This window comes from Agrobacterium pusense, assembly GCF_900102105.1.
Taxonomy (GTDB): Bacteria; Pseudomonadota; Alphaproteobacteria; order Rhizobiales; family Rhizobiaceae; genus Agrobacterium; species Agrobacterium pusense.
In genome coordinates, this window is the sequence record NZ_FNBB01000007.1 from 170746 (window position 1) to 227812 (window position 57067).

Annotated in this window: 51 protein-coding genes and 3 tRNA genes (2 of these 54 running past the window's edge); 16 read left to right on the forward strand and 38 right to left on the reverse strand. The window is 58.8% G+C overall.

Annotated features, from left to right (window positions below):
- Together BLU28_RS16900 and BLU28_RS16905 are read right to left on the reverse strand one after the other, a co-directional pair.
- Positions 1-1009, reverse strand: partial view of a PleD family two-component system response regulator gene (locus BLU28_RS16900; protein WP_004441356.1) — the 5' portion only. It extends 362 nt beyond the left edge of the window; only the first 1009 of its 1371 coding nucleotides appear in the window; the start codon lies at positions 1007-1009; its stop codon lies beyond the left edge, outside the window.
- Between the two features lie 18 nt (positions 1010-1027).
- Positions 1028-1399: a response regulator gene (locus BLU28_RS16905; RefSeq protein WP_003521498.1), complete on the reverse strand. Its 372-nt coding sequence runs from the start codon at positions 1397-1399 to the stop codon at positions 1028-1030.
- A gap of 131 nt (positions 1400-1530) precedes the next feature.
- On the opposite strand from BLU28_RS16905, the gene BLU28_RS16910 reads away from it, so the two are divergent.
- The 3 genes from BLU28_RS16910 to BLU28_RS16920 all read left to right on the forward strand — a co-directional run bounded on the left by BLU28_RS16910 (position 1531) and on the right by BLU28_RS16920 (position 4597).
- Complete coding sequence (locus BLU28_RS16910) at positions 1531-1839, forward strand: DUF3572 domain-containing protein (protein ID WP_077987072.1); 309 nt, start codon at positions 1531-1533, stop codon at positions 1837-1839.
- Positions 1840-1908: 69 nt separating this feature from the next.
- Entirely contained in the window at positions 1909-3192 is a 1284-nt protein-coding gene (locus BLU28_RS16915; RefSeq protein WP_022556042.1) for a DNA polymerase IV, read from the forward strand.
- A 166-nt stretch (positions 3193-3358) separates the two neighbouring features.
- Positions 3359-4597 carry a L,D-transpeptidase family protein gene (locus BLU28_RS16920; RefSeq protein ID WP_077987071.1) on the forward strand — a complete coding sequence of 413 codons (1239 nt, stop codon included), beginning with the start codon at positions 3359-3361 and terminating at the stop codon, positions 4595-4597.
- Positions 4598-4620: 23 nt separating this feature from the next.
- Here the strand turns inward: BLU28_RS16920 and dnaE are convergent, their stop codons facing one another.
- Entirely contained in the window at positions 4621-8121 is a 3501-nt protein-coding gene (dnaE, locus tag BLU28_RS16925; RefSeq protein ID WP_077987070.1) for a DNA polymerase III subunit alpha, read from the reverse strand.
- A gap of 72 nt (positions 8122-8193) precedes the next feature.
- On the opposite strand from dnaE, the gene BLU28_RS26000 reads away from it, so the two are divergent.
- Positions 8194-8496 (forward strand): hypothetical protein, encoded by a 303-nt coding sequence (locus BLU28_RS26000; RefSeq protein WP_131258784.1) that lies wholly within the window; start codon positions 8194-8196, stop codon positions 8494-8496.
- Between the two features lie 117 nt (positions 8497-8613).
- Here the strand turns inward: BLU28_RS26000 and BLU28_RS16930 are convergent, their stop codons facing one another.
- The 24 genes from BLU28_RS16930 to BLU28_RS17045 form a co-directional block, all read right to left on the reverse strand.
- Positions 8614-9297, reverse strand: coding sequence for an ABC transporter ATP-binding protein (locus BLU28_RS16930; RefSeq protein WP_004441345.1), 684 nt, complete (start codon positions 9295-9297; stop codon positions 8614-8616).
- A gap of 15 nt (positions 9298-9312) precedes the next feature.
- Positions 9313-10620: a lipoprotein-releasing ABC transporter permease subunit gene (locus BLU28_RS16935; protein ID WP_077987069.1), complete on the reverse strand. Its 1308-nt coding sequence runs from the start codon at positions 10618-10620 to the stop codon at positions 9313-9315.
- Between the two features lie 123 nt (positions 10621-10743).
- Complete coding sequence (gene proS, locus BLU28_RS16940) at positions 10744-12066, reverse strand: proline--tRNA ligase (RefSeq protein WP_006697999.1); 1323 nt, start codon at positions 12064-12066, stop codon at positions 10744-10746.
- Positions 12067-12725: 659 nt separating this feature from the next.
- Positions 12726-13031 (reverse strand): DUF1467 family protein, encoded by a 306-nt coding sequence (locus tag BLU28_RS16945; RefSeq protein ID WP_006697998.1) that lies wholly within the window; start codon positions 13029-13031, stop codon positions 12726-12728.
- A gap of 276 nt (positions 13032-13307) precedes the next feature.
- Positions 13308-14975, reverse strand: coding sequence for a ribonuclease J (locus BLU28_RS16950; protein ID WP_077987068.1), 1668 nt, complete (start codon positions 14973-14975; stop codon positions 13308-13310).
- Between the two features lie 202 nt (positions 14976-15177).
- Entirely contained in the window at positions 15178-15918 is a 741-nt protein-coding gene (locus BLU28_RS16955; protein WP_167378180.1) for a biotin--[acetyl-CoA-carboxylase] ligase, read from the reverse strand.
- Positions 15919-15944: 26 nt separating this feature from the next.
- Positions 15945-17387, reverse strand: coding sequence for an NADH-quinone oxidoreductase subunit NuoN (gene nuoN / locus BLU28_RS16960; protein ID WP_022556035.1), 1443 nt, complete (start codon positions 17385-17387; stop codon positions 15945-15947).
- An 18-nt stretch (positions 17388-17405) separates the two neighbouring features.
- Entirely contained in the window at positions 17406-18917 is a 1512-nt protein-coding gene (locus BLU28_RS16965; RefSeq protein ID WP_004441333.1) for an NADH-quinone oxidoreductase subunit M, read from the reverse strand.
- Complete coding sequence (gene nuoL / locus BLU28_RS16970; protein WP_004441331.1) at positions 18917-20914, reverse strand: NADH-quinone oxidoreductase subunit L; 1998 nt, start codon at positions 20912-20914, stop codon at positions 18917-18919. Before nuoL ends, BLU28_RS16965 begins: the two co-directional genes overlap by 1 nt.
- A gap of 7 nt (positions 20915-20921) precedes the next feature.
- Complete coding sequence (gene nuoK, locus BLU28_RS16975; protein ID WP_003521516.1) at positions 20922-21230, reverse strand: NADH-quinone oxidoreductase subunit NuoK; 309 nt, start codon at positions 21228-21230, stop codon at positions 20922-20924.
- Positions 21231-21258: 28 nt separating this feature from the next.
- Positions 21259-21873 carry an NADH-quinone oxidoreductase subunit J gene (locus tag BLU28_RS16980; RefSeq protein WP_077987066.1) on the reverse strand — a complete coding sequence of 205 codons (615 nt, stop codon included), beginning with the start codon at positions 21871-21873 and terminating at the stop codon, positions 21259-21261.
- Between the two features lie 136 nt (positions 21874-22009).
- A complete protein-coding gene (nuoI, locus tag BLU28_RS16985) occupies positions 22010-22501 on the reverse strand; it encodes an NADH-quinone oxidoreductase subunit NuoI (RefSeq protein WP_004441327.1) in 492 nt (163 codons plus the stop codon).
- A gap of 36 nt (positions 22502-22537) precedes the next feature.
- Positions 22538-23584 (reverse strand): NADH-quinone oxidoreductase subunit NuoH, encoded by a 1047-nt coding sequence (gene nuoH / locus BLU28_RS16990; protein ID WP_004441324.1) that lies wholly within the window; start codon positions 23582-23584, stop codon positions 22538-22540.
- Positions 23585-23596: 12 nt separating this feature from the next.
- A complete protein-coding gene (nuoG, locus tag BLU28_RS16995) occupies positions 23597-25678 on the reverse strand; it encodes an NADH-quinone oxidoreductase subunit NuoG (protein WP_004441323.1) in 2082 nt (693 codons plus the stop codon).
- Between the two features lie 149 nt (positions 25679-25827).
- On the reverse strand, positions 25828-27132 hold the full coding sequence (gene nuoF / locus BLU28_RS17000; protein ID WP_004441321.1) for an NADH-quinone oxidoreductase subunit NuoF: 1305 nt from the start codon (positions 27130-27132) through the stop codon (positions 25828-25830).
- Between the two features lie 10 nt (positions 27133-27142).
- A complete protein-coding gene (locus tag BLU28_RS17005) occupies positions 27143-28252 on the reverse strand; it encodes an NADH-quinone oxidoreductase subunit E (RefSeq protein WP_077987065.1) in 1110 nt (369 codons plus the stop codon).
- 16 nt (positions 28253-28268) lie between these two features.
- On the reverse strand, positions 28269-28529 hold the full coding sequence (locus tag BLU28_RS17010; protein ID WP_004441318.1) for a hypothetical protein: 261 nt from the start codon (positions 28527-28529) through the stop codon (positions 28269-28271).
- On the reverse strand, positions 28529-29719 hold the full coding sequence (locus BLU28_RS17015) for an NADH-quinone oxidoreductase subunit D (RefSeq protein WP_004441317.1): 1191 nt from the start codon (positions 29717-29719) through the stop codon (positions 28529-28531). The genes BLU28_RS17010 and BLU28_RS17015 overlap by 1 nt, the downstream gene beginning before the upstream one ends.
- A 1-nt stretch (position 29720) precedes the next feature.
- Positions 29721-30149 (reverse strand): GFA family protein, encoded by a 429-nt coding sequence (locus BLU28_RS17020; protein ID WP_004441314.1) that lies wholly within the window; start codon positions 30147-30149, stop codon positions 29721-29723.
- Positions 30146-30748 (reverse strand): NADH-quinone oxidoreductase subunit C, encoded by a 603-nt coding sequence (locus BLU28_RS17025; protein WP_004441311.1) that lies wholly within the window; start codon positions 30746-30748, stop codon positions 30146-30148. The genes BLU28_RS17020 and BLU28_RS17025 overlap by 4 nt, the downstream gene beginning before the upstream one ends.
- A gap of 20 nt (positions 30749-30768) precedes the next feature.
- On the reverse strand, positions 30769-31353 hold the full coding sequence (locus BLU28_RS17030; protein ID WP_003496467.1) for a NuoB/complex I 20 kDa subunit family protein: 585 nt from the start codon (positions 31351-31353) through the stop codon (positions 30769-30771).
- Positions 31344-31709 (reverse strand): NADH-quinone oxidoreductase subunit A, encoded by a 366-nt coding sequence (locus BLU28_RS17035; protein ID WP_003496469.1) that lies wholly within the window; start codon positions 31707-31709, stop codon positions 31344-31346. Before BLU28_RS17035 ends, BLU28_RS17030 begins: the two co-directional genes overlap by 10 nt.
- A gap of 435 nt (positions 31710-32144) precedes the next feature.
- Positions 32145-32221: transfer RNA gene (locus BLU28_RS17040), tRNA-Asp, on the reverse strand.
- Positions 32222-32262: 41 nt separating this feature from the next.
- Positions 32263-32339 (reverse strand) — tRNA-Asp (locus BLU28_RS17045).
- Positions 32340-32785: 446 nt separating this feature from the next.
- Between BLU28_RS17045 and BLU28_RS17050 the strand changes: the two genes are divergently transcribed.
- Positions 32786-32861: transfer RNA gene (locus tag BLU28_RS17050), tRNA-Val, on the forward strand.
- A gap of 652 nt (positions 32862-33513) precedes the next feature.
- On the opposite strand, the gene BLU28_RS17055 is transcribed toward BLU28_RS17050, so the two are convergent.
- From BLU28_RS17055 to clpP, 5 genes are all read right to left on the reverse strand, one after another.
- Positions 33514-35712, reverse strand: a complete 2199-nt coding sequence (locus tag BLU28_RS17055; protein ID WP_077987114.1) for an esterase-like activity of phytase family protein — start codon at positions 35710-35712, stop codon at positions 33514-33516.
- Positions 35713-36053: 341 nt separating this feature from the next.
- Positions 36054-36329 (reverse strand): DNA-binding protein HupB, encoded by a 276-nt coding sequence (gene hupB / locus BLU28_RS17060; protein ID WP_003502360.1) that lies wholly within the window; start codon positions 36327-36329, stop codon positions 36054-36056.
- A gap of 285 nt (positions 36330-36614) precedes the next feature.
- Positions 36615-39032: an endopeptidase La gene (gene lon / locus BLU28_RS17065; RefSeq protein ID WP_004441301.1), complete on the reverse strand. Its 2418-nt coding sequence runs from the start codon at positions 39030-39032 to the stop codon at positions 36615-36617.
- A 414-nt stretch (positions 39033-39446) separates the two neighbouring features.
- Positions 39447-40724, reverse strand: a complete 1278-nt coding sequence (gene clpX / locus BLU28_RS17075) for an ATP-dependent Clp protease ATP-binding subunit ClpX (RefSeq protein ID WP_003521528.1) — start codon at positions 40722-40724, stop codon at positions 39447-39449.
- Between the two features lie 292 nt (positions 40725-41016).
- On the reverse strand, positions 41017-41649 hold the full coding sequence (gene clpP, locus BLU28_RS17080; protein ID WP_004441299.1) for an ATP-dependent Clp endopeptidase proteolytic subunit ClpP: 633 nt from the start codon (positions 41647-41649) through the stop codon (positions 41017-41019).
- Positions 41650-42096: 447 nt separating this feature from the next.
- Here clpP and BLU28_RS17085 point away from each other — a divergent pair, with 447 nt between their 5' ends.
- Both BLU28_RS17085 and BLU28_RS17090 read left to right on the forward strand, forming a co-directional pair.
- Entirely contained in the window at positions 42097-43344 is a 1248-nt protein-coding gene (locus BLU28_RS17085) for a GGDEF domain-containing protein (protein WP_004441298.1), read from the forward strand.
- A 78-nt stretch (positions 43345-43422) separates the two neighbouring features.
- Positions 43423-44670 (forward strand): cytochrome P450, encoded by a 1248-nt coding sequence (locus BLU28_RS17090; RefSeq protein WP_022556030.1) that lies wholly within the window; start codon positions 43423-43425, stop codon positions 44668-44670.
- A gap of 12 nt (positions 44671-44682) precedes the next feature.
- On the opposite strand, the gene BLU28_RS17095 is transcribed toward BLU28_RS17090, so the two are convergent.
- Positions 44683-45441 carry an SDR family NAD(P)-dependent oxidoreductase gene (locus BLU28_RS17095; RefSeq protein WP_004441294.1) on the reverse strand — a complete coding sequence of 253 codons (759 nt, stop codon included), beginning with the start codon at positions 45439-45441 and terminating at the stop codon, positions 44683-44685.
- 100 nt (positions 45442-45541) lie between these two features.
- Between BLU28_RS17095 and BLU28_RS17100 the strand changes: the two genes are divergently transcribed.
- Positions 45542-45856 (forward strand): ArsR/SmtB family transcription factor, encoded by a 315-nt coding sequence (locus tag BLU28_RS17100; protein WP_077987064.1) that lies wholly within the window; start codon positions 45542-45544, stop codon positions 45854-45856.
- 23 nt (positions 45857-45879) lie between these two features.
- Here the strand turns inward: BLU28_RS17100 and BLU28_RS17105 are convergent, their stop codons facing one another.
- From BLU28_RS17105 to BLU28_RS17115, 3 genes are all read right to left on the reverse strand, one after another.
- Positions 45880-46224 carry a cupin domain-containing protein gene (locus tag BLU28_RS17105; RefSeq protein ID WP_037089057.1) on the reverse strand — a complete coding sequence of 115 codons (345 nt, stop codon included), beginning with the start codon at positions 46222-46224 and terminating at the stop codon, positions 45880-45882.
- A gap of 15 nt (positions 46225-46239) precedes the next feature.
- Positions 46240-47523, reverse strand: a complete 1284-nt coding sequence (locus BLU28_RS17110) for an O-acetylhomoserine aminocarboxypropyltransferase (RefSeq protein ID WP_004441291.1) — start codon at positions 47521-47523, stop codon at positions 46240-46242.
- A 73-nt stretch (positions 47524-47596) separates the two neighbouring features.
- The gene (locus BLU28_RS17115; RefSeq protein WP_077987063.1) at positions 47597-48031 is read right to left on the reverse strand and encodes a CoA-binding protein; all 435 of its coding nucleotides are present in this window, start codon (positions 48029-48031) and stop codon (positions 47597-47599) included.
- Between the two features lie 895 nt (positions 48032-48926).
- On the opposite strand from BLU28_RS17115, the gene BLU28_RS17120 reads away from it, so the two are divergent.
- The 6 genes from BLU28_RS17120 to BLU28_RS17145 all read left to right on the forward strand — a co-directional run bounded on the left by BLU28_RS17120 (position 48927) and on the right by BLU28_RS17145 (position 53892).
- A complete protein-coding gene (locus tag BLU28_RS17120) occupies positions 48927-49763 on the forward strand; it encodes an EamA family transporter (RefSeq protein ID WP_004441289.1) in 837 nt (278 codons plus the stop codon).
- A gap of 251 nt (positions 49764-50014) precedes the next feature.
- On the forward strand, positions 50015-50479 hold the full coding sequence (rplM, locus tag BLU28_RS17125) for a 50S ribosomal protein L13 (RefSeq protein WP_004441288.1): 465 nt from the start codon (positions 50015-50017) through the stop codon (positions 50477-50479).
- 2 nt (positions 50480-50481) lie between these two features.
- The gene (gene rpsI, locus BLU28_RS17130; RefSeq protein ID WP_003521540.1) at positions 50482-50949 is read left to right on the forward strand and encodes a 30S ribosomal protein S9; all 468 of its coding nucleotides are present in this window, start codon (positions 50482-50484) and stop codon (positions 50947-50949) included.
- Positions 50950-51079: 130 nt separating this feature from the next.
- Complete coding sequence (gene speB, locus BLU28_RS17135) at positions 51080-52033, forward strand: agmatinase (RefSeq protein WP_077987062.1); 954 nt, start codon at positions 51080-51082, stop codon at positions 52031-52033.
- A gap of 70 nt (positions 52034-52103) precedes the next feature.
- The gene (argC, locus tag BLU28_RS17140) at positions 52104-53036 is read left to right on the forward strand and encodes an N-acetyl-gamma-glutamyl-phosphate reductase (RefSeq protein WP_004441284.1); all 933 of its coding nucleotides are present in this window, start codon (positions 52104-52106) and stop codon (positions 53034-53036) included.
- A gap of 10 nt (positions 53037-53046) precedes the next feature.
- Positions 53047-53892, forward strand: coding sequence for an aminoglycoside phosphotransferase family protein (locus BLU28_RS17145; protein WP_077987061.1), 846 nt, complete (start codon positions 53047-53049; stop codon positions 53890-53892).
- A gap of 6 nt (positions 53893-53898) precedes the next feature.
- Here BLU28_RS17145 and BLU28_RS17150 read toward each other — a convergent pair whose 3' ends face one another.
- Positions 53899-55002, reverse strand: coding sequence for a COX15/CtaA family protein (locus tag BLU28_RS17150; protein ID WP_168247137.1), 1104 nt, complete (start codon positions 55000-55002; stop codon positions 53899-53901).
- A 140-nt stretch (positions 55003-55142) separates the two neighbouring features.
- Here BLU28_RS17150 and BLU28_RS17155 point away from each other — a divergent pair, with 140 nt between their 5' ends.
- On the forward strand, positions 55143-55355 hold the full coding sequence (locus BLU28_RS17155; RefSeq protein ID WP_022556022.1) for a DUF2842 domain-containing protein: 213 nt from the start codon (positions 55143-55145) through the stop codon (positions 55353-55355).
- A 97-nt stretch (positions 55356-55452) separates the two neighbouring features.
- Complete coding sequence (gene uppA, locus BLU28_RS17160; RefSeq protein WP_077987059.1) at positions 55453-56685, forward strand: polysaccharide biosynthesis GNAT family N-acetyltransferase UppA; 1233 nt, start codon at positions 55453-55455, stop codon at positions 56683-56685.
- 8 nt (positions 56686-56693) lie between these two features.
- On the opposite strand, the gene uppB is transcribed toward uppA, so the two are convergent.
- Positions 56694-57067: the final stretch of a polysaccharide biosynthesis protein UppB gene (gene uppB / locus BLU28_RS17165; RefSeq protein WP_077987058.1), read on the reverse strand. 1894 nt of this gene lie beyond the right edge of the window; 374 of the gene's 2268 nt are visible here — the last part of the coding sequence; its start codon lies off the right edge, out of view; the stop codon is at positions 56694-56696.

Here is a 57067-nt window from a genome sequence, read left to right on the forward strand (position 1 = left end):
TGACCAGCTTGAAGCGGTCTATATCGGTCATGCAGATGGAGATCGGGCGGCCGCGGACAGCAGCGCGGTCGAAGAGTATCTTGAGATGATTGTCGAGGTAACGACGATTGTTGAGGCCGGTCAGGCCGTCAACGATGGCGAGCTCCATGGTGTGCTGGAGATTGAGCCGCAGATGTTCATTGTAGCGTTTGCGCCTGATCTGCGTCAGCGATCGGGCAACGAGTTCGTTGGGATCGATCGGACGAAGGATGTAATCGTTGACGCCGAGATCCAGCGCGCGCGCCACCATGTCGTCGGCCCCCTGCTCCGCCACGAGGAGCAACGGAAGGAAACGGGTCCGCTCCAGCGAGCGAAGCTGCGAGCACAGTCTCAGCGGATCGTAATCTTCGAAATTCGAATTGACGATGACAAGCTCGAAGGGATTGCCTGTCGCCTTGAGCAGGGCCGCCTGCGGCTCCGTGACGGCATCCACCTCTGCCACCGGCTTCAGCGCCCGAACGATGCGCTCCTGCGAGCTGGCGCGGCCATCCGCAACCAGAATCCGGCCCGGCGTCTGCATCAGCCCATCGCTGCGCAGCATCTCTTCGATGCCAATCTGACGGGCCGCTTCAGCGCGCACGCGCAATTCGTCGCTAACGGCCTTCAGGCGCACCAGGCTTTTGACGCGGGCGATCAACTGCAGGTCATTGACCGGCTTGGTCAGGAAATCATCGGCTCCAGCCTTCAGACCCCGCACGCGATCCGAGGGCTGATCCAGCGCCGTGACCATCACAACGGGGATATGCGCCGTATCGGGATTGGCTTTCAGCCTTTCGCAGACTTCGAAACCATCCATGCCCGGCATCATGATATCGAGGAGGATGATATCGACCTGCTCTTTATCGCAGATGGCAAGCGCCTTGAAGCCATCCTCGGCGGTAACGACATCGAAATACTCCGCCACCAGCCGGGCCTCGAGAAGCTTCACATTGGCCGGAATATCGTCAACAACCAGAACTCTCGCCGTCATAACCGTTCCCCAGTCGCCTCACGCATCGCCCAGATAAGTCTTGATGACTTCAATGAACTTCGGGACGGAAATCGGCTTCGACACATAGGCCTCGCATCCCCCCTGGCGAATGCGCTCCTCGTCTCCCTTCATGGCGAAAGCGGTGACCGCGATGACCGGAATGACATGCAACTCGTCATCTTCCTTCAGCCACTTCGTCACCTCCAGCCCCGAAACCTCCGGCAGCTGGATATCCATGAGGATCAGATCCGGCCGGTGCTTGCGGGCGAGATCGAGCGCTTCCATGCCGTTGCGTGTCTGGATCGTCGTATAACCAGACGCCTCGATCAGGTCGCGAAAGAGCTTCATGTTCAGCTCGTTGTCTTCGACTATCATGACCTGCTTGGGCATGGTGAGCAGTCCCCGTTTCGCTTTGAAACCTTCACCCAGACATATAAGTTGGCTGAGAACCGATTCCATCGTCCATTTGTTGCGCAAGGCTAGAGGGATTTGGTTTCAAAATAGGTAACTTCAGGTGAGAAATGCTGCGCGATACAAAAAACAAAGGCAATCCCAGCCAGGATCCGCAAGAAACGGCGGCCGCCATACTTGGCTGGCTGGCAAACGAGCCGGAAATGCTGGGACGCTTTCTGGCGTTGAGCGGATTACAGGCCAATATGCTGCGCCAGGCCGTCAGTGATCCAGGTTTTCTGGCGGGACTCACCGATTTCCTGATGAGCCACGAACCCGATCTCATGGCGTTCTGCGCCGCGACTGACACTTCGCCCGAAACGGTGGCTGCGGCCTGGCACCACTTTTCCGGACCCGGGCTGGATTCGGGTGTGTATTAAGGGAAGAGCCCTTGAGCCGTTGTTACAACCGGAGTATGGTCGGCGACGTTCTGGTTTTGTTTTCGGCCCATGTCCACGTCGCATCCTTATGATCCCGGTTTTTGCCGCGACTGTCTGGTCGGCCAGCCAGAGGGGCTGAGACGTTGCCGTGCCTGCGGGAGCCCGCGGCTTGTCTATCACGCCGAACTCTACGGTCTGAGCATCGCCCATATCGATTGCGATGCCTTTTATGCCTCCGTTGAAAAGCGGGATAATCCGGAACTGGCCGATAAACCTGTCATCATTGGCGGCGGCAAGCGCGGGGTGGTTTCCACGGCCTGTTATATTGCCCGTATTCAGGGCGTGCGCTCCGCTATGCCCATGTTCAAGGCGCTTGAAGCCTGTCCCGACGCCGTGGTCATCAAACCTGACATGGAGAAATACAGTCGTGTCGGGCGCGAAATCAGGGCGATGATGCAGGAGTTGACGCCGCTGGTGCAGCCGCTTTCCATAGACGAGGCGTTTCTCGATCTTTCAGGCACCGAGAAGCTGCATCACGATCCACCGGCGCGCGTGCTGGCGAAATTTGTCCGGCGCGTGGAAAAGGAAGTGGGGGTGACGGTTTCAGCCGGGCTTTCCTACTGTAAATTTCTCGCCAAGGTCGCGTCCGACCTGCAAAAGCCCCGCGGCTTTTCCGTGATTGGCGAAGCGGAAGCGCTGTCGTTTCTTGCGGCGCGGCCGGTCACGACCATCTGGGGCGTGGGCAAGGCCTTCGCGGCGACGCTGGAGGCCGACGGCATCCGCATGATCGCACAGCTGCAGGAGATGCAGGAAAGCGAGCTGATGCGCCGTTATGGCGTGATGGGCCAACGGCTCTTCCGGCTGTCGCGCGGCATTGACGAGCGGCATGTGCACAATAACGACCCTGCCAAAAGCGTCTCATCCGAAACCACCTTCTTCAACGATATTTCCCGCCATGAGGACCTTGTGCCGATCCTGCGGTCGCTCTCGGAAAAAGTCGCCTGGAGGCTTAAGAAAAATGGCATTGCCGGCCATACGGTTGTCTTGAAAATGAAGACGGCCGACTTCAGGATTCGCACCCGTAATCGCAAGCTGGACGACCCCACGCAGCTTGCCGACCGAATTTTCCGCACCGGCCTCTCATTGCTCGAAAAGGAAACCGACGGCACGAAATTTCGCCTCCTCGGCATCGGCGTCAGCGATCTGCGCGATGCCGGCCTTGCCGATCCTCCCGATCTCGTCGACAGACAGGCGGGGCGCCGGGCCGCGGCGGAAGCGGCAATGGACAAGCTGCGCGACAAGTTCGGCAAGGGCAGCGTCGAGACCGGCTATACGTTTGGCTCGCGGAAATAACCGAACCCGTTAAGCCCTTCGGCCGACATATCGGCGCATCGATCTCCCGAACTATTTATTTTAGATTTTACACAAATTAGTGATAGCGCGGCAGCGCCGCCCTTAAACTTCATTAAACTTAGCGTGGTTGAGTGAGGGAAGTTTTGTGCATGTGGTGTATTGCGTCATGTCCCTTCGCCTCCGTCTTATGGCCGGCATGCTGTCGGCCAGCATTCTCGCCTTTCCGGCACTCGCCGCTAACAGCAGGTCCCTGCAGATACTTGTATCGAAAAGTGACCAGTCGCTCGCGCTTTATGAAAATGGTGAAATCATCGCCACCTCCAAAGTCTCGACCGGCAAGGCCGGGCATGAGACACCGAGCGGCATATTCTCCATTCTAGAGAAGCGGAAATACCACGAGTCGAATATCTATTCGGCCGCCCCCATGCCGTTCATGCAGCGACTGACCTGGTCCGGCATCGCGCTGCACGAGGGCAAGGTGCCGAACTATCCGGCTTCCCACGGCTGTGTGCGCCTGCCTTCCAAATTCGCAAAGTCCCTCTTCGGTGATACGCGTACCGGGGTGCATGTCATCATCACCGCCCGCCCGGTCTCGCTGCGCTTTGTGCAACATCCGGCGCTGTTTTCGCCGCGTGACGACGCAGATGACGGCAAGCTGCTTCTGTCGGATGTAGAGTTGCGGCCCGCGAGCTTCGATGCGGCTCTGGGCGCGGTCGAGGTCGCCGTCAATGAAAAAACCCAGGCCATCAAATCGACGGCGAAGGCGAGAGAGCCTTCACCGCTGCGCATTCTCATCACAAGGCGTGGCGAGCGGGAAAGGGTAATGGATATTCAGACCGTGCTCACCCGTCTCGGCTTCGATGCCGGTTCGGCCGACGGTTATGCCGGGGAGATGACGATCAGCGCCATCAACGGTTTCAAGCGGTGGAAGGGGTTAAAAACGTCAGGGCCCCTTCTGACCGACGCTTTCGTGGCGGCGCTTTATGCCTCCGCCGGTGAGGACCACCCACCAACCGGGCAGATCATGGTGCGGCAGGACTTCAAGCCGCTTTTTGAGGCCGCCATCGACATCAAGGACCCGGAAGTCGCGCTCGGAACCCATTTTTTCGAGGCGGTGTCCGTGGATCGCGCTGCCGGAACCGCCGAATGGAACGGCGTAACGCTCGACAATCATCTGCCAGCCGCTGCCCGCAAGCGGCTCGGCATCACCGTTACCGAAGCGCCCGGCGGTTTCGACCAGTTGAGTGCCGTGCTCAGCCGTCTCGACATTCCGCAGGATATACGCGCCCGGATTGAGCAGGAACTCTCAAGCGGAAGCTCCATCACCGTTTCCGACCTCAGTCACCAGATGGAGACAGGAACGGGAACGGACTTCATCACCGTGACGAAGGAAGGGCCGGTCTGAGCGAGGCGCGAAGGCGCTGCGCCTCACACCAGCTCTACATCAACGACACCGGGGGCTGACCGAAGAGCAGCGGCTATTTCGGGCGAAATACGGTATTTCTCCGTCAGCTCGACCTCGATCTCGCGGCTCCCCTCATCCTTGATAACGATGAAATAGACCGAGCCGTCACCCCTGGTGTTGAGGTGGCGGGCAACCGTTTTCAGCGGGCCGGAATCACGCACATAAACGCGCAGTGCCTTCTGCATCTGCACGGATTTTTCTTCCAGCGACTGCGCCGTCTGGATGCGCAGACCGATACCTTCAGGGCGCTCTTCCGCCTGCACCGTGATCACCAACGACTTGCCGACCTCAAGCAGGTCGCGGTACTGGCCGAGACCTTCGGAAAACAACACCGCCTCATATTGCCCTGAAGCATCCGAGAAGGTGACGATACCCATCTTGTTGCCGGTGCGCGTCTTTCGCTCCTGTTTGCCGGTAACGGTGCCGGCAAGACGCCCGGCAGTCGCTCCCTGTTTCACAGCAGCGGAAAAATCGGCGAAATTCTGCACGCGCAATTTTTCCAGTACGGGGCGATAGGTATCCAGCGGGTGGGCCGTGAGGTAGAAACCGAGAACCTGATATTCGCGCAGCAGCTTTTCCGAGGCAAGCCAGGGCTGGAAGGCAGGAAGCACCAGCTTTTCCGGGCCATTGCCGCCGCCCGAGCCGAACATGTCCGACTGGCCGATGGTGCGGTTGTTCTGCGCCATCTGGGCATAACCGATGATACGGTCCAGCCCGCCGATCAACTCTGCGCGGTCGCGGCCGAAACAATCGAAAGCACCGGCATTGATGAGACTCTCGAGCACACGACGGTTAATCTGTTTGGGGTCGATGCGCAGGCAGAAATCCTCGAGGCTCGTGAACGGCTTGTCGCCGCGGATCGCCACGATATGTTCGACCGCTCCTTCGCCAACACCCTTGATGGCAGCCAACGAATAATAAATGCGGTTCTCGCCCGTTTCGAACTGGCGGAACGAGGTCTGGACGGACGGTGCTACGATTTCGATGCCGAGACGACCGGCGTCCTGACGGAAATCGTTGAGCTTTTCCGTATTGGCCATATCGAGCGTCATGGAGGCCGCCAGGAACTCCACCGGATAATGCGCCTTCATATAGGCCGTCTGGTAGGAGACAATCGCGTAGGCTGCGGCATGGCTCTTGTTGAAGCCGTAATTGGCGAATTTTGCGAGGAGATCGAAGATGGTGTCGGCCTGCGGTTTCGAGACACCGTTCTTGATGGCGCCATCAACGAAGCGCTCGCGCTGCTTGTCCATTTCCTCCTTGATCTTCTTACCCATGGCTCGGCGCAGAAGATCGGCTTCGCCAAGCGAATAACCCGACAGAACCTGGGCGATCTGCATCACCTGTTCCTGATAAACGATAACGCCCTGTGTTTCCTTCAGCAGATGGTCGATGGCCGGGTGGATCGATTCCAGCTCTTCTTCGCCATGTTTGCGGGCGTTATAAACGGGGATGTTCTCCATCGGGCCGGGACGATATAGCGCCACCAGAGCGATAATGTCCTCAATGCAGTCCGGCCGCATGCCGATCAGCGCCTTGCGCATGCCGGCACTTTCCACCTGGAACACGCCGATGGTCTCACCGCGCGACAGCATTTCATACGTCTTGGCGTCATCGAGCGGGATGGCGGCGAGATCGACCTTGATGCCGCGCTTGGCGACAAAATCGACGGCCACCTTCAGCACCGTCAGCGTTTTCAGGCCAAGAAAGTCGAATTTGACGAGGCCGGCGCTTTCAACCCACTTCATGTTGAACTGGGTGACCGGCATATCGGACCGCGGATCGCGATACATCGGCACCAGCTTCGACAGCGGCCGGTCGCCGATGACGATACCGGCAGCATGGGTTGAGGCGTGGCGATAAAGCCCCTCGATCTTCTGGGCGATATCCAGCAGGCGCGCGACAACAGGCTCCCTGTCCGCTTCTTCCTGCAGGCGCGGCTCCTCCTCGATCGCCTTCGAAAGCGGCGTCGGGTTGGCCGGGTTGTTGGGCACCAGCTTGCAGATCTTGTCCACCTGCCCGTAGGGCATTTCCAGCACGCGGCCGACGTCGCGCAGGGCCGCGCGCGCCTGGAGCGAACCGAAGGTGATGATCTGCGCAACCTGCTCGCGGCCGTATTTGGCCTGAACGTAGCGGATCACTTCTTCACGACGATCCTGGCAGAAATCGATGTCGAAGTCGGGCATCGACACGCGTTCAGGATTAAGGAAGCGTTCGAACAGCAGTGAGAAACGCAGCGGATCGACATCGGTAATCGTCAGCGCGTAAGCGACGAGCGAACCCGCGCCCGAACCACGGCCCGGTCCGACCGGGATATCGTGCTGCTTGGCCCATTTGATGAAGTCGGCAACGATCAGGAAATAACCGGGGAACTTCATGCGCGAGATGACGCCGAGCTCGAAATCGAGCCGCTCGCGATAATCCTGTTCCGTATAACCTGGCGCCATACCGAGCGCGGCAAGGCGCTGATCCAGCCCCTCCACCGCCTGACGTCGAAGCTCTTCCGCTTCGGCGCGTTCCGCCGCCTCAGGATCATCGCTGGCGCCGGTGAAACGTGGCAGGATAGGCCCGCGCTTCTTCAGCACATAAGAGCAGCGCAACGCAATCTCGACGGTATTGTCCAGCGCCTCCGGCAGGTCTGCAAACAACGCCGTCATTTCTTCTCGACTTTTGAGGTAATGGTCGGGCGTCAGGCGAAAGCGGCTGTCGTCCGAAACAATGGCATTATGCGCCACCGCCATCAGCGCGTCATGCGCTTCGTAGTCGGCCTTTGACGGGAAGAACGCCTCGTTTGTGGCAACCAGCGGAATATCATGGTCATAAGCGAGGCCGATCATACGCCGCTCATGCGAACGGTCATACCCGGACTGACGCTGCAATTCGATATAAAGCCGGTCACCGAAGAGTGACTTCAGTGTCAGCAGCCGTTCCTTCGCCTGGGCGGCATGACCTTCCCTCAAGGCCATATCCACCGGGCCGCCGGAAGCGCCGGTCAGCGCGATCAGGCCCGCATTTGAGTCCTCTTCCAGCCATGCGCGGGTAATGTGCACGGAATGGCCACTGCCCTCGCCCTCAAGATAGGCACGGCTCACAAGATCCACCAGCCGCTCATACCCTTCGGCATCGGCGGCGAGAAGAACGATAGCGGGAAGTTTCTGAAGGTGGCTGTTGTGGTTGCGGCGATCCTCCGCCGCATCCTGCATGTCGATCGACAGCTGGCAGCCGATGATGGGCTGCAAACCCTCATCCCGCGCCTTCTCGGAAAACTCCAGCGCAACGAAAAGGTTGTTGGTATCTGTAATGGCAATGGCCGGCTGGCCGTCTGAAACGGCCTTGGACATGATTTTCTTGAGGGGCAGAGCCCCTTCAAGCAGGGAGTAAGCGGAATGAACCCGAAGATGAACGAAACCCGGGGTGTTCAGGTTTTCGTCAGAGGTTTCTGCCCGCACAACCGTATCGCCCATATCATCATCCTGTCATTCTGAATCACGGGGGCGATTTTCCGATTTCCGGCGCTTGATGTCCACCGCTTTGCGATGTCCATACAGGCTTCTGCGCCGGTATCTTCTTCACAGCGCGGTGAGGATTACCGAAAAGCTGGCAACGAAGACAGCAATGGAGGTGAAAGCGGCAACGTCACGGATGAAATCAGTCATTGGTCTCTCCTTACTCGTTATGTTCCAACTTTGTTCTTATTTCGTTCGATTGTCAACAGGGTTCTGCTGATGTTCTCCTTGCCAACGTGGCAGAATCGCTTTCGGTTCCCGCTTCCAAAACCGCAAGCCGCTGACTCCAAAGCGAAAAACCCGGAAGAAAAATCCTCCGGGTTCAAAAAATGAAACTTGGAAAATCCATGCTCGCGGCAGCCAAGCGGCTAGCCTCCGTCAAGGTCGCATCCGATCCCTCGCCTCACCCGCTGTTCGGCGTCGGTGGAAGGCGGGACAGGCTCGGTCACGTCAAAAATCGACGATCTTGCCCTCGGCGAGCGTTACGCGGCGATCCATCCGGCCGGCGAGCTCGTGGTTATGCGTCGCGATCAGTGCTGCGAGGCCGGACTGGCGAACCAGCGCCTCCAGTGCGTCGAAGACATAAGAGGCGGTCTCCGGATCGAGATTGCCAGTCGGCTCGTCCGCCAGCAGCAGGAGCGGTGCATTGGCGACGGCGCGGGCAATGGCGACGCGCTGCTGTTCCCCCCCGGAGAGCTCGGCCGGACGGTGTTCGCCACGATGCCCCACCCGCATGTAATCCAGAAGCGCGCTCGCGCGTTTACGCGCCTCCGCCTGTGACAGGCCGGCGATGAGCTGCGGCATCATCACGTTCTCAACTGCCGAAAACTCGGGCAGCAGATGGTGGAACTGATAAACGAAGCCGATGTCGCTGCGGCGGATCGCCGTGCGCGTCTCATCCGGCAGGCCGTTGCAGGGCGCATCGTTGATATAGACTTCGCCGGCGTCTGGATGTTCGAGAAGCCCGGCGAGATGCAACAGGGTGGATTTGCCGGTACCGGAGGGGGCAACCAGCGCCACCATCTCACCGCTCTTCAACTGGAAATCCGCCTTGCGCAGAATGGAAAGCGACGTCTCGCCCTGACCATAGGTTCTCTCGACGCCGGTAAGCCGCAGCACTGTTTTTTTTGCCATATTGCGAAGCGGTCCTTATTCGTAACGCAGGGCCTGCACCGGATCGAGCTTGGAAGCACGCCAGGCCGGGAAGATCGTTGCCAGGAAAGAGAGCGTCAGGGCCATGATGACGACGGTGATGGTTTCACCAATATCCATTTCGGCCGGAAGCTGGCTGAGGAAATAGAGCTGCGGATCAAACAGCACCGTGCCCGAAATCCACGAGAAGAACTGGCGGATGGATTCGACATTGAGGCAGACGATGACGCCAAGCGCCACTCCAGCGAAGGTGCCGACCGTGCCGATCGCCGCGCCGGTCATGAAAAAGATGCGCATGACGGCACCTGAGCTTGCGCCCATGGTGCGCAGAATGGCGATATCGCTGCCCTTGTCCTTTACCAGCATGATCAGGCCGGAAATGATGTTGAGCGCCGCCACAAGAACGATGAGGGTCAGGATCATGAACATCACGTTCCGCTCCACCTGCAGCGCGGAAAAGAAGGTCTGGTTCCGCTGCCGCCAGTCGGTGATGTAGACCTGCCGTTCCGCCGCCTGCTCCACCAGCGGACGGATGCCATCGACGTCATCCGGGCGGCTGACATAAAGCTCGATGGACTGCACGACGCCGTCAGCGTTGAAATAGAGCTGCGCCTCGGAGAGCGGCATGTAGATCATCGAGGCGTCATATTCGGACATGCCGATTTCGAAGACACCGGAAATCTTGTAGGATTTCACGCGAGGATTGACACCCATCGGGGTCACATCACCTTCCGGCGATATGAGGGTAATATCGTCACCCGCAGTAACACCCAATTGCGCAGCGAGCCTGGAGCCGACGAGGACGCCGTCTCCGGCCATGAAGCCAACGAGGTCGCCCGTCTTGATGTTGGTGGCGACTTCCTTGACCTTGTCGATGTCTTCCTGGCGCACGCCGCGCACCAGCGCGCCGGAGCCCGCGCCACCGCGGCCGGAGGCAAGCGTCTGGCCTTCCACCAGCGGCAAGGCCATGGTAACGCCGGGGACGGCGGCGAACTTCTTCGCCAGCTCATCGTAATTATTCAAGGGCTGGTCGATCGGCTGAACGATCATGTGGCCGTTGATGCCAAGAATGCGGGAGATCAGTTCCGTGCGGAAACCGTTCATGACGGCCATGACGATGATGAGCGTCGCCACGCCCAGCATAATGCCGACAAAGGAAAAACCGGCAATGACGGAAATGAAGGCTTCCTTGCGCCGTGAGCGCAGGTAACGCCAGGCCACCATACGTTCAAAAGCGGAAAACGGCCGGGCGGTCTTTGCCCCGGCGGAAACAGCCGCACCCTTTTCAGCTTCGGCTTGTGCCATGTCGTCTCCCTGATCTCAAACTGCAAGGCCGGTCTTTTCCGAAAACCGGCCCATATTTCTGCGGCATCCACGCCACGAAACGAGAGTGGACTTCGGGTGAAGCCGCCCCAATTCCGCTCGCGCTTAACCGAGCACCCTGTTCATCGCCGCCTCGATCGTCACGGTTTCCCGCTCGCCGGTCTTGCGCTCCTTGACCTCGACCTCGCCATTCGCGACGGAGCGCGGACCGACGATGATCTGCAGCGGCACGCCAATTAGATCGGCAGTGGCGAATTTCTGGCCTGCACGGTCGTCCGTATCGTCGTAGAGAACATCCTTGCCGGCGTTGGAGAGCGAATAATACAGCTTTTCGCAAGCAGCATCGCAGGCCGCGTCTCCAGCCTTCATGTTGATGATCACGACGTCGAAAGGAGCGACCGAAGCCGGCCAGATGATTCCGTTCTCGTCATGCGATGCTTCAATGATGGCGGGAACAAGGCGTGTCGGGCCGATGCCATAGGAACCCATGTGGACAGGATGTTCCTTGCCATCCTTGCCCTGCACTTTCGCGCCCATCGGTTCGGAATATTTGGTGCCGAAATAGAAAATGTGGCCGACTTCGATGCCGCGTGCCGAAAGGCGCTCGCCCTCGGGAATGGCGTCATAGGCGGCCTCGTCATGCATCTCGGAGGTGGCGGCGTAATCGGCTGTCCATTCGTCAAACACGCCCTGCAACGCTGCAACATCATCGAAATCGGTGTTTTCGGCGGGAATGGCGCGGTCCAGGAAGCTCTTGTGGCAGAAGACTTCGGATTCGCCGGTATCAGCGAGAATGATGAATTCATGGCTGTGGTTGCCGCCGATCGGACCTGTATCGGCACGCATGGGAATAGCGCGAAGGCCGAGACGTTCGAACGTGCGCAGGTAAGCCACGAACATCTTGTTATAGGAATGGATCGCATCTTCCTTGGTCAGGTCAAAGGAATAGGCGTCCTTCATCAGGAATTCGCGCGAGCGCATCGTGCCGAAGCGGGGACGCACCTCGTCGCGGAACTTCAACTGAATATGATAGAGGTTCAGCGGCAGGTTCTTGTAGGACTTCACATAGGAACGGAAGATGTCGGTGATCATCTCCTCATTGGTGGGGCCGTAGAGCATCTGACGATCCTGGCGGTCCTTGATGCGCAGCATCTCCTTGCCGTAGTCGTCGTAACGGCCGCTTTCCTGCCAGAGTTCCGCGGACTGCAGGGTCGGCATCAGAAGCTCGATGGCGCCGGAGCGGTTCTGCTCCTCGCGGATAATCTTGTTGACCTTGTCCAGCACACGCTTGCCCAGCGGCAGCCAGGAATAAATGCCAGCCGACTGCTGCCGGATCATGCCGGCGCGCAGCATGAGACGGTGAGAAACGATTTCCGCTTCCTTGGGGTTTTCCTTCAGGATGGGCATGAAATAACGGCTGAGACGCATGACGGCTTCCATTGATGCGGACGATAGCGCGCGAAGCTGCGGGAATCGCCCCGAATAGAGGGATATTGGCGCCGGATATAGCCGTTTCCGGGGCGGATGAAAACCCGCCATGAAAAGAGCGTTTAATGGGCATTTCGTTGTATTTTCGCGATAGCTAATTCGCGTCAAAACGCTTTGGCCGAAATATTATTCTGGATAGGGTGCGACAAAATGCACCACAGGGAATTTTTTGCCGACTGTAACAAATATGCAAAAAATGAGATGACAAGGCTGGGGGTTTGAGCTAGCTTTAGCTTACAAAAGAGGCAGGAAGTTTAAATTCTTGTCATTTTCGCGGTCAGTCTTGGGAGGATCAGATCTTAGGCGCGCTCGTTCGCAGCCCCGGTAACGGTTACAGATCACGCGAAAACTGGAAAACAAGGCTGAAAGGCCTTGTTTTTTTTTGCCCTGGCAAATTGCCCCGCTCGCTTCGTCATTCCGCAGAGCTCCGCGATGAATTGAGATCAGCAAGCTCCTGCTGTTTGCACGATAGATATGACATCCATATGACAGTGTTTGGCCGGATTGATGGCAGACTGCCCGATGCTTAGGCAGTTCCGGGGTTCGTTCTCGGGCCGACCCGTCAAGACGCGACTGGGGCGGATACCGCCCCGCTGTCTTTAGTCGAAAACGGGAATAATTCTCGGCAGATCATCAAGGCTGACACCGAACCACCAGGTTCCGCCATACCATAGGCCACAGATCAAAGCCGAGATCAGGGTCGTCCACAAAACTATCCGCCCGCCCTTGAAGCGGGAGGGTGCGCTGGCGACCGTGCCCAGTGCGACATCTCCGTCTTCATCCTGGGTGCGCAGGCCAATCGGCAACACGATGAAAAGCACCGTCCACCAGACGATGAAATAAACGGCGAAGGCCGAAAGAAGCGGCATGTGATCCTCCTGCGCAATGGGCTTCTTGTAACGCATTCATCTGCGAACCGGAATCAATTCTCGGCAAGAAGCGCAAAAAGCCTTGGGAGGACAACCAGAACCGCGCTTTGAGCAGGTGCCATCAGGGCGCTGACGAAGGCGGACGACCTCTCCTCCGTCATGCCGGACTAGATCCGGCATCCAGCCACGGCGCGTCTGCGCCGTGAGTCGAGTCTTTGCGCGATCAAGGACTTGATCGCACTGGACCCCGGATCTAGTCCGAGGTGACGGAGTGCGGATGATACTATCGCCCGAAAGCTCCTGCCTCCCGGCTCAGACCTTGGTTACGAAAACCGTCACGATCGGCTTCTTGCCCCAGCTCTGGTTGGCGGCGGCGCGTACGGCACGGCGCACGGCTTCACGCAGCAGTTCCAGATCCTTGCGGCGGGCGCGCGGAATGCTCTCGACGGCGCCGAGCACGGCGTCATAAAGCGTGTCCTCCATCGCCTCATCTTCATCATCGAATTCCGGCAGGCCGAAAGGCACGACATCGGGATCGCCGAGGAAGTCGTAACGGCTGTCCAGCACGACATTGACGGCGACGTGGCCGGCGAAGGAGAGCTTGCGGCGATTGCTGATGCCCATCTCGTCCATGTCACCGACGAGATTGCCGTCCTTGAAGACGCGGCCATGCGGCACGTCATCGATTACTTCCGCCGGGCCGGGTGCAAGGCGCAGAACGTTGCCGTTGCGCACCTTCGGCACCTGCGAAATGCCGGCCTGTTCGGCCAGTTCCTTCTGCGCCACCAGATGCGCCGCCTCGCCGTGCACAGGCACGACGATCTGCGGCTTCGTCCATTCATACATCTTCAGAAGCTCGTTACGGCGCGGATGGCCGGAGACGTGAACGAGCGCCTCATTGTCGGTGACGATGTGGACGCCCTGTTCGATCAGGCCGTTCTTGATATCGATGATCGCCTTTTCGTTGCCTGGGATGGCGCGTGACGAAAAGACGACCGTATCGCCGGAGGCGAGCGCCACATTACGCATCTCATCACGGGAAAGCTTGGCGAGTGCTGCGCGCGGTTCCCCCTGCGAACCCGTCAGGATCAGCACCACACGATCACGCGGAATATAACCGAATTCATCTTCAGCGAGGAACGGCTTGATGCCTTCCATAATGCCGAGGTCCTGCGACACGTTGACGACACGCTTCAGCGACGAGCCGAGCAGCAGCACTTCACGACCGGCAGCCTCAGCCGCCTGCGCGATCGAGCGGATACGCCCGACATTGGAGGAGAAGGTGGTAACGGCCACGCGGCCTTCGGCATTTTCGATGATCTGGCGCAGACCTTCCGAAACCTCATGCTCGGAAGGCGATACACCATCACGCACGGAGTTCGTGCTGTCGCACATCAGCGCCAGCACGCCCTCTTCACCGATGGCGCGGAAGCGGGCTTCATCCGTCAACGGCCCAAGTGAAGGCGCCTCATCGATTTTCCAGTCACCGGTATGGATGACATTACCGAGCGGTGTGCGGATGACCAGCGACATCGGTTCGGGGATGGAGTGATTGACGCCAACCGCTTCGATTTCGAAGGGGCCAACATTGATGCGGTCACCCGCCTTGAACGGTGTGATCGGAATTTCCGCGCGGGTGCCCTCATAAGCGCGCTTCGCCTCCAGCATGCCGGCGGTGAAGGCAGACGCATAGACCGGCACGTTGAGGCCGGGCCAGAGATCGTTCAGCGCACCATAGTGGTCTTCATGCGCGTGAGTGATGATGATGCCCTTGAGGTTCTTTTTCTGCGCCTCGATATAGCTGATATCGGGCAGCACGAGATCGACACCAGGCAGATCGAGACCGGCAAAGGTCACGCCGCAATCCACCATGATCCACTGGCGCTTGCTCGCCGGCCCGTAGCCGTAAAGCGCCAGATTCATGCCAATTTCACCCACGCCGCCAAGCGGCACAAAAACCAGTTCGTCCTGTTGAGCCATTGTTTTTCTTATCCATTCAAAAAAGCGCGCAGGACGGCATCACGCCGCGCCATGCCGCTGCTATCAGCATCGGACCTGTTGAACCATCTGATCGACCGGGCCGATGCGGAGCCGGTTTGTCACCCTGCATTTCATGAGCTGCAGGAAAGCTCCAACCTATGGGATCCGGTTCGGCGCGGGTTTTTTACCCGCACCGTGCACCTCATCCGAAAAACACATCGCCAGCGGCAATGGAGCGTCTTGCGCCCTCGTCCTCATCCAGCAGCAGATAACCATTATCATCAATTCCGACAAAACGCCCGCCGATCGAACGATCCGGAAAATTGACGGTGATATGTTCGCCAATGCCGCAGGCCGCTGCCCGCCAGCTGGCGATGATGGCGGATACGCCCCTGCCCTCATCCCATTCGCGCAGAACCTCGGCCGTTTCACGGAAGAGATGGGCAAACAGTTCCTCGGGCGAGCAAGACGCACCATGTTCCGACAGCATCGTAACGGGATAAAGCGGATTATCAGGTTTATGGGCGATATTGATACCAATGCCGATGACGATGGCGCGCCGGCCGTCAGGCAAAAGCTCGGCTTCCATCAGAATGCCGCAGGTCTTGCGGCGGCCGATCAGCACGTCATTTGGCCATTTGATCTCAAGAGCCTCACCACCCGGCGGCAAAACCGCGCGAATGGCGCGATAGACCGCGAGCGCAAAAGCGAGCGGCAGGGAGCCGATGCGCTCAATCGGCGCGGGATCGATCAGAAGAAGGGAAGCGTAGAGATTGCCGGGCTCTGACACCCAGGCCCGGCCACGGCGGCCCCGGCCGCCGGTCTGTCGGATGGCGGTAACCCACAGGTTGCCGCCATCGCCCGCCCGCGCCCGGGCGAAACATTCCAGATTGGTCGATGGCGTTTCCGCCATCGCCTCGTGCCTGATATCGTCGATGGACATCCGGCCCGTATTCCTTCGTGTACTGCTCAAAAGAAGGTCTTCGCCGCAGCAGTGACCGCGTTGCCAAGTGCACCGCCGAAGACGATGAAAGCGACGGTGAAGAAGGCCGACAGCGCATAAACCACTTTGAGTTCGCCCGACGGACGCTCGAACTTGTCCTTGGCTTCATCAAACCACATGACCTTGACGACGCGGATGTAATAATAAGCGCCGACAACCGAACCGATCACACCGATGATGGCGAGCGGATAAAGCTTCGCTTCGATGGCGGCCAGGAACACGTAGTACTTGCCGAAGAAGCCGGCGAGCGGCGGAATGCCGGCAAGCGAGAACATCAGGATCGTCAGCACAACCGCCATGAAGGGATTGGAAGACGAAAGACCGGCGAGATCTTCGACATTCTCGACATTGCCGATTTCCTTGCGGCGCATGGCGAGGATGCAGGCGAAGGTGCCAAGCGTCATGACCATGTAGACGGCCATGTAAAGGATAACGCCAGCAACACCAGCCTGCGTGCCAGCAGCAAGGCCGACCAGCGCATAACCCATGTGACCGATGGAGGAATAGGCCATCAGGCGCTTGATGTTCTTCTGGCCGATTGCGGCGAAGGAACCGAGCAGCATGGACGCGATGGAGATGAAGACGACGATCTGCTGCCAGTCGGCAAAGACCGGCTGGAAGGCCTCGATGACGATGCGGACGAGGATCGCCATGGCGCCGATCTTCGGTGCTGCCGAGAGGAAGGCCGTGACCGGGGTCGGCGCGCCTTCATAAACGTCCGGCGTCCACATGTGGAACGGAACGGCGGAAATCTTGAATGCCAGACCGGCCAGCACGAAGACCAGACCGAAAACGAGACCGAGCGAACGGGTTTCCGAGGCCAGAACCTGGGCGATTTCGGTAAAGCCGGTATTGCCGGTGAAGCCGTAAACCAGCGACATGCCGTAAAGCAGCATGCCGGAAGACAGCGCACCTAGAACGAAGTATTTCAGACCCGCTTCCGTAGAGCGCAGGCTCTCGCGGTTGATGGCGCAGACGACGTAGAGCGCCAGCGACTGCAGTTCCAGTGCCATGTAGAGCGAGATCAGGTTATTGGCCGAGATCATCAGCAGGATGCCGAGCGTCGCGAGAACCAGCAGCACCGGATATTCGAAACGGCCGATCGGTTCGAAGCGGCCCTGGCCAACGGCCAGGATCATGGCGGTGATGGAGCCGATCAGCGCCAGCACCTTCATGAAATTACCGAAGGCATCGGCGATGTAGACACCGCCGAAAGCCACACCCGATGCGGGGGCAAAGATGATCCAGAGACCGACGACGAGCAGGAGGGCAACGGCAAGGCCGGTGACCGTCGTTGTCGACTTGTCGCCCGAGAAGACGCCAATCATGAGCAGCGCCAGCGCGCCGATCGCGAGGATCAGCTCGGGCGTCGCAATGTGCAGACTGGCAAAAAGGATTTCAGCGGTCATGTCCAACGGGTCCTGTCGTCAATTCATAGTGAGCGCAACATTTTGCGCCGCCTGCAATGCAGCCGTATAGTTGTTTACCAGAAGATCGACCGATGCGGCTGTCGCATCGAACACCGGAGCCGGATAGACGCCGAAGAAGATGGTCAGCACTACCAGCGGATAAAGGATGACCTTTTCGCGGGTCGAGAGATCGAGCAGGCTCTTCAGGCTTTCCTTCTCCAGCGCACCGAAGATCACGCGGCGATAAAGCCACAGCGCATAGGCGGCCGAGAGAATGACACCGGTGGCGGCAAACAGTGCAACCAGCGTGTTGGCGCGGAAGACACCGACCAGCGTCAGGAATTCACCGATGAAGCCGGATGTGCCGGGCAGACCTACATTGGCCATGGTGAAGATCATGAAGGCGACCGCATATTTCGGCATGTTGTTGACGAGACCGCCATAGGCCGCGATTTCGCGGGTATGCAGACGGTCGTAAACAACGCCGACGCAGAGGAAGAGCGCGCCCGAGACGATACCGTGCGACAGCATCTGGAAGATCGCGCCCTGCACGCCCTGAACGTTGGCGGCGAAGATACCCATGGTGACGTAACCCATGTGGGCAACAGACGAGTAGGCAATCAGCTTCTTGATGTCGTCCTGCATCATCGCCACCAGCGAGGTGTAGATGATGGCGAGAACCGACAGCGTAAAGACGAAAGGTGCGAAATAGTCCGACGCCAGTGGGAACATCGACAGCGAGAAGCGGATGAAACCGTAACCGCCGAGCTTCAGCATGACGCCAGCCAGAATGACCGAACCTGCGGTCGGGGCCTGAACGTGGGCATCCGGCAGCCAGGTGTGCACCGGCCACATCGGCATCTTGACCGAGAAGGCGGCAAAACAGGCGAGCCACAGCCAGGTCTGCATGCCGGCCGGGAAGCCGTACTTCAGCAGTTCCGTCATATCGGTCGTGCCGGCCTGCCAGTACATGGCCATGATCGCGAGCATGGTAAGGACCGAGCCGAGCAGCGTGTAGAGGAAGAACTTGTAGGAGGCGTAAACGCGATCCTTGCCGCCCCACACGCCGATGATGATGAACATCGGGATCAGCGTCGCTTCGAAGAAGACGTAGAAGAGAACGGTATCCAGCGCCACGAAGACGCCGATCATGACAACTTCCAGCAGCAGGAAGGCGATCATGTATTCCTTGATGCGCTTCTCGACCGAATCCCAGCTTGCCAGCACGCAGAAAGGCATGAGGAAAGTGGTGAGGATAACGAAGAGCATGGAGATGCCATCGACGCCGAGATGATAGGCGGCGATGTTGCCGAACCATTCATGCTTCTCGACCATCTGGAAGCCGGGGTTCGAATTGTCGAAACCGATCCAGATGAACAGCGACACGATAAAAGTGAAAACGGTCGTCAGCAGCGAGACATTGAGAATGTTGCGGCGACCATAGGGGCCGTTCTCATTCGTCAGAAGCAGGAGCACCACGCCGACGAGCGGCAGAAAGGTGACCGTTGAAAGAATGGGCCAATCGGTCATCAGAGGGCACTCCCGAGCATCATCCAGGTGACAAGCGCCGCGATGCCGATCAGCATCGCAAAGGCATAATGATAGAGGTAACCGGATTGCAGGCGGACCATGCGGTTGGTCACGTCAACCACACGCGCTGCAATGCCGTTGGGTCCATAGTGGTCGATGACGGCGACGTCGCCCTTCTTCCACAGGAAGCGGCCGAGCGCCTTCGCGGAACGAACGAAGAGGAAGTCATAGAGTTCGTCGAAATACCACTTGTTGAGAAGGAACTGGTAGAGGCCACGATGGGTCTCGGCCAGACGCTTCGGCGTCTCAGGCGACTTGATGTACATGTACCAGGCGGTCACGAAACCAAGCGCCATGGCGAAGAACGGGCTCCACTTCACCCACAGCGGAACATGGTGGAACTCTTCGAGGATCTCGTTTTCCGGGAGCGTGAAGAGAGCGCCCTTCCAGAATTCGGCATATTCGTGGCCGAAGAAGTAACCTTCGAAGGCAACGCCGGCGAAGATCGCGCCAACGGTGAGGATGAAGAGCGGGATCAGCATGACCATCGGCGATTCATGCACATGGTGCATGACGTCGGCAGAAGCGCGCGGCTTGCCGAAGAAGGTCATGAAGGCCAGACGCCAGGAATAGAAGCTGGTGAACAGCGCGGCGATGACCAGCAGCGTGAAGGCGAAACCGGACAGAACCGAATGCGAGGCATAAGCGGATTCGATGATGACGTCCTTCGAGAAGAAGCCGGCAAAACCGATCATCGTTCCCGGGATACCAACGCCGGTCAGCGCCAGCGTGCCGACAGTCATGGTCCAGAAGGTGATGGGGATGTGCTTGCGCAGACCGCCCATGTAACGCATGTCCTGCTCGCCATCGACGGCGTGGATCACAGAGCCGGCGCACAAGAACAGCAGGGCCTTGAAGAAGGCGTGCGTGAAGAGGTGGAACACGGCAGCGCCGTAAGCACCGACGCCAAGCGCCACGAACATGTAACCGAGCTGCGAGCAGGTCGAATAGGCGATAACGCGCTTGATGTCGTTCTGCACCAGACCGACGGTCGCCGCGAAGAAGGCGGTGATCGCGCCGATCAGCGTCACGACGGTCAAGGCATCATGCGAGAGTTCAAACAGCGGCGACATGCGGGCGACGAGGAAGACACCGGCGGTGACCATGGTTGCGGCATGAATAAGCGCCGAAACCGGGGTTGGGCCTTCCATCGCGTCCGGCAGCCAGGTGTGCAGCAGGAACTGCGCCGACTTACCCATGGCGCCCATGAAGAGCAGCAGGCAGACGCCCGTCATCGCATTGGCCTTGTCCAGCTGCATGCCGAACAGGTTGATGACGGTTTCGGTCGAGGCAGCGCCCTCAGCCGGCAGATAAGTGCCGGCGGCAGCAAAGATGGTTTCGAAGTTGATCGAGCCGAACAGCACGAAGACGCCGGAGATGCCGAGGATGAAGCCGAAGTCACCGACGCGGTTGACGATGAAGGCCTTCATCGCGGCAGCCGATGCGGACGGCTTCTTGAACCAGAAGCCGATCAGCAGATAGGACGCCAGACCCACGCCTTCCCAGCCGAAGAACATCTGCAGCAGGTTGTCGGAAGTCACCAGCATCAGCATGGCGAAGGTGAAAAGCGAGAGATAGGCGAAGAAGCGCGGGCGATGCGGATCGTGGTGCATGTATCCGATCGAATAGAGGTGCACCAGCGTCGAGACGGTGTTGACCACGACGAACATGACGGCCGTCAGCGTGTCGATGCGGAACGCCCATTCGACGTCGATACCGCCCGACTGGATCCAGCGCAGCACGGTGACCTTGATCACCTCGCCCGGCTCGCCATGGGCGAGTGCGACGTTGAAGAACACGATCCAGGACAGGATTGCAACCACGATCATCAGACCGGTGGTGACATATTCCGATGCCTTGGCGCCGATGGAGCGGCCGAAGAGGCCCGCAATCAGGAAGCCGATCAGTGGAAGAAAGACGATAGCCTTGTAGATCATAGCCTTATCAGCCCTTCATCATATTGACGTCTTCCACGGCGATCGATCCGCGGTTGCGGTAGAAGACAACGAGTATTGCAAGACCGATCGCCGCTTCAGCGGCTGCAACGGTCAGAATGAACAGGGCGAAGACCTGGCCGACGATATCGTTCAGGAATGCCGAGAAGGCCACCATGTTGATGTTGACCGCGAGCAAAATGAGTTCGATCGACATCAGGATGACGATGACGTTCTTCCGGTTGAGGAAGATGCCGAAGACGCCGATCGTGAAGAGGATCGCGCTGACCGTCAGGTAGTGGGAAAGACCGATTTCCATATTCTGTTTCCTTGGATCCGTTCGCGCCTCAGATGCCCTGGCCCGGCTTGACCTTGATCGTGGTAACCGCGGTCTTGGGGTCACGGCCGACCTGCGTGGCAATGTCCTGCCGCTTGATGTCGGTGCGATGACGCAGCGTCAGCACGATGGCGCCGATCATGGCCACCAGCAGCACGAGGCCGGCGAGCTGGAAGAAGTAGACGTAATTGGTATAAAGCACGTCACCGAGCGCGGCCGTATTGGTGCGTTCGGCAACCGGCGGGATCGGCATGGTGATGGACTTGGCCGCCTGCGGGTTGAGCACGCTGCCGCCCACGACGACGATCAGCTCAGCCGCAAGAATGACGCCGATCAGTGCGCCGACAGGCGCATATTGCAGCACGCCGGAGCGAAGCTCGGCGAAATCCACATCCAGCATCATGACGACGAACAGGAAGAGCACCGCCACGGCGCCGACATAAACCACCAGCAGGATCATGCCGAGGAATTCGGCTCCCGTCAGCAGGAACAGCGCAGCTGAGTTGAAGAAGGTCAGGATCAGAAACAGCACCGAATGAACAGGGTTCTTCGATGCGATGACCATGAACGCAGACGCCACGGCGACGAAAGCGAATATATAAAAGAATACAGCGTGCAGACCCATTTTGGTGCCTTCTTGTCCTCATCGGGAGAAATGGCCGGAAGCCCCCTCGCCCGTTTCGTCCCCGCCGGCGAAAACCGCGCAGGCATTTTACTTTTCATCGCTCTCCGGGGTTGCTCCCCGGAAAGACGGTTGCACCTTAACGGTAAGGTGCATCCAGTGCGAGGTTGCGCGCGATTTCACGCTCCCAGCGGTCGCCATTGTCGAGAAGCTTCTGCTTGTCGAAATAAAGCTCTTCGCGGGTTTCCGTCGCGAATTCGAAGTTCGGGCCCTCGACGATGGCGTCCACCGGGCAGGCTTCCTGGCAGAAGCCGCAATAGATGCACTTCACCATGTCAATATCGTAACGCACCGTGCGGCGGGTGCCGTCGTTGCGACGCGGGCCGGCTTCGATGGTGATCGCCTGAGCAGGACAGATCGCTTCACATAGCTTGCAGGCGATGCAGCGTTCTTCACCGTTCGGGTAGCGGCGCAGCGCATGTTCACCACGGAAGCGCGGCGACACCGGACCCTTCTCGAAAGGATAGTTGATCGTCGCCTTCTGCTTGAAGAAGTGACGCATGGTCAGGAAGATCGCGCCGACGAATTCCTTGAGGAACAGCGAGTTGACGGCTTGGGAGAGGCTTGCCATCTCAGTCTCCAGATCTTTGAGCGAGGAGTTCAGACATCAACCGGCCCACCCCGTCAGCTTCAATACGAATGCAACAATAACGACCATGGCGAGCGACAGCGGCAGGAACACCTTCCAGCCAAGGCGCATGAGCTGGTCATAGCGGTAACGCGGAACGAAGGCCTTCACCAGAGCGAACATGAAGAAGACCATGCAGCCCTTGATGGCGAACCAGACGATGCCCGGCACCCAGTTCAGGAACCATACATCGACGATCGGCAGCCAGCCGCCAAGGAACAGGATGGTCGTCAGGCAGCAGATCAGAACGATCGCAGCATATTCACCGAGCATGAACATCATGTACGGCGTGGAGCCATATTCCACCATGTGACCGGCAACCAGTTCCGATTCCGCTTCCGGAAGGTCGAAGGGCGGACGGTTGGTTTCGGCGAGACCCGAAATGAAGAACACGATGAACATCGGGAACAGCGACAGCCAGTGCCAGTCAAGGAACGATGCCGGCAGGCCGAGCATGGTGCCGAGGCCGGTACGCTGCGCCAGAACGATATCCGTGAGGTTCAGCGAACCAACGCAAAGCAGAACGGTGACGATGACGAGACCGATCGAGACTTCGTAGGACACCATCTGTGCCGCCGAACGCAGCGCGCCGAGGAACGGATATTTCGAGTTCGAAGCCCAGCCGCCCATGATGATGCCGTACACTTCAAGCGACGAGATCGCGAAGATGTAGAGAATGCCGACATTGATATTGGCGACGACCCAGCCTTCATTGAAGGGAATGACGGCATAGGTGGCGAGCGCCAGCGTCACGGCAACCAGCGGCGCCAGCAGGAAGACCGCCTTGTTGGCGCCGGCCGGAATGACGGGCTCCTTCAGGATGAACTTCAAGAGGTCAGCGAAGGACTGGAAAAGACCGAAGGGACCAACGACGTTCGGACCACGGCGCAGCTGTACGGCCGCCCAGACCTTGCGGTCAGCAAGCAGCAGGAAGGCGATGGCCACCAGAAGGCAAACGAGAAGCAGCAGGGACTGGCCGACCATGATCAGCGCGGGCCAGACGTAGCTCCAGAAAAACGATTCCATAATCCCCTACCCTTACTCTGCCGCAGCCTGGAAATTGTTGCGGGCCAATGCGGAGCACTCGGCCATGACGGCAGAGGCGCGCGCAATCGGGTTCGTCAAATAAAAGTCTTTTACCGGCGAAGCAAACGCCGACTTCACGAGAGAGCCGGTTTTAGCAGCCAGAGCCTCGATATCCGAAGCCTTGCCGGCAACGATCTCGTCGGTTTCCGCCAGATGCGGATGCGCGACGTAGAGCTGGCCGCGCAGGGCGGACAGCGAATCGAACGGCAGCTTCTTGCCGAGGACGTCGGACAGCGCACGCAGGATCGCCCAGTCTTCGCGGGCCTCGCCCGGTGCGAAACCGGCACGGTTGCCAAGCTGGACGCGGCCTTCGGTGTTGACCCAGATACCGGACTTCTCGGTATAGGCCGCACCCGGAAGGATGACGTCGGCGTTCATTGCACCCTGATCGCCATGGCTGCCAATATAGACGGTGAACTTCGCACCCTTATTCGACAGGTCGAGTTCATCGGCGCCGAGCAGGAAGAGAACATCCATCGAGGCGACCATGTCGGCTGCAGCAACACCGCCCTCACCAGGCACGAAGCCGATATCGAGACCACCCACGCGGGCAGCGGCAGTGTGCAGGACCGAGAAGCCATTCCACTCTTCGGTGACAGCGCCGACCGAGGTGGCGAGCTTGGCAGCAGCGGCAAGAACAGCAGCGCCATCAGCACGGGACAATGCGCCCTGACCGATGATGATCAGCGGATTCTTGGCGGACTTCAGCTTGTCAACGAAGCTGTGCGAACCATTGGCGAGATCGGACAGTGTTTCAGCGCCCGAGCCGAGATATTCGTAATTGTAACGCAGCTCACCGGCTTCACCGATCACACCGATCGGGAAACCGCCGCGACGCCAGCGCTTGCGGATGCGGGCGTTGAGGACAGCTGCTTCGTAACGCGGGTTGGAGCCAACGATCAGCAGGGCGTCCGCCTGTTCGATACCTTCGATGGTGGAATTGAACAGGTAGCTGGCGCGGCCGAGCGACGGGTCAAGCGCTGCGCCATCCTGGCGGCAATCAACATTGGCCGAGCCGAGCGAAGCGAGAAGCGACTTCAGCGCGAACATTTCTTCGACGGACGACAGATCGCCGGCAATCGCGCCGATCTTGTTGCCTGAGGTCGCAGCCACAGCCTGCTTGATCGCACCGAAGGCTTCGCCCCAGGTTGCGGGCTGCAGCCGGCCATCCTTGCGGACGTAAGGCCGGTCGAGGCGCTGAGTTTTCAGGCCATCCCAGATGAAGCGGCTCTTGTCGGAAATCCACTCTTCGTTGATGGCCTCGTTGACACGCGGCATGACACGCATGACTTCGCGGCCGCGGGTATCGACGCGGATCGCCGAACCGAGCGCATCCATCACGTCGATGGTTTCGGTCTTGTTCAGTTCCCACGGACGGGCCGTGAAGGCGAAAGGCTTGGAGGTGAGCGCGCCGACGGGGCAAAGGTCAACGACGTTGCCCTGCAGCTCCGAGGTCATCGCCTGCTCGAGATAGGTGGTGATTTCGGCATCTTCGCCACGGCCGATGAGGCCGAGTTCGGCAATGCCAGCCACTTCCGTGGTGAAACGGACGCAGCGCGTGCAGTGGATGCAGCGGTTCATGACCGTCTTGACGAGCGGTCCGATGTATTTGTCTTCAACCGCGCGCTTGTTTTCCGCATAACGCGAACCGGCGATACCGAAGGCCATGGCCTGGTCCTGCAGGTCGCATTCGCCGCCCTGGTCGCAGATCGGGCAATCCAGCGGATGGTTGATGAGCAGGAACTCCATCACGCCTTCGCGGGCCTTCTTGACCATCGGCGTGTTGGTGAAAACCTCAGGCAATTCGCCGTTCGGGCCGCCGCGAACGTCGCGCACGCCCATGGCGCAGGAAGCGGCCGGCTTCGGCGGTCCGCCCTTTACCTCGATGAGACACATGCGGCAGTTACCCGCGACCGACAAGCGCTCATGAAAACAAAAGCGCGGAACTTCGGCGCCAGCCTCCTCGCACGCCTGCAACAACGTGAAATGATCCGGAACCTCGATCTCTTTACCGTCAACCTTGAGCTTTGCCATGGTTCTACTTACGTCCTGTTGCCTGTTCGTCCCATGTCTCACACGGTCCGCAACAAATCCTTAATCACGCCCGGCACTCTTAATCATCTGCCAGGCGCTTCATGGTGTCGCGAGGCCGGAAATTCCGGCTCCGCTCGAAGCCTCAACGCTTATTCAGCGGCTTCCAGAACAGCGCCATCATCCATGGCCCTGTAGGTATATTGGTCGATACGCTTTTCGATTTCCGGACGGAAATTGCGGATCAGCGCCTGTACCGGCCATGCTGCGGCGTCGCCGAGCGCACAGATGGTGTGGCCTTCGATCTGCTTCGTCACTTCGAACAGCATGTCGATTTCGCGCTTCTGCGCATTGCCCTTGACCATGCGCTCCAGCACGCGCCACATCCAGCCCGTGCCTTCACGGCACGGCGTGCACTGGCCGCAGCTTTCGTGCTTGAAGAAGGCCGCGATGCGAGCGATCGCCTTGATGACGTCGGTGGACTTGTCCATGACGATCATGCCGCCGGTGCCGAAGGAGGATTTCACTTCGCGCATGCCGTCGAAATCCATGATGGCGTCCTTCATGTCCTCACCGCGAACGATGGGGCAGGAAGCGCCGCCGGGGATGACGCCGAGCAGATTGTCCCAGCCGCCACGAATGCCACCGCAATGGTGCTCGATCAGCTCGCGGAAGGACAGGCCCAGCGCGTCTTCGAATGTGCAGGGACGCTCAACATGGCCGGAGACCATGAACAGCTTGGTGCCGACGTTGTTGGGACGGCCGATGGACGAGAACCAGGCAGCGCCGCGGCGCAGAATGGTCGGGGCAACCGCGATCGATTCAACGTTGTTGACGGTCGTCGGGCAGCCGTAAAGACCCATATTGGCCGGGAACGGCGGCTTCAGACGCGGCTGGCCCTTTTTGCCTTCAAGGCTTTCGAGCAGTGCCGTCTCTTCGCCGCAGATATAGGCGCCCGCGCCGTGATGCACGTAGATGTCGAAATCCCAGCCATTCTTGTTGTTACCGCCGAGCAGACCGGCATCGTAACATTCGTCGATGGCCGCCTGAAGAGCCTCACGTTCGCGCATATATTCGCCGCGAACATAGATGTAAGCGGTGTGCGCGCCCATTGCGAAACCGGCGATCACGCAGCCTTCGATCAGCGTGTGCGGATCGTTGCGCAGGATTTCGCGGTCCTTGCAGGTGCCTGGCTCGGATTCATCGGCGTTAACGACGAGATAATGAGGACGGCCGTCATTTTCCTTCGGCATGAAGGACCACTTGAGACCCGTCGGGAAGCCAGCGCCGCCGCGACCGCGAAGGCCCGACGCCTTCATCTCGTTGATGATCCAGTCACGGCCCTTTTCGATGATCTGCTTGGTGCCGTCCCAGTGGCCGCGCGCCAGCACGCCTTTCAGGGATTTGTCCTTGAGGCCGTAGAGATTGGTAAAGATGCGATCCTGATCTTTTAACATGCTTCACCTCTTACCGCGGCTTCTTGCCGAAGACCCTGATATACTCGGCTTCGCCACCCTTGGCGAGCGCCTCGGCCTGCTTGACCCAGTCATCACGGCCGATACGGCCCTTGAAATTCAGATATCCATCGACCCAGTCGCATTCGGCCTGCTTCCAGCCGGCGATCTGCGCATAGGTGAAGATGCCTAGCTCGTTCAGCGTACCCTCAATCTTGGGGCCGACGCCGGAAATGAGCTTCAGATCATCAGGGGCAGCTGGCTTTTCGATGCCTGCCGGACGATCCGCGGAATCCAGCGACGGCTTTGATGCTGCCGCTTCCTTCCCGACCGCTTCCTTTTCGCCAGCCTTTGCGTTTTCAGCAGCAGCCTTGGGCTCGTTGGCCGGCGTCTTCAGCTTCGGATCGGTTTCCGGCGCATCCGTCTTCGGCTTGGCGGCGTTGGACGGCGGAACCTGTGCGGCATCCGCTGGCACTTCAGCCGGCTTGTCGAGATTGGAACGGTCAGGCTTGATCTCTTCCGTCAGGGTCGTCAGGCCGCCAACGGGCACGGACTGGTGACGGTCGATCTGGGGGCCGGTCTTGACGGTGTCGCCCTTGCCTGCCTCGAAAGCATCGATGATCTGTTCCAGACGCTCGGGCGTCAGGTCTTCATAGGCATCCTTGAAGATGATGACCATCGGCGCGTTGACGCAGGCGCCCTGACATTCCACCTCTTCCCAGGAAAGCGTGCCGCTCTCATTGGTGTGCAGCGGATCGTGATGGATCTTCTTGCGGCAGACATCCATCAGCGCTTCGGAGCCGCGCAGCATGCAGGGCGTGGTGCCGCAGACCTGAACGTGGGCACGCGTGCCGACCGGCTTCAGCTGGAACTGCGTATAGAAGGTCGCAACTTCAAGAACACGGATATAGGCCATGTCCAGCATGTCTGCGACTTTTTCGATGGCGGCGCGGGTAACCCAGCCATCCTGCTCCTGGGCACGCATAAGCAGCGGGATGACCGCTGATTGCTGGCGTCCCTCGGGATATTTCTTGATCGTCTTTTCCGCCCATGCGGTGTTTTCCGCGTTGAAGGCAAATGCCACGGGCTGGAACTGATCTTCGGCTAGTCGACGAACGGACATACTTCCTCACGCCTTTTCAGTTTAACGTCTCACACCGCGATCTCGCCACCGTGACGAATTCGCAGGCATAAGCCGCCTTGTCTTTTTGCATGAACACGATGAACTTGCTGCCATTGGGAACCGAGGCCTTTATCTCGTATCCCGACGACAGAAGCTGCTTGATGGTCGAGGAGCCGCCGCTCGCCAACGATACACCGCCCTCGTCCGTCGCCGTCTGGGCGAAAACGGGGGTGGACATCGCTGCGAGAAAAGCCGGAATGGCCAGCGGCAGACGCATCAGCGGTCGACCTCCCCGAACACGATGTCGAGAGAGCCGAGCACGGCTGTAACGTCGGCAAGCTGATGGCCCTTGCACAGAAAATCCATCGCCTGCAGATGGGCATAGCCCGGAGCGCGGATCTTGCAGCGGTAAGGCTTGTTGGAACCATCGGCAACCACATAGACGCCAAACTCGCCCTTTGGCGCTTCGACGGCGGCGTAAACTTCGCCAGCGGGAACGTGGTAACCTTCGGTGTAGAGCTTGAAGTGGTGGATCAGCGCTTCCATCGAACGCTTCATCTCACCGCGCTTGGGCGGAACCACCTTGCCATCCAGCGAGGAGACCGGGCCGATGCGGTGCTTGCCGGACAAAAGCTCGACGCACTGCTTCATGATCTTCACGGATTCGCGCATTTCCTGCATGCGGATCAGGTAACGATCATAGCAGTCGCCGTTCTTGCCAACAGGGATGTCGAATTCCAGATCGGAATAGCACTCATAAGGCTGCGAACGACGCAAATCCCAGGCAGCGCCGGAACCACGCACCATCACGCCCGTAAAGCCCCAGGCAAAGGCATCTTCCAGCGAGACGACGCCGATATCGACGTTACGCTGCTTATAGATGCGGTTATCCGTCAGGAGGCCCTCGATATTGTCGAGGACGGTGATGAAGGGATCGCACCACTTGCCGATATCGTCGACCAGTTCCGGCGGCAGGTCCTGGTGGACGCCGCCAGGGCGGAAATAGGCCGAGTGCATGCGCGCGCCACAGGCGCGCTCATAAAACACCATCAGCTTTTCGCGCTCTTCGAAGCCCCAGACCGGCGGCGTCATCGCGCCCACGTCCATGGCCTGCGTGGTCACGTTCATGATGTGCGAGAGGATGCGGCCGATTTCCGAATAGAGAACGCGGATCAGCTGGCCGCGCATCGGGATCTCGAGGCCGAGCAGCTTTTCGACGGCAAGCGCGAAAGCGTGCTCCTGGTTCATCGGCGCGACGTAGTCGAGACGATCGAAGTAAGGAACGGCCTGCAGATAGGTCTTCGTCTCGATCAGCTTTTCGGTTCCGCGATGCAGAAGACCGATATGCGGATCAACGCGCTCGACGATTTCGCCGTCCAGTTCCAGAACCAGACGCAGCACGCCGTGCGCGGAGGGATGTTCCGGACCGAAGTTGATCGTGAAGTTGCGGACGTTATGCTCAGTCATTCTAGTGCTCCGCCGAGGTGATCATGGCGATGAATTCGGGGCCGGTCATGTTCTGCGTGATCTCAGCGAAGGAATAGCTCGAAGGCTTTTCATCCGTAAAAATCTGCGACGCGAACCTGAAACTGGAAGGGTTGTCAAAAGCCTGCAGCGACACGGCAAAATGCTTGCCATCCTTGGAACGCCACATCAGCGTGCTGCCGCAATTCTTGCAGAAGCAGCGCTCGCCCCACTCCGACGAGGAATAGACGCCGAGGCTCTCTTCGTTTTCGACGGAGATATCAGCGCATTCGACGGCCAGAAACGCGCCGCCGGACCAGCGGCGGCACATGGAGCAATGGCAAACGCCGAATTCGCGGGCGCCGATGACGGCCTCAAGGCCGACGGCGCCGCAAAGACATTGCCCATGCTCTGTCGCGGAGACCTGGCTCATTGCTTGGCCTTTTCGTCGCCAGGAAGAACGTAATCGGTCCCTTCCCAAGGGGAAAGGAAGTCGAAGTTACGGAATTCCTGCTTCAGCTCGACCGGCTCATAAAGCACGCGCTTCAGAACGTCATCGTAACGCACTTCAACAAACCCTGTAACCGGGAAATCCTTGCGCAGCGGGTGGCCTTCGAAACCGTAATCGGTGAGGATGCGGCGAAGGTCCGCATGGCCCTCAAACGGAATGCCATACATGTCCCAGGCTTCACGCTCGAACCACTCCGCGCCCATGTAGACGGAGGTCGCAGAAGGAACCCCCTCGTCCTCCTCCACCTGCAGCTTGACGCGGACGCGCAGATTCTGGCGCGGCGACAGCAGATGATAGACGACATCGAAACGCTTTTCGCGCTGCGGCCAGTCAACGCCGCAGATATCGATGATGTTGACGAAACCGCATTGCACGTCATCACGCAGGAAAGTCAAAAGCGCGATTACGCTCTCGGGTGTCGTGTTCAGCGTCAGCTCGCCATAGGCGATATCGGCCGACACCACGAGTGAACCGCGCGCTTCCTTAACGTAAGCAGCAAGATCGTTGAGAGCTTCGCTCATTCTAAATCCGTCCTTTGCCCTTAGCGCTCGATCGTACCGGTACGCCGGATCTTTTTCTGCAGCAGAAGCACGCCGTAAAGCAGCGCTTCAGCCGTGGGGGGACAGCCCGGAACGTAGATATCCACCGGCACGACGCGATCGCAGCCGCGCACGACGGCGTAGGAATAATGGTAATAACCGCCGCCATTGGCGCAGGAACCCATGGAGATGACGTAACGCGGCTCAGGCATCTGGTCATAGACCTTACGCAGAGCCGGAGCCATCTTGTTGGTCAGCGTGCCGGCGACGATCATCACGTCCGACTGGCGCGGCGAGGCGCGCGGGGCGACACCGAAGCGCTCCATGTCGTAACGCGGACCGGAAGCCTGCATCAGTCCTTCGACGGCGCAGCAGGCGAGACCGAACTGCATCCACATCAGCGAGCCGGTACGGGCCCAAGTGATCAGTTCGTCGGTCGAGGTGACGAGGAAGCCCTTGTCGGCCAGCTCGTCATTGATTTCCGTGAAGTAGGCATCGTTGCTGCCAACCGGCTTGCCGGTCGAGGGATCGATGATCCCCTTCGGCTGCGGCGCGACGAGCGTGCTGTTGTTCTGGCTCATGCCCATTCCAGCGCTCCCTTCTTCCACTCATAGATAAAGCCGATGGTGAGAACGAGGAGGAACACCATCATCGACCAGAAACCGAACCAGCCCATCTCACCGAAAGACACCGCCCATGGGAACAGGAACGCGACTTCGAGGTCAAAGATGATGAACAGAATCGACACCAGATAAAAGCGGATATCGAACTTCATGCGGGCATCGTCGAAGGCGTTGAAACCGCACTCGAAAGCAGAGAGCTTTTCCGGGTCCGGCGCCTTGTAAGCGACAGCGAAAGGCGCGATCAGAAGCGCCAGGCCGATGACAAGAGCGATACCGATGAATATTGCGATCGGAATGTAGGAACTGAGGAGTTCAGTCATGGTCTCTTCCCTGCCCGGCCGGGTGCCGGGCCTGCCTTTGTGACCTTAGTCTCAAAGAGCGGACAAATATGTTGCAACGCCAAAGTGGTTAGCGCAGCCGCGCCCTCTCTGCAAGAGTTTAGGCACCATTTCAAGACACCTGCCGCATTGATTGGCAACAATATTGCCGGAATTGACGCAAATTTGGGCCACATTTCCGACCTAAGCCCCTCAAATACAATAATAATCGATTGAAGGACGCAACCGCAAAAAAGTCACACGATTTTTACGCCCAAACGTTGGCGAAGTGACGATATCGGAAAATCGAAACTTGACTAATAAAAGCAGGAAAAATCCCGCGGGAAACGGCCGGAATCAGAGACCTGAATCGCTGACGACAAAGCCGCGCAGACCGCGCATCGATTGTTCAGATGGAGACATTTCAAGAAGGAGAAATGGCGCGAGTGACGGGGCTCGAACCCGCGACCTCCGGCGTGACAGGCCGGCACTCTAACCGACTGAGCTACACCCGCGCTCCACAGACATTCATCTGCGTTTTTTCCGAGGAACAGGATGGCGCGAGTGACGGGGCTCGAACCCGCGACCTCCGGCGTGACAGGCCGGCACTCTAACCAACTGAGCTACACCCGCTTATCCTGACGGACAGAACCTTCGTTCCGCCGTACGAACCAGCCTCGGCTGTTCGTTGAGCGGCTAACTACGGCGTTCGTGCGGGGGTGTCAAGCAGGTTTCACGACAAAAGAATAAGCTTTTTCATTTTGATCAGGAAAAACCCTGGGGCCTTTTATCGACGCTCCGGCAAATGCCCTGTTTTGCGGGCTTTTCCCAACGAAAACAAAAAACTTGTCCACAGCCAGCCGCTTTATCAACGTCATTTCTACGGGCCGTCATGACGTCACTGGTTTCTGAATTTACCAAAAAGCCCGCAGTTCCCGGCTTTTTACCCCTCCCCTTCGGTGGAGGGAAAAACCTCCCCGAAAAAAAACAAAAAAACTTCACAAAAGCCCTTGCGGTTTTTTTCCGATCCGAATACATCACGGCCACCGACGCGGCGGACATGATCCGCAAGACGCGAAGGGCGATTAGCTCAGTTGGTAGAGCGCCTCGTTTACACCGAGGATGTCGGGAGTTCGAGTCTCTCATCGCCCACCATTCCTTCTCACGGTGATTTAAAGAACCCTTGCCGATTGCGGTTTGAACCGTACGCGGTTGCGCTTCACCATGTATGCTTGGCTTCGATGCGCAGCCCCTGCCCTCGGTGGCATGGAAGGGGCCATGGTCGCGCGTTACTGCGGTGTAGAATCACATTTCCCAGTTGCCGCGCCGTGCCAAACCGGGACTTTCGTTTCAGATTCGCACAGCCGCAGCCATCCCTGTTTCACCCCGCAACATACCGAAAAATAAGCAGATTTAGAATTTTTAAAGAGATTTCGGGCATTGTTTTCAGGCCGCTTCATGATGAGCGGTGGAACTGATGGATGAAACCATGTCACTCGACGCGTTTGTTACACTCGCGCTTATTGCGCTGCCTGTTTACATTTTTTTCCGCTGGGTCCAGCAGGATTCGGAGAAACCAGATATTTCCAAAAACAAGAATTCCATGGGGCGGTGATCCGGGCGCTGGGATCGCGCCATTATCCCGGACGACCTCCGGAGAGAACTTTCGATCACCGATGCGAAGCGGCAATGCCTTTTGAGGGCTTGCATATGACGTATCGTATAAACGCCCGGCATTCAGATCCATACCGCATTAAAAAAGCCGGGCTATGCCCGGCTTTTTCCGTTGCGGCGCTGTCGTGTGCAATCAGTTGATCGCCTTCATCTCGACCTTGAAGAACAGCGTCTCGCCGGAAGAATCATCGACGCCGTCATTATCTGTCACGGCATAGGCCGTTCCCGCCTTGTCGAAGGTGAAGCCTTCCAGCTTGTCGACGACATAGCCGTTGGTCTGGGCCTTCAGGTCGGGCAGGAAGTCATGGGCTTCCTGCTTGGTGACCAGCGGCAATTCACCACCGATCTTGCCCGGCTTCAGGTCAGCAATCGCCACGCGGTAGAGCTTCTTGATCTTGGCCTTGTCACCGATCTGGTTGTCGCGCTCGACGATATAGACATTGTCGCCCTGTGCGGTGATTTCGGACAGGCCGACCCAACCGGCTTCGGTCTTATCGAGCGGGTAGCGCACGGCGCCCCATTCCTTGGACTTCGGATTATAGGAGACGAGCTTGACGAAGCCCTTCTCGTCCGTGCCCCATTCGCGCTGCACGGCCATCCACAGCGTCGCGTCATCGCCCTTGCCGATCAAGGTAACGCCTTCGAAACCGAAGCGGGTATCGCCGGCGAGCAGTTCCTTTGGCAAGGCGATCTCGGCCTTGATTTCACCCTTGGCATTGACGTTGTAGAGCGCATGCGGAACAAGCTTGGCGCTGTCGCCTTCGGAGGCCAGCCAGAACCCGCCCTTGCCATCCAGCGTGATGCCTTCGATGTCAAGCTTCTGCGCCGCAATGCCGTCGCGCTTGACACGCAGCACGTTGGTGATGGTGGCGGGCTTCTTGGTCGCGTCGATGGTGTAGATCGACGGCTGGTTACCGTAGACCGAGTCGGACACGGCGTAGAGGATGCCAGGCTTCTCGGCATCGCCTACCAGACCCGAAAGAGCGCCCCAGCCGATAGGCGCACCATCGACAGTGGCGGATACCAGCTGCGGATAGGCCAGCTCGCCTTCGGCGCGTTCATAGATCATGACATGCGAGCGGGCGCCGCCGTCTTCCACCAGATCAGCCTCATTGGCCGTGACGAAGAGGTTGCGCGCGGGGATGGCGACAGCGCCTTCCGGCGAAATGCCCGAAGGCAGGAGCTGCGTGAGCTGCGGCTCTGCGCCGGTATCCTTGTAAACAGCGGCAATCGAGGCGCGCTCGGCAAGCACGAAGAAGTACTTCTGGCCATCAAACGTCGCTGTTTCGAGGCCCTCCGGCTCTATGCCTTTTGCCTTGGAGCGCTTTTCCGGATAGTGGCCAATGGCCGCTACCGCGTGCTCGAGCGAAGCGCCAGCCTCATAGAGAAGCTTGCCAGTCTTGTCGAAAATGGTGAAGCCGCGTGAACCGCCCTGCCAGTCGCCCTCGTTGGCGATGACGATACGGTCATTGTCCAGCCACTTGACGGCATCAGGTTCGCGCTTGCGGCCTTCCTGCTTGTCGGTGAATTTCAGCTGGCCATCGGTCTTGGTGTCGATGCCTTCCAGATTGACGGTGCCGGCAGAGAAATGCGTCTTCACCGTGCCGGTCTTGCCGTCGATGATGACGATATGGTTGTTTTCCTGCAGCGTCAGCGCGATCTCGCCATTGGCATTGATCGAGACGAATTCCGGCTCCGGATCTTCAGGGGAAATCTCGGCGAGACCGGTAACGTCGATCTTCTTCAGCGTCCCGCAGTCGGCAACGCCGTCCTTCAGGCCGACAGTGACGAGATAACCGGCTGGCATCTGCGGCAGAGCGCCTTCGTTCACCTCTTCATCACGTTCGTTTTCGATAGCGATGGCGGCAAAGGTTTTATCCGGAGACACCGCGACTGAATCCGGTTGACCGCCGAGATCACAGCTCGCTTCGATCTTCTTGGCAGCGATATCGACAGTCACGAGCTTGCCGGAGGGCTTGGCGCGGTTTTCCGAGGTATTGACGCCGGCGAGAACCTTGAGACCAGCCACGGCAACGGAGGTCGGCTCACCTTCCAGCAGCAATGCGCCGCCGGCCTTGGGAGCCTTGGCATCGGTGATGTCGATGAAGCCGATGCCCCCGAGCGGGCTGTCCGAATAGATCAGCGTCTTACCGTCTTCGCTGGCGGTGATGATTTCAGCCGAGGTCACGGACTTGGCGTCCTTGTCCGCGGGCAGGTTCTTCGCTACCGGGAAAGAAGCAATGCGGTTAAAAACCGGCTCTGCGGCCGCCGGAAAGGCTGCAGATGTAAGCATAGCCGCGGTCAGGGCCATCTGAGAAAATCGGAACGCCATTTTATCCCCCTTGGGTTCAGAAATATCCCAAGGCTTCTGCGTCACGGACATGACAGTGGCATGACACTTCATGGCCCGGAATCAAAAAGCCCGGCCGCAAAGGCCGGGCTTTCGTGTTTATGCGCATATTCCGTATATCGAAACGCCGTGTGTCCGGATGGAGGATACACAGGCACGCCCGACTTTCATTCCATACCATTCGGCATAAACGGCGCCGCCCGAAAGAACTTTCGAAAGGCACGCTCCTTAGACCGGTTGATGGCGTGAGCGCGTCAAAACATGCTTCCTCGTGAACCTGAAAAGCCGCCGCCCGCCGCGGGCGTTACGGCTTTCCGGAAACCTTACGAGTTGACGGCGTCCTTCAGGCCCTTGCCTGCGGAGAACTTCGGAACGTTGCGAGCCGGGATATCGACTTCAGCACCCGTGGAAGGGTTACGGCCCTTGGAGGCTTCACGACGGCTGACGGAGAAGCTGCCAAAGCCGGCGAGGCGGATATCGCCACCGTTCTTCAGTTCGCTCTGTACGGTTTCGAATACGGCATCAACAGCGGAAGCAGCATCTGCCTTCGTGAGACCAGCCTTTTCGGCAACAGCAGAGACGAGCTCGTTCTTGTTCATGTTTCCACCCCTTTCAATGGTTTGAAACGACTCAAATTAAGCCGGCGCAGAATACGTTCGTATCCGCGCGCAGCAACTCAAAAGCGCTGGAATCGCCTGAAAAACAAGGGGTCTGCGGTTTTTTTCACAAAAAAGGCCGACATTTCTGCCGGCCTTCCCCATAATCGTGCCAATTTCGCATCACTTGCGCCGACCTGAAGCCGTACCTTCGTCGTGAAGCCTAACGCATTGAATCTACGCAGGACCTGTCGCGAGCACCGATTCCGGCCCTCGCGACGACGCGTCTCAATGCGCGATGGTCTGGCTGCCGTCATCAACGCCTTCGACCGTTGCGATCACCGGCGTCTCGATGCTGCCATCCCACTCGATGGGCTCCGGCTGGCGGATGAGGGCGTGCTTGATAACCTCGCCCATGCGCGACACCGGAATGATTTCCATCTCGTTCTTCACATTGTCCGGAATCTCCGCCAGATCCTTGGCGTTTTCTTCCGGGATCAGCACCTTCTTGATGCCGCCGCGAAGCGCTGCAAGCAGCTTTTCCTTCAGGCCACCGATCGGCAGAACGCGACCACGAAGCGTGATCTCGCCTGTCATCGCCACGTCCTTCGAGACCGGAATACCGGTCATGATGGAGACGATCGCGGTTGCCATGGCGACACCGGCGGACGGACCGTCCTTCGGGGTTGCCCCTTCCGGAACGTGCACGTGGATGTCGCTCTTGTCGAAGCGCGGCGGCTCGATGCCGAAGTCCACGGCGCGCGAACGGACATAGGATGCCGCCGCCGAAATGGATTCCTTCATCACTTCCTTGAGGTTGCCGGTAACCGTCATGCGGCCCTTGCCCGGCATCATCACGCCTTCGATGGTGAGCAGCTCACCGCCGACTTCCGTCCAGGCCAGACCCGTGACGACACCGACCTGATCCTCGCGCTCAGCCTCGCCGTGGCGGAACCGCGGAACGCCCAGATAATCCGGAACGTTTGCAGCGGTAACCTCAACGGACTTGACCTTGCCCTTGATGATCTCGGTGACAGCCTTCCGCGCCAGCTTCATCAGCTCGCGTTCGAAGCTGCGCACGCCCGCCTCGCGGGTGTACTGCTGGATGACAACCATCAGGGCATCATCGGTGACCGAGAATTCTTCCGGACGCAGGGCGTGTTCCTTGATCGCCTTGGGCAGCAGGTGACGCTTTGCGATTTCGCGCTTTTCGTCTTCCGTGTAACCGGCGATGCGGATCACTTCCATACGGTCCATCAGCGGGCCGGGAATGTTCAGCGTGTTGGCCGTGGTCACGAACATCACGTCGGACAGGTCGTATTCCACTTCCAGGTAGTGATCCATGAAGGTGGAGTTCTGTTCCGGATCGAGAACCTCGAGCAGTGCCGACGACGGATCGCCACGGAAATCCATGCCCATCTTGTCGATTTCGTCGAGCAGGAAGAGCGGGTTTGCCTTCTTGGCCTTCTTCATCGACTGGACGATCTTGCCCGGCATGGAGCCGATATAGGTGCGGCGGTGACCGCGGATTTCCGCTTCGTCACGAACGCCGCCCAGCGCCATGCGCACATATTCGCGGCCGGTCGCCTTGGCTATAGACTTGGCGAGCGAGGTCTTGCCGACGCCGGGTGGGCCGACGAGGCACAGGATCGGGCCACGGATCTTCGTCGCACGGGCCTGTACGGCCAGATACTCGACGATACGCTCCTTGACCTTGTCCAGACCGAAATGGTCCTGATCCAGGATCTTCTCGGCATTGTTGAGGTCCGCCTTGATCTTGGACTTTTTGCCCCAGGGCAGACCAAGCAGCCAGTCCAGATAGTTGCGCACGACAGTCGCTTCCGCGGACATCGGGCTCATCTGGCGCAGCTTCTTCATTTCCGCTTCGGCCTTTTCCTTGGCCTCCTTGGAAAGCTTTGTCTTGGCGATGCGCTCTTCCAGCTCGGCCATCTCGTCACGGCCGTCCTCGCCGTCGCCGAGCTCCTTCTGGATCGCCTTCATCTGCTCGTTCAGGTAATATTCGCGCTGGGTCTTCTCCATCTGGCGCTTGACGCGCGAGCGGATGCGCTTTTCGACCTGAAGAACGGAAATCTCGCCTTCCATGAAGCCAAGCGCCTTTTCAAGCCGCTGCTTCACGCTGACGGTTTCCAGCATTTCCTGCTTTTCGGTGATCTTGATCGACAGGTGCGAAGCGACCGTGTCGGCGAGCTTCGAGTAATCATCGATCTGACCGGCAGCGCCGACAACCTCGGGCGAAATCTTCTTGTTGAGCTTCACATAGCTCTCGAATTCCGAAACGACCGAACGCGAGAGCGCCTCGATCTCGACCGGATCTTCGGCAGGCTCCTGCAAAGGCGTGGCCGAGGCTTCGTAGAAATCCTCGCGACCGGTGTAGCTGTCGATCTGGGCGCGGCCCTTGCCTTCCACCAGCACCTTCACGGTGCCGTCGGGAAGCTTCAGAAGCTGCAGGACATTGGCCACCGTGCCGACCTTGTGGATGGCTTCAGGCGCCGGATCGTCGTCGCTGGCGTTGATCTGGGTAACAAGCATGATCTGCTTGTCGGAGCCCATGACTTCCTCAAGCGCACGGATGGATTTTTCCCGCCCGACGAACAGGGGAACGATCATATGCGGGAAAACGACAATGTCGCGCAGGGGAAGTACCGGATAGGTACCGCCAGATGCCGCAGACGTGATGTTCGTCATATCATTTCCTTTCCATGGTCCCTTTCGGGACACTTTGCCGAACGTCTTGGGGGCGTCCGGCATATTCATTTCTCGAGACTGAAAGTGGAGTTTCGAAACACCGATTTCAAGTCGTCGGAGCAGACGGCCTTACGCGACGGCAGGACCGTGAAATTCAACAAAACTCAGCGCTGGCTAATACTACCGACATTTCCGGTTATCCTCGAGGGCTCAGGAACCGGGTCGCCGACGAAATTCACATTTCCGTCATATCGCGCTGCAAATCAGTTGTAAGACTTTATCAGCAAAGCGCAATCCGCTCCAAACGCAAAATCGGGCTTCGTCAAGTTAGCCGCAAGTTTCGTAAGGCCCATCTAATAGAAAAGGCCCGCACGGATGCGGGCCTCAGATTTCATCAAACATCACAGCAGCCGATTACGCGGAGACGTTGGTCTTTTCTTCCTGACGGTCCGCATAGATGTAGAGCGGACGCGCAACGCCGCTGACGACGTCGTTGGAAATGACCACTTCGCGCACGCCCTCCAGCGTCGGCAGTTCGAACATGGTATCCAGCAGGATCTTTTCCATGATCGAGCGCAGGCCACGGGCACCGGTCTTGCGGGTGATCGCCTTGCGGGCGATTTCGCGCAGCGCGTCCTCGTGGAAGGTCAGCTCGACGTCTTCCATCTCGAACAGGCGCTGGTACTGCTTGACCAGAGCGTTCTTCGGCTCGGACAGGATCTGGATCAGCGCATCTTCATCCAGGTCTTCCAGCGTCGCCAGGACGGGCAGACGGCCGATGAATTCCGGAATGAGGCCGAACTTCACCAGATCTTCCGGCTCCAGCTCGCGCAGCACTTCGCCCACACGACGGTCGTCTTCCGCCTTGACGGTCGCACCGAAGCCGATCGAGGTCTTTTCGCCACGGGCCGAGATGATCTTGTCGAGGCCGGCAAAAGCGCCGCCGCAGATGAACAGGATGTTGGTCGTATCCACCTGCAGGAACTCCTGCTGCGGATGCTTGCGGCCACCCTGCGGCGGTACGGAAGCGACCGTGCCTTCCATGATCTTCAGAAGCGCCTGCTGAACGCCCTCGCCCGATACGTCGCGCGTGATGGACGGGTTGTCCGACTTGCGGGAAATCTTGTCGACTTCGTCGATATAGACGATGCCGCGCTGGGCGCGCTCGACATTGTAATCCGCCGCCTGCAACAGCTTCAGGATGATGTTTTCCACGTCCTCGCCGACATAACCGGCTTCGGTCAGCGTCGTTGCGTCCGCCATGGTGAAGGGAACGTCGATGATGCGGGCGAGCGTCTGGGCAAGATAGGTCTTGCCGCAGCCCGTCGGGCCGACGAGCATGATGTTCGACTTCGCCAGCTCGACATCGCCATTCTTGGAGGCGTGCGCGAGGCGCTTGTAGTGGTTGTGAACGGCCACGGACAGGATTTTCTTCGCCTGCTTCTGGCCGATGACGTATTCGTCGAGGATCTTGATGATGTCCTGCGGGGTGGGCACACCCTCGCGCGACTTCACCATAGACGTCTTGTTCTCCTCGCGGATGATGTCCATGCACAATTCGACGCATTCATCGCAGATGAATACCGTCGGTCCGGCAATGAGTTTCCGGACTTCGTGCTGGCTCTTGCCGCAGAATGAACAATAGAGTGTATTCTTAGAGTCGCCGCCGTTGCTGCCGCTGACTTTGCTCATATCTCTTTCCTTCCAGCACGCCGCAGGTCCGTCAAACGGATCGCGGTCAACTTACCGCCCGCAGATACGGCCGCCCTTGGGGTGCATCGCCGTATCCGCCTCGTTTCCCGGGGTACTAACCGTATCAGATACAGGAGCTGATAACCGGCGGCAACGAATTCCCCATTAAACCAAAGGCCGCGTCATAAAAAATCAACATAGCCTTTATATATACTAATATCGCTTTCTGTTCCGGTTGAAAGCCCCGAAATTACTTTTGCGGGGTCAAACAAACGTCAAAAAGCGTCGCGCCTCAATTCGCGACGGCGCCTTCGATTTCCTGGCGCGAGGTCAGGATCTTGTCGATCACGCCCCAGTCCTTCGCCTCGTCTGCATCCATGAAATGGTCGCGATCAAGGGTTTTTTCAACCTCTTCGAGCGTGCGGCCGGTATGCTTCACGTAGACTTCATTGAGGCGGCGCTTCATCTTGATGATGTCGCGGGCGTGGCGTTCGATATCCGAAGCCTGACCCTGGAAGCCGCCCGATGGCTGGTGCACCATGATGCGTGCGTTGGGGGTGGCGAAACGCATTCCCTTTTCACCGGCAGCGAGAAGCAGCGAACCCATGGAGGCAGCCTGGCCGACGCAGAGCGTGGAGACCGCAGGGCGGATAAACTGCATCGTATCGTAGATCGCCATGCCGGCGGTCACGACGCCACCTGGCGAATTGATGTAGAGCGCAATTTCCTTCTTCGGGTTCTCGGCCTCGAGGAACAGCAGCTGCGCGCAGACGAGCGACGCCATCTGGTCTTCCACCGGGCCGGTGAGGAAAATGATGCGTTCCTTGAGAAGACGGGAAAATATGTCGTAGGAGCGTTCGCCGCGATTGGTCTGCTCAACGACCATCGGCACCAGAGCCATGGCGGTATCAACTGGATTTTTCATGTCCGTCCTTTGTCAACTCTGCCCGTTGCGGAAACCGCCCCGGAATCACTTCTAACCTTCATACTCCCTACATAGAGTGTCCCTGCCCCGTACTTCAAGACACGAAGCCGCATATCCTTAACGGCTCAACAGCGTTTGCAGGGCTTCGGAGGCCGGCCGCGGCGGGCTTTTGCACCCGTTCGTCCCGGCCGCAGCCATTTGTCTCCCCGCCATCAATTTTTTACCAAGACTGGCGAGGACCAAAAAAATGTACTTCATGCACAGATATAACTTCTAACCGGCAAGAACTCGTTAGTATTTGCTGCTGATACTGAGAACCGAATTTCGGTTCCCATCGGCGAACAGCCCTATCCGGGCGAAATGGCAGCTCAACAATTCAGCGGGAATAACGCACGTCGTGCGAGCTTCTCCGCTTTTGCCGCATGATGGCGCAGATAGGATTTTGCAATGCTGGATGCAAAGACGAGCACGCTACTATGGGCGGCGGAGACGTTCACCCTTGCCGTGCTTTTGGGAACGCTGTGGCTGCACCGCCCATCCCGCCGGCACAATCTCTATTTCGCCGCCGGCTTTCTCGCCACCGGCTTCGGCACCGTCATGGTGGCGTTTCGCGGAGATATTTCCAGTTTCCTGTCCATTCAGGTCGGCAACGCGCTGGCGCTTTCCGCCTTCGGCTTCTGGCTCGCGGGCCTCTTGTCCCTGGAGAAGCGCAAGCTCGCTGGCTGGATTGCCATTCCGGCCCTCCTGTGGATCGCCGGAATGTTCGTCCCACCCGTGCGAGAAAACATGGTGGCCCGGATCCTGCTGTATCACGCCAGTGCGGCCACGGGCTATTTCATGCTCGCCGGTGTGCTTCTGGCAAATGGCGAGCGCAGGTCGCGCAGCAGAAAAGTTCTGGCGACGATTCTGATCCTGCAGGCTTTTGCCGGCGCCGTCGTCGCCTCCATTGTCATTCCGGCCAATGCGGCTGCGCCCAACGCCATTCCTCTGACATCAGCGCTCGCTTTTTCCGGCATGCTCGGCTTCACGGCCATCATCATGATCAGCGCCAAGATCATCATGGAGGATACGGAGCTTCGTCTCCACCGGCTCGCCATGACCGATCACCTGACCGGTGTCCTTAACCGGCGTGGTCTGCTGGAGGAGTTCGACCGCATCAAGAAGCGCTCACACGGCTCCAGCCGATATGTGGCGCTTGTTCTCTTCGACATCGACCATTTCAAGAAGATCAATGACAGATACGGCCACCAGTCCGGCGACGCCGTACTCGTGCATTTCTGTCAAATCGCGCAACGCGCGATCGGCGACCGCGGCCTTTTCGTGAGGATGGGCGGCGAGGAGTTCGCGCTGGTGGCGGAGGTCGAAAGCCCCTCCAGCACCGTCACGCTTGCCGAATCCATCCGTAACAATCTGCTTCTTTCGAAAATCACCTCACGCGGCGAACCCATCAAGGTGACGACCAGCGTCGGCATATCCGAAGCGATGATCAAGGACGCCGAGCTGAATGTGATGATGACCGAGGCCGACCGAGCGCTTTATGCCGCAAAGAAAGCCGGGCGCAATCGGACCGTAATCCACGTAAATTCGGCCAATGTCGTCGTGCCCGCCTCGGACCGTGACGAAAACCCTATGGATAACAATGCCGACCGGCAGGTCGCGGCGCTGAACCGGATATCCGCAATTGCCAGCCGGTGATGGTGTAACCATTTGGTGACATATGAAGGAACGCCTGCCGCCCTTCCCAAAGCGCCAAGCGCGGAATAAACCATCAGCATGACAGCGACGTTTCCCTTTCTCAAAATCGATTCCGCCACCCGCCACGTTTCACTCGATGCGCGCGACCCGGCTTTTTACAACGATCCGAACCCCGTCTACGCCGCCCTGCACGCGCAATGTCCCACTTTCTACTGGGAAGAGCAGCGGCAATGGTTTTTCACCTCTTATGACCATGTCAGCTCGCTGCTGCGCGACCGCCGGTTTGGACGACAGATTCTGCATGTGGCAAGTCGTGAAGAGATCGGCCTGCCAGAGCCGCTTGAGCATGTGAAGCATTTCGACCTAGCCGAGCAGCATTCGCTTCTGGAACTGGAGCCGCCGGAGCATACGCGGCTGCGCACGCTGATCAACCGCGCCTTCGTGTCACGGCATGTCGACAAGATGAAGCCGGAGATCGAGGAACTCGCCAACCGGCTGATTGACGCTTTCGAAGAGAAGGGCGAGACGGAACTGCTTTCCTCCTACGCCGATATCATCCCGGTAACGATGATCGCCCGGATGATCGGCATTCCCGAGGAAATGGGGCCGCAGCTGCTGAAGTGGTCGCATGCCTATGTCGGCATGTACATGTTCAAGCGCACACCGGAAGACGAGCTTCTGGCCGACATGGCTGCGAAGGAATTTTCGGATTATGTGCGCAGCGTGATCGCCGAGCGGCGGGCCAAGCCCGAGGACGACCTGCTGAGCCACATGATCCATACCGAGCACAAGGGTCAATATCTGACCGACGACGAGCTGGTGTCCACCACCATCGTCCTGCTCAACGCGGGCCATGAAGCGACCGTTCATCAGATCGGCAATTCCGTGCGTATCATTCTGGAGAGCGGGATATCGCCGCAGACCTTGTTCAGCGACGAGGCCGCCACGGAACGCACGGTGGAGGAAACCCTGCGGATCTGCGCGCCGGTGCACATCTTCCAGCGATGGGTTCTGGAGCCGGTCGAGATTGACGGCGTGCAGTTCAAGCGCGGCGACAAGGTGAGCCTGATCCTGGCTGCGGCCAACCTCGATCCGTCAAAATTCCCTGATCCACTGACCTTCCGGCCGGAGCGCAACGAAGGCGCCAATGTCTCCTTCGGCGCCGGCATCCATTTCTGTATCGGCGCGCCATTGGCAAGACTGGAACTGAACCTTGCCCTGCCACTGCTTTTCAAACGCCTGCCGCGCCTGAAAATTGCCGAGCCGCCCAAGGTCAAGGATGTCTATCATTTCCATGGGCTGGAGCGGCTCGATCTCAGCTGGTAGCGTGTGCAGGCCTTAAATCTGGGCCAGACCGCCATCGACCGAAAGCTCGACGCCGGTGATGTAACTGGCCTTTGAAGAGGCCAGAAACAGAACGGCCTCAGCGATCTCGTCGGGGTCGGCCATCCGGCCGATCGGCGCGGCATCCTTCAGATAGGCCTCGAAACCGGCGATCTTTTCTTCATCGAGCTTCAGGCCGTTTTCCATGATCGGCGTGCGGGTCACGCCCGGGCTAACCGTATTGACGCGGATGCCCCGCGCCTTGAGGTCGTTGGCAAAACTGCGGGCGAATGAGCGAACGGCCGCCTTGGAAGCATTATAGGCGCTCAACCTCTCCAGGCCCTTGTTGCCGACGATCGACCCGGTGAGCACGATCGAGCCGCCATCGCGCAGGACCGGCAGCAATGTCTGCACGGTGTAGAAAACGCCCTTGACGTTGATGTCGAAAATCCGGTCGTACAGCGCCTCGTGGGTATCACCGAGGTCATTGTTCTCGGCGATGCCGGCATTGGCGACCAGCACGTCCACCTTCCGGCCATCGGCTTCAATGCGCGCCTTGAGCCGTTCCAGATCGGAGAGCTTGGCAACATCGGACGCGAAGCCGATCGCGCCCTGCCCGAGCCTGGCGACCGCTGCCTCGAGATTGGCGGTATTGCGGCCCGTCACGTAAACGGCGGAGGCTCCGCCTTCCAGAGCCAATCTCGCGACGGAAAAGCCGATTCCAGTCGACCCACCGGTGACGACCACGACCTGCCCACTGAATAATCCAGACATTGCAAACTCCACGAATGTCGTATTTCCGAATAACCATAATTCGGTATTTCGGTTTTATTGAACTATTGAAGCTTGTCAATCCATGTGCTAGAGGCGGTCCATGGCTCAGTTTTTTCATCCCGCACGCGAAGACATTTCGCTCACGGCCGTGCTCGCCGCTCTTGGCGAACCGGCACGCATGGGCATCATCCGAAAATTATGGGGCTCCGAGACCGGACAGAATTGTGGAGCCGCGGCACCCTGTCAGGACATGCCGCGTTCAACCCTGTCCAGCCATATGCGGATCCTGCGGGAGGCAGGCTTAATTCGAACCCACAAACAGGGTGTCGAGAATATCAGCGTCGTTCGTTTCGACGATTTGGAAGCCCGTTTTCCCGGGCTCCTTCAATCCATCATTTCGTTCGACCAGCAATAGCGTGACCGAGCGGATTTCCGCCGTCACAGCCTGATGACATAGTCTTTTCGTGTTGTCTCCACGACTTCCCAGGTGCCGGTAAAGCCGGGCCGCAGCACAAGCCTGTCGCCCGGTCTGAGGTCACGCGGGGCCCCGCCATCCTCGGTCAGGATGGAATGGCCCTCGAGGATGCTGAAATATTCCCATTCGTCATAGACGACACGCCATTTTCCGGGTGTGGATTGCCAGATGCCGGCATAAATACCGCCCGGCGCTTCCTCCAGATTCCATGTGGTGAATTTGGGGTCGCCGGAGATCAATCGCTCCGGCGCTGGCGCACCATGCTCTGCTTCGAGGGAAGCATCTTCGAATGTCAGTAGGTTGCTCATCGCGACGCCGACCTCTCAGACTTTTGCAAGCGACTGTTCAAGATCGGCAATGATGTCGTTAACGTCCTCGATTCCGACGGACAGACGCACCACATCCGGACCGGCGCCGGCCGCCGTCTGCTGTTCCGGCGTCAGCTGGGCATGGGTGGTGGAAGCCGGGTGGATGACGAGCGAGCGCGTGTCACCGATATTGGCGAGATGGGAGAATAGCTGCAGCCCTTCGACCAGCGCCTTGCCGGCCGCATAACCGCCCTTGACGCCAAATGTAAAGACCGAACCCGCGCCCTTCGGCGAGTAACGCTGCTGGAGGGCGTGATTGTCGCTTTCCTCCAGGCCGGCATAATTCACCCAGCCGACCTTGGGATGTGCCTTAAGCCATTTGGCGACGGCAAGCGCATTGTCTGAATGGCGTTGAACGCGCAGCGGCAGGGTCTCAATTCCCGTGAGAATGAGGAAGGCGTTGAAGGGCGAAATCGCCGGGCCGAGATCGCGCAGGCCAAGCACGCGGCAGGCGATGGCAAAGGCGAAATTGCCGAAAGTCTGGTGGAGCACGACGCCGGAATATTCGGGCCGGGGCTGTGACAGGGCCGGAAACCGGTCAGTTGCCGACCAGTCGAAGGTTCCGCCGTCAACGATGATGCCGCCCATGGAATTACCGTGGCCGCCGAGGAATTTCGTCAGCGAATGCAGTACGATGTCTGCACCGTGTTCCAGCGGTCGCAGCAGATATGGGCTTGCCATCGTGTTGTCGACGATCAGCGGCAGGCCGTGCCGATGGGCAACTTCGGCAATTGCGGCGATATCCACAAAGGTGCCGCCTGGATTTGCAAGGCTTTCTATGAAGACGGCGCGTGTGCGCTCATCGATCTGCTGTTCGAAACTGGCGGGATCGGTGGCGTCGGCCCAGCGAACCTGCCAGTCGAAACCTTTGAAGGCGTGGCCGAACTGGTTGATCGATCCGCCGTAAAGCTGACGGGCGGCGATGAAATTGTCGCCGGACTGCAGCAGCGTATGAAAAACCAGCAATTGTGCGGCGTGGCCGGAGGCGACGGCAAGCGCTGCGGTACCACCCTCAAGCGCGGCCACACGCTCTTCCAGAACCGCCTGAGTGGGGTTCATGATGCGGGTGTAGATATTGCCGAACTCTTTCAGCCCAAACAGGGCGGCGGCATGATCCGCATCACGGAAAGCGTAGGCCGTCGTCTGATAGATGGGTGTCGCCCGTGCGCCGGTCGTAGGATCAGGCTGTGCGCCCGCATGGATGGCCAGCGTCGAAAAACCGGGATTGCTGCTCGGCATGATGTTTCCTCCAATGGAATTCTGGAGGGATCATAATGCCTTGGCGCCAAATGATAAGCCCAATCCGTACCAACTATCGTGCGATATTGAGACGCGGATACTCAATTGCCGGGCAACGGTTCATCACCACGTTAATGCCATAAGCCTCGGCCTTGGCGGCGGCATTATCGTCCCGCACGGATAGCTGACCCCAGATCACCTTTGGGCGTTGCGGCAGCAAGATCGCCTCGTCGACAATCGCGGAAAGATATTCCGGCGCACGAAACACATCGATCATATCAACAGCCTCGGGAATATCGGCCAGCCGGGCATAGACCGCCTGTCCCAGTATCTCCTTGCCCGCCTGACCCGGATTGACCGGAAACACGCGATAGCCCTTGGACAGCAGGAAGCGCATGACGCCATGGCTCGGCCGATCCGGATTGGGCGAAGCTCCCAGCAGGGCGATGGTTTTGACATTCGTCAGGATTTTCCTGAGGTAATCCGCTTCGTAAGTATCATGCTGCATGTCAACTTATTCCTTTGGCATACCACCTGATCCAGAGAGGCGCAGGCGTCTGGAGCGTTGCTTTAATGCCCACCAGCCTCTCCTCTCCCGCATGGTTCCAGCGCCGGCAACCTTCACGCCGTTTCATGCGATGCCATTCTCATCTGGGACGCTCCGGTCTTCTCCGGAACCCCGAAAGCGCAACAAACAATATCTCCGCCGGATCGGCACTCTGCAACCCCGTTTTCATCCACGCAAAATGATTTCACAAAATCGCGCACACACCGGATGTATTGAGTATTTTCATCCACTTTTCAAAAATTGCGCCGAACGGCCATCGAAACAGGGGAAAACAACATTAGCGTGCATTCCATGCGCTCTTCGTCTCCTGTTTGTTTTCATTCCGTTCACCGGTTATTTAGCCGCGACTAATTTTCAAAAAGTTATTTCGTAAACCAACCATTCTATAAGTCTGCAACGTTATAGTGGAGTTTCGATGGGGATTCTGAAATTTATTTTCATTGATGATCATACGATTTTAGTCGCCCGCACGCTCATTTGAAACGCCAGGCGCAATACCGACAACTGGGATAAATGGTGTGCTCTGTCATTTTTCAAGGAAATCCGCAGCGCGAGGCAGAGCCGCAAGCCGTGCATCAGACGTTATTTTCCGGATTAAATCAGAAGCAGGAAAGCGTGTCTCATGCGCGATATTGGATCTCGTGTTTTCATGACGCATAGAAATCAAAAATTTGACGCGTGTCATAATCCATAAAAACAAGCCCGTAGGCACGGGATTGGGGACGACCTCGGCGAGGCAATTGAAAGCTTACACCTACCCGTCCGGAAAATGACTTCCAGTTTCTGAGGCCAATGCTGTAGATTGCCCGAAAAGCCCGCGAGCGAGTCTCTGACTGTGACATTCGACATTCTTATTCTGGTGCTTCTGGGCGCTATGCTGCATGCCGGATGGAATGCGCTGGTCAAATCCGGTTCCGATAAATCGTTGGACGCCTCGTTGATTGCGGCGGGAGCTGCAGCCTGTTCGCTGCCGTTTCTGCCTTTCCTGCCGTTTCCCTCGCCAGTCGCCATTCCCTTCCTGATCGCCTCAGCCGTCCTGCAATTCGCTTATTTCCGCCTTGTCGCCGCCGCCTATACGATCGGCGACATCGGCCTTGTCTATCCCGTCATGCGCGGCGTGGCACCCTTGATCGTGGCGGCGACGAGCAGCCTGTTCCTGAGCGAGATTTTGAGCCCGCTGGCGATTGCGGGCATCGGCGTCATCTCCGCGGGGATCCTGACGCTTGCTTTCGAGGCAAGGCGCGGGGGCGGAAAGGCGATCATGGTCGCCCTGCTCAACGCTTTCGTGATTGCATCCTACACCTTCGTCGACGGTGTCGGCGCAAGGCTTTCCGGCAACGCCATATCATACACGCTTTGGATGTCTCTGCTGCCACCCGTGCTGCTGTTCGGTTTCGCGTTTTACCAGCGGGGCGCCGGCCCCGTCGTCCAGCATGTCCGGCGCAACTGGTGGCGTGGCCTTATCGGTGGCGGCGGCTCCATACTCTCCTATGGGCTGGCGCTTTACGCCATGACCAAAGCGCCTGTTGCCGTCGTCGCAGCACTCCGGGAAACCTCCATTCTTTTCGCGCTGGTGATATCAGTGGTGATCCTGAAAGAACGCGCCAGCATCTGGCGCTACCTTGCCGGAGGCATCATTGCAGCGGGCGTTCTGGTGATGCGGCTGGGGTAAAACGAGGTCAGATGATGGGGTAAAATAATACCCCATAACCAACCGTTTGTTTTTACTTGATTATTTTTGCGACCTCCAAAATCGATCATATTGACGCTTTTGTTCGCGCACCGTATAAGCGCGCCAGATCGGATTCCAGCCGGAATAGGGTCATTTGCGGTAGCCCTTATCGGCAACCAAACCAAGCAACAAGAAACGCCCGTATGCTCTTCATGAAGAGGATGACGGGTCCACGTTAGAAAGTGAAATTCATGTCTACTTTCGTTCAGAAGCCCGCTGAGGTGGAGAAGAAGTGGGTCATCATCGACGCCGAAGGCCTCGTTGTTGGTCGCCTCGCCACCATCGTTGCAACCCGCCTGCGCGGCAAGCACAAGGCTACCTACACCCCCCACGTTGATGATGGCGACAACGTCATCGTTATCAATGCGGAAAAGGTTGCCCTCACCGGCAAGAAGTATTCCGACAAGAAGTACTACTGGCACACCGGTCACCCGGGTGGCATCAAGGAGCGTACGGCTCGCCAGATCATCGAAGGCCGCTTCCCGGAGCGCGTCGTTGAAAAGGCCGTCGAGCGCATGATCCCGCGCGGTCCGCTCGGCCGTCGTCAGATGAAGAACCTGCGCGTTTACGCCGGTTCCAACCACCCGCACGAAGCACAGCAGCCGGTCGTTCTCGACGTTGCCGCGCTCAACAAGAAGAACGTAAGGAGCGCCTGATAATGGCCGATCTTTCCTCTCTGAAAGACCTCGCCCCGGCTTCGGAAGCTTCGGCTCCCGTGCATGTCCGCAAGGTTGATACCCTCGGCCGCTCCTACGCGACCGGCAAGCGCAAGAACGCCGTAGCCCGCGTATGGGTCAAGGCGGGTTCTGGCAAGATCATCATCAACGGCCGCGATTTCACCACGTATTTCGCACGTCCGGTTCTGCAGATGATCCTCCAGCAGCCGATCGTTGCCGCTGCCCGCACGGGTCAGTTCGACATCATCGCCACCGTTGCCGGTGGTGGTCTGTCCGGTCAGGCCGGCGCCGTTCGTCACGGTCTGTCCAAGGCCCTCACCTACTTCGAACCGGGCCTGCGCTCCGTTCTGAAGAAGGGTGGCTTCCTGACCCGCGACAGCCGCGTTGTCGAGCGTAAGAAGTACGGTAAGGCCAAGGCCCGCCGCTCGTTCCAGTTCTCGAAGCGCTAATCGCTTCCAGGAACGGTTCGTTCAGAACTTCGAAAGGCGGGGCTTCGGCTCCGCCTTTTTTCATGGCCTCCTCCCTTGTTTTTTCATCGGGAAGACAGCAACCTCGGCGCAAATCGCAATGGGGTGATCAATGCCGGCCAAAACCATCGACCATGCCTTTACCGCAATGTCCCTGACATCGGCTGCCACGGACCCGACCCATGCCGGTGTCCTCTCCTTCATGCGGCGCAAATATACCAAGAACCTCAAGGGCGTTTCGACGGCCGTGTGGGGCATTCCCTTCGACGCGGCGACCTCCAACCGTCCCGGCGCACGTTTCGGGCCCCAGGCGATCCGCCGCGCTTCGGCGATTTTTGATAATGATCCGCAATATCCCTTTGCACGCGATCTTTTCGCCCATATGCCGACCGTCGATTACGGCGACTGTCTGCTCGATTACGGCAATCACTGGAAGACACCTGATACGATCGAAAAGGAAGCGCGAAAGATCATCTCCAAAACGGATTATCTGCTGACGCTGGGCGGCGATCATTTCATCACGTGGCCATTGCTGAAAGCGCATGTGGCCAAGCACGGCCCGCTCGCGCTGGTGCAGTTCGACGCGCATCAGGATACATGGTTCGACGATGGCAAGCGCATCGACCACGGCTCCTTCGTGGCCCGCGCCGTGCGCGACGGGCTGATCGATGCCGACCGCTCGATCCAGATCGGCATCCGCACCCACGCGCCTGACGATTTCGGCATCCGGATTCTCCACGGCTACGAGGTGGAGGACATGCGGGCCAGCGATATCGCCTCGCTGATCGTCAAGCACACGGGCGGTGCGCCCACCTATCTCACCTTCGATATCGATTGCCTCGATCCCGCCTTCGCGCCGGGAACCGGCACACCCGTCGCCGGTGGGCCGACCAGCGCGAAAATTCTCTCCGTTTTGCATGGACTTGGCCAGCTCGATATTCGCGGCTCTGATGTGGTGGAGGTGGCACCCGCCTACGACCATGCGGATATTACCGCCATTGCCGGAGCGACCGTTGCAATGTATATGCTTGGCCTGCGTGCCGAACGGCTGGCCAAGGCTGGCTGACAAAGACGACGGCACTTGCCAAACTGATTCCGACTACCCTCGCAACCCTCTGAAAAGTCAGGACAAGGACATGACAGCGAAGATCTTCATCGATGGCGAACACGGCACCACGGGTCTGCAGATCCGCACGCGCCTTGCCGGTCGCCGCGATATCGAGTTGCTGTCCATTCCGGAAGCCGAGCGCCGCAATGCGGCGATGCGCGAGGATATGCTCAATAGCGCCGACATTTCGATCCTCTGCCTGCCGGACGACGCGTCCCGGGAAGCGGTTTCCATGGTGGCTGGCAACAATAATGTCCGCATCATAGATACCTCCACCGCTTATCGCGTTCATCAGGACTGGGCTTACGGTTTTGCCGAAATGGATAAGGACCAGGGCGAGAAGGTTCGCTCTGCCCGCCTCGTCGCCAATCCCGGCTGCTATCCGACCGGTGCGATCGCCCTTATTCGCCCGCTGCGGGCCGCTGGCCTCCTGCCGGACGGTTATCCTGTCAGCGTCAATGCGGTCTCCGGCTATACTGGCGGCGGCAAGCAGATGATTGCGCAAATGGAAGACCAGAGCCGCGACGACGCCATCAGCGCCAATAATTTCCTTTACGGCCTGACGCTCAAGCACAAGCACGTGCCTGAAATGACCATTCACGGCCAGCTTGACCGCGCGCCGCTGTTTTCGCCCTCCGTCGGTCGCTTCCCGCAGGGCATGATCGTCCAGGTGCCGCTGTTCGCCGCCGACCTTAAGGAAGGCACTGATATTGAAACGATCCATGCGGCACTCACCGCCCATTACGCTGGACAGGATATCGTCAGCGTCGTGCCTCTGGCCGAGAGCAAGGGGTTGGCGCGTATCGATGCCGAGGAATTGGCTGGCAAGGATACGATGAAGCTCTTCGTCTTCGGCACCGAGGGCGGCGAGCATATCAACCTCGTCGCGTTGCTCGACAATCTCGGCAAGGGTGCCTCCGGTGCTGCCGTGCAGAACATGGAACTGATGCTCTCTGCATGAGACGTTGCTCATGACCATGACCACGCCCTCTTTTCCGGCCTCGTGGAATATCGAGGCCGTAAAGCAGATTGCGGATACGCCTGCCGGGGTGGTCTACGAGCTTGTGCGCGATGACGGTTCCCTTGCGGTCGCCAAAGTTCTCAAGAAGAAAGTATTGACGGACAGCCTTCGCGGCGCGGATTTCATCGAATGGCGCGCCGGGATCGGCTGCGTGGAGTTGCTTGACCGCTCCGATGATATTCTTCTGATGGAACATGCCGGCACGGAGACCCTGCGCGACGTGCTGTTCCGCGACGGTGACGACGATGCCACCACGGAAATCGCAGCGGAGGTCCTGCTTCGATATCACCAGCCGTCCGAGCAGCCGCCGCCCTCAAGTCTGCTGACGCTGCCTCTCTATTTCGAAAGTCTGTTCCGCAAGGCCGAACAGGATCGTTCCGACGGCATCGACAGCGCCTATATCGAGGCCGCCGCGCTTGCGAAGGAACTGATCGGCCAGCAGCGGGATATCAAGCCGCTGCATGGCGATCTGCACCATGAGAATATCATGCGCAGCGATCGCGGCTGGATCATCATCGATCCGGCTGGCCTGATCGGCGATGCGGCGCTCGATGTCGCCAACATGTTCTCCAATCCGCTCGACCGTTTTGACCTCACCCGAAGCGAAGCGCGCATCGCCTCCATGGCGGCGATTTTTGCGAAGGCTCTCCAACGGGACGAACGGCTATTGCTGCAATATGCCTTTGCCTATGGCTGCCTTTCTGCCGCGTGGCATGAAGAGGACGAAAATGCGGAAGAACGCGACAACGAACTCGCTGTCGCGGCAACCATTAAGGCCGTCCTGGAACAGTTCTGAGCGAGTTCAGTCCCTGAGTTCAACCGCAACTGGCGGCGGATATTCTCCAATGAATCCGCGCCAGTGGGCAACCGCAAAACCGAGCACGACCAGCGCCATGCCCTGATGGGCGAGCGCGACATGAATATCCACATGCATGAGCAGCGTGGTTACTCCCAGCGCCGCCTGAATGCAGACGAGCAGGAAGAACAGCACCGAGCGGCGGGCGTGCGGCGTGCCGGGCAAGGCGCGCGCCATCGATGCCATATGCCACAGCGTGGCGGCAAACAGCGTATAGGCGCCCAGGCGGTGAATGAACTGCACCGTCTTGGGGTTTTCGAAGAGGTTGATCCACCAGGGCTGCTGCAGGAAGAGATCGCCCGGCACCAGCGAACCATCCATCAGCGGCCACGTATTATAGGACAGGCCGGCATTCAACCCCGCCACCAATGCGCCGAGATAGATCTGGAAGAGACAGAGCACCGTCAACAGCGCGGCAAAGCCCCTGCCCGTCTTTTCGTCGGTGGCCTCGGGGGAATGATGGGACAGGCCGCGCAAAATCCACATGCAGCCCGCAAAGATGAGGCAGGCGATGGTCAGATGTGTGGCAAGACGATATTGCGAGACATCCGTGCGGTTGACGAGGCCCGAAGAGACCATCCACCAGCCGATGAAGCCCTGGAAGCCGCCAAGCGCCAGTAGACCGACCAGTGGTAGCCGGAGGCGCTTTTCGACGCGGCCTGTCAGCCAGAAGAAGGCGAGCGGCAAAGCAAAGATGAGGCCGATGGCGCGGGCAAGCAGGCGATGCGCCCATTCCCACCAGAAGATCGTCTTGAACTCGTCGAGCGACATGCCCTTGTTGATTTCCTGATATTGCGGAATGCGCTTGTAGAGCTGGAACTCCTCTTCCCATTCCGCAACGGAGAGCGGCGGTATCGCGCCATGGATCGGTTTCCATTCGGTAATCGACAGGCCGGATTCGGTCAGGCGGGTTGCGCCACCAACGAGCACCAGACAGAAGAGTGTGAAAAGCACGAGGCGCAGCCAGACGCGCAGCAGGCGGCGGTCCTTCTCCTGCTTCTGCAGGGCAGCCTGCACCACCATTTCCGCGGAACCATTGGCCATCGTCATGCCGCTCGAACTCATCTTTCGGTCTCCTTCATACAGCCATGTTGATTAGCCCCAACCGGCACCACAAAACAAGGCCTCAGGGTTTGCGGCATCCGGTCGCGGCGCTATAGTCATGCACCTGTTCAATCACGGAAGATTTCATGCACCCTCGCCTCAGATCGCTTATCGGTACCATCGTCATCATCTGCCTCGTCGTCGTTTACGCCGTGGTGGCGACGGCCATCGCATCGGCGGCGCTGGCGCAATCGCCCTGGTGGGTGCATCTCGCTTATTTCGTGCTGACAGGAGTTTTGTGGATTTTGCCGGCGATGCTGATCATCAAATGGATGGCCGGGCCAAAAAAACAGGGCTGATGCGGGACCACCGCGTGACACCTTAAGGTCGCAATTTTATAAACCGATTGTTTGCCGCTCAAAGATATAGTCCGACCGAAACAACCGGAGAGAGTGGATGGCGGCTGAGGGGCCGGTCTTTACCAGCGACGAGCAAGCGCTGACCGCCGTGCAAAACGAGCGGCGGGGCGCTGACCGTCTGTCGGTCGATCTCGTCGATGACGCTTCCACCATCCATGTCGATTGGAAGCGGCTGGAAAACGATCCGCTCAACTCCCTGCATCAGGGTTTTGGGTGGTGCTCCATCTGGGCACAAACGCAGGACAGCGCGCTCCTGACGCTTCGCGGCCGGCAGGGCGGCAAGACGATCTTCCTGCTTCCGCTTGAAATCGTGCTGGAGGGTGGCATTCGCAAGGCGCGTTTCCCCGGCGGCCGTTTCAACAATATCAATACCGGGCTTTTCGACCCCTCCTTTGCCGAACAGGCCGGAGAGGAAATCGCGGCGGCGATTGCCCGCGAGGCGCGGAAGCTGCTGCATGGCCGGGCCGACATTCTGGCTTTGCAGAACATACCGCTGACGTGGCGCGGCAGGACCAACCCCCTGTCGCATCTAGCTTCGGTCGAAAACCAGAATCCGGCCTTCCAGCTTCCGTTGCTCGAAAGTTTCGAGGCCACGCTCCGGCAGGTCAATGCCAAAAGACGGCGGAAGAAATTCCGAATCCAGAGCCGGAGAGCCGAGGAAATGGGCGGTTACAGCCATGTGATCGCGCATTCTCCACAGGAAAGATGTGAATTATTGCAGGCCTTCTTCCGGCAGAAAGCCGCCCGTTTTGCATCGCAGGGCATTCCGGATGTCTTTCGCGACCAATCGGTAAAGGATTTCTTTTACGACCTGGCCAATTTTCCCGAGACGGGCACAGACAGTCTGCTGGAGCTGCATGCTATTCGCCTGCACGGCGAGAACGAGGGCGTCATCGCCGCAATAGCCGGTCTTTCGCGCAAGCAGGACCACATCATCTGCCAGTTCGGTTCGATCGATGAATCCGTTTCAGAACTCAGCCCCGGGGAATTGCTGTTCTGGCTGATGATTGAAAGGGCGTGCCACCAAAGGGCTGCGATCTTCGATTTCGGGGTCGGCGACCAGCTCTACAAGCGCAGCTGGTGCCCGCTTTTCACCGTGCAGCACGATATATTCCTGCCGATAACGGTGAAAGGTCGCATCGCCGCAGCAGCCTATGTCGCGATCGCCCGAACGAAAAGCCTGATCAAATCCAATCCGGCTCTCTATGCGCTCATTCAGCGTTTCCGCGCCGGCCGGCCGACAGCAGCCTCGACAAGGGGTCTCGACTGAACAGCCGGTCAGGCCGCGCTCAGGTGGTCCGGCTTTCGCATGCCGGTCATCGGCAGAGCCTGCTCGTAGCCATGAGCAACCAGTTCTCCGAGCGTTTTCTCCAGCATCTCCCCGTCCTTGTCTGGAACCGAGACAATGATTTCTGCCGGCAAATTGCGCAGCATTTTTTCGAGGCTCGAAATCTGCACCGCTCCACACTCCACAAGCACCGTGTCGTAAGCGTCGGAAAGCGCACCGAGGATCATCGTCAGGCGGTCCAGAGCACGCATCGCCTCGCGGGGCTGCGCATTGCCGCGTGGAACGATATGCGCATCTGACAGACGGTCGCCGTGAATGGTTTCACCGAAGGCGGCCGCTCCTGCCAGAAGGTCCATGACACCGG

What these genes read in the sequence shown, in the direction of transcription:
- nuoI (WP_004441327.1), bottom strand. Translation starts at nt 22,501, where the DNA reads ATGGCAAGCCTCTCCCAAGCCGTCAACTCGCTGTTCCTCAAGGAATTC.
- BLU28_RS17005 (WP_077987065.1), bottom strand. Translation starts at nt 28,252, where the DNA reads ATGTCCGTTCGTCGACTAGCCGAAGATCAGTTCCAGCCCGTGGCATTT.
- nuoK (WP_003521516.1), bottom strand. Translation starts at nt 21,230, where the DNA reads ATGGAAATCGGTCTTTCCCACTACCTGACGGTCAGCGCGATCCTCTTC.
- BLU28_RS16945 (WP_006697998.1), bottom strand. Translation starts at nt 13,031, where the DNA reads ATGCGTTACAAGAAGCCCATTGCGCAGGAGGATCACATGCCGCTTCTT.
- BLU28_RS17020 (WP_004441314.1), bottom strand. Translation starts at nt 30,149, where the DNA reads ATGAGCCAGGTCTCCGCGACAGAGCATGGGCAATGTCTTTGCGGCGCC.
- BLU28_RS16950 (WP_077987068.1), bottom strand. Translation starts at nt 14,975, where the DNA reads ATGGCTCAACAGGACGAACTGGTTTTTGTGCCGCTTGGCGGCGTGGGT.
- BLU28_RS17115 (WP_077987063.1), bottom strand. Translation starts at nt 48,031, where the DNA reads ATGCAGCATGATACTTACGAAGCGGATTACCTCAGGAAAATCCTGACG.
- lon (WP_004441301.1), bottom strand. Translation starts at nt 39,032, where the DNA reads ATGACGAACATCACGTCTGCGGCATCTGGCGGTACCTATCCGGTACTT.
- BLU28_RS17030 (WP_003496467.1), bottom strand. Translation starts at nt 31,353, where the DNA reads ATGGGCATGAGCCAGAACAACAGCACGCTCGTCGCGCCGCAGCCGAAG.
- BLU28_RS16935 (WP_077987069.1), bottom strand. Translation starts at nt 10,620, where the DNA reads ATGGCACAAGCCGAAGCTGAAAAGGGTGCGGCTGTTTCCGCCGGGGCA.
- BLU28_RS17035 (WP_003496469.1), bottom strand. Translation starts at nt 31,709, where the DNA reads ATGACTGAACTCCTCAGTTCCTACATTCCGATCGCAATATTCATCGGT.
- BLU28_RS16930 (WP_004441345.1), bottom strand. Translation starts at nt 9,297, where the DNA reads ATGGCAAAAAAAACAGTGCTGCGGCTTACCGGCGTCGAGAGAACCTAT.
- BLU28_RS17090 (WP_022556030.1), top strand. Translation starts at nt 43,423, where the DNA reads ATGACAGCGACGTTTCCCTTTCTCAAAATCGATTCCGCCACCCGCCAC.
- clpX (WP_003521528.1), bottom strand. Translation starts at nt 40,724, where the DNA reads ATGAGCAAAGTCAGCGGCAGCAACGGCGGCGACTCTAAGAATACACTC.
- BLU28_RS17105 (WP_037089057.1), bottom strand. Translation starts at nt 46,224, where the DNA reads ATGAGCAACCTACTGACATTCGAAGATGCTTCCCTCGAAGCAGAGCAT.
- nuoH (WP_004441324.1), bottom strand. Translation starts at nt 23,584, where the DNA reads ATGGAATCGTTTTTCTGGAGCTACGTCTGGCCCGCGCTGATCATGGTC.
- BLU28_RS16920 (WP_077987071.1), top strand. Translation starts at nt 3,359, where the DNA reads ATGTCCCTTCGCCTCCGTCTTATGGCCGGCATGCTGTCGGCCAGCATT.
- BLU28_RS17095 (WP_004441294.1), bottom strand. Translation starts at nt 45,441, where the DNA reads ATGTCTGGATTATTCAGTGGGCAGGTCGTGGTCGTCACCGGTGGGTCG.
- dnaE (WP_077987070.1), bottom strand. Translation starts at nt 8,121, where the DNA reads ATGGGCGATACGGTTGTGCGGGCAGAAACCTCTGACGAAAACCTGAAC.
- rpsI (WP_003521540.1), top strand. Translation starts at nt 50,482, where the DNA reads ATGGCCGATCTTTCCTCTCTGAAAGACCTCGCCCCGGCTTCGGAAGCT.
- BLU28_RS17010 (WP_004441318.1), bottom strand. Translation starts at nt 28,529, where the DNA reads ATGCGTCTGCCGCTGGCCATTCCGGCTTTTCTCGCAGCGATGTCCACC.
- BLU28_RS16905 (WP_003521498.1), bottom strand. Translation starts at nt 1,399, where the DNA reads ATGCCCAAGCAGGTCATGATAGTCGAAGACAACGAGCTGAACATGAAG.
- proS (WP_006697999.1), bottom strand. Translation starts at nt 12,066, where the DNA reads ATGCGTCTCAGCCGTTATTTCATGCCCATCCTGAAGGAAAACCCCAAG.
- hupB (WP_003502360.1), bottom strand. Translation starts at nt 36,329, where the DNA reads ATGAACAAGAACGAGCTCGTCTCTGCTGTTGCCGAAAAGGCTGGTCTC.
- uppA (WP_077987059.1), top strand. Translation starts at nt 55,453, where the DNA reads ATGGCGGCTGAGGGGCCGGTCTTTACCAGCGACGAGCAAGCGCTGACC.
- BLU28_RS16910 (WP_077987072.1), top strand. Translation starts at nt 1,531, where the DNA reads ATGCTGCGCGATACAAAAAACAAAGGCAATCCCAGCCAGGATCCGCAA.
- BLU28_RS17110 (WP_004441291.1), bottom strand. Translation starts at nt 47,523, where the DNA reads ATGCCGAGCAGCAATCCCGGTTTTTCGACGCTGGCCATCCATGCGGGC.
- BLU28_RS17055 (WP_077987114.1), bottom strand. Translation starts at nt 35,712, where the DNA reads ATGGCGTTCCGATTTTCTCAGATGGCCCTGACCGCGGCTATGCTTACA.
- BLU28_RS16965 (WP_004441333.1), bottom strand. Translation starts at nt 18,917, where the DNA reads ATGACCGATTGGCCCATTCTTTCAACGGTCACCTTTCTGCCGCTCGTC.
- nuoL (WP_004441331.1), bottom strand. Translation starts at nt 20,914, where the DNA reads ATGATCTACAAGGCTATCGTCTTTCTTCCACTGATCGGCTTCCTGATT.
- BLU28_RS17150 (WP_168247137.1), bottom strand. Translation starts at nt 55,002, where the DNA reads ATGACGATGGCCAATGGTTCCGCGGAAATGGTGGTGCAGGCTGCCCTG.
- nuoF (WP_004441321.1), bottom strand. Translation starts at nt 27,132, where the DNA reads ATGTTAAAAGATCAGGATCGCATCTTTACCAATCTCTACGGCCTCAAG.
- nuoN (WP_022556035.1), bottom strand. Translation starts at nt 17,387, where the DNA reads ATGACCGCTGAAATCCTTTTTGCCAGTCTGCACATTGCGACGCCCGAG.
- BLU28_RS16915 (WP_022556042.1), top strand. Translation starts at nt 1,909, where the DNA reads ATGTCCACGTCGCATCCTTATGATCCCGGTTTTTGCCGCGACTGTCTG.
- clpP (WP_004441299.1), bottom strand. Translation starts at nt 41,649, where the DNA reads ATGAAAAATCCAGTTGATACCGCCATGGCTCTGGTGCCGATGGTCGTT.
- BLU28_RS17145 (WP_077987061.1), top strand. Translation starts at nt 53,047, where the DNA reads ATGACCATGACCACGCCCTCTTTTCCGGCCTCGTGGAATATCGAGGCC.
- BLU28_RS16980 (WP_077987066.1), bottom strand. Translation starts at nt 21,873, where the DNA reads ATGGGTCTGCACGCTGTATTCTTTTATATATTCGCTTTCGTCGCCGTG.
- BLU28_RS17100 (WP_077987064.1), top strand. Translation starts at nt 45,542, where the DNA reads ATGGCTCAGTTTTTTCATCCCGCACGCGAAGACATTTCGCTCACGGCC.
- BLU28_RS17015 (WP_004441317.1), bottom strand. Translation starts at nt 29,719, where the DNA reads ATGACTGAGCATAACGTCCGCAACTTCACGATCAACTTCGGTCCGGAA.
- BLU28_RS17155 (WP_022556022.1), top strand. Translation starts at nt 55,143, where the DNA reads ATGCACCCTCGCCTCAGATCGCTTATCGGTACCATCGTCATCATCTGC.
- nuoG (WP_004441323.1), bottom strand. Translation starts at nt 25,678, where the DNA reads ATGGCAAAGCTCAAGGTTGACGGTAAAGAGATCGAGGTTCCGGATCAT.
- argC (WP_004441284.1), top strand. Translation starts at nt 52,104, where the DNA reads ATGACAGCGAAGATCTTCATCGATGGCGAACACGGCACCACGGGTCTG.
- BLU28_RS26000 (WP_131258784.1), top strand. Translation starts at nt 8,194, where the DNA reads ATGTCCATACAGGCTTCTGCGCCGGTATCTTCTTCACAGCGCGGTGAG.
- BLU28_RS17085 (WP_004441298.1), top strand. Translation starts at nt 42,097, where the DNA reads ATGCTGGATGCAAAGACGAGCACGCTACTATGGGCGGCGGAGACGTTC.
- BLU28_RS16955 (WP_167378180.1), bottom strand. Translation starts at nt 15,918, where the DNA reads ATGTCCATCGACGATATCAGGCACGAGGCGATGGCGGAAACGCCATCG.
- rplM (WP_004441288.1), top strand. Translation starts at nt 50,015, where the DNA reads ATGTCTACTTTCGTTCAGAAGCCCGCTGAGGTGGAGAAGAAGTGGGTC.
- speB (WP_077987062.1), top strand. Translation starts at nt 51,080, where the DNA reads ATGCCGGCCAAAACCATCGACCATGCCTTTACCGCAATGTCCCTGACA.
- BLU28_RS17025 (WP_004441311.1), bottom strand. Translation starts at nt 30,748, where the DNA reads ATGAGCGAAGCTCTCAACGATCTTGCTGCTTACGTTAAGGAAGCGCGC.